Here is a 57671-nt window from a genome sequence, read left to right as displayed (position 1 = left end):
TCACATCATTGAGGTAGACGAAGAAGAACAGTTGATCTCGCTCTATTCTTATGTACCTATTGCCATTCCAGAAAATCTGATTGGCGCTCTTAGCTTATCTATTCTCAATATCAACCCTGAAACCCGTTACGGCAGTCTAGAAATTTGCTCTACCGATAACGAAGATGGTGAGAATGAGCATTTCCTGCGCTACCGTGCCGCTACTTACCTGCGTGGCATTAAGTCTGGAAAAGTAGAAGCTATTGAAAGCATGATCACCAATGGATCAGAGTTCTTTGGCCTCGCTTTAGATGCGATGTGTGTCAATAAGTCGATTAAAAAATGGTTGCTGAGTTAAGCACCCCGTTTCTCATTCGAGTAATTAATAGGTATTACATCTGTAAATATAGGTAATAGGAAAGCGATCGTTCACTGTTTTGCGAGTTTCCAGAATTGTGGCGCTTCGCTTTCCTAGCTTTTTACACTCCTCTTCTGCTGCAGCATGGGCCTCAGAATCCTTTGCCCCCTTGGGCGCATGTACGCCAACGGTTCCATCGGACTGACGGTAGGCGCCAAACTCACTCACTGGCGTAGAGCAGGCTAACAATATGAAGCCCAAAGATAAGAGGAAGATTTTCTGAAAATATTTCATAGGCTAGTGTTAGACGCTCCCACAATAATGAATCATTCTAGCCTTCTTTTTTAATTTCTATGCTGCTCTGCAAGCTTAGGTAATTTCAATTAGGATGTAGTGTAAATATACAAACCATTATTGAAAGCAACATACATGCAAGTATTCATTATTGATCCCAGCGCTAAAGAAATTAAAGCCCTCGACATCCCCGAAACTCAAGAAGCGCTTGCCCAGGCCATTGGCTTTACCACCATTGACTCTGATGAGATTGATGACAATGGCGATCGCCTCTTTTTTGATGAAGAATGCTTTATTCGTCTACAGAGTAATGTAGGACGTTTTAAGGTAGACAGCCTTGCGCCCGTTGCCGGGGTAGGCATCATTGTCAACAGCCCTGATGACGGAAAAACCCTTCAATCTGCGATAGTCAATCTTGCAGATCTAGAGAAACGCGTGACTTTTCTCTAGACCGATTACCTCAATGCGATTACTTGTATCCAACCCGGTCAAGTAATCGTTGGGCGGCAATTTGATTTCTACCAATTGCTGCAACAGAAATATTTTCTGCCTTGAAGGGTCCAAGCATCTTGAGGCCTTCATTCTCAATCTTGACTGATTTAACAACTGGCCATTCGTTATTACCATTGGCAAAATACTCTTGGGCAGAATCGCTAGCCAAGTACTCTAAGAATTGAACGGCAGCCTTGGAGTGAGGAGCATTTTTTGCTACACCACCCCCGGCAATATTAATGTGAGCTCCAGAAGTTTTTTGGTTCGGCCAAACAAATCCAATTTTAGAAACAATGGCTTGATCTTCTGGCTTATTGGAGCGTAACAACCTCACTAGGTAGTAAGAGTTTGCCAGGGCGACACCGCACTCACCCGAGGCAACCGCTTTAATCTGGTCGGTATCCCCACCTCTTGGGGGGCGGGCCATATTAGCTACCATGCCTTTTGCCCACGCTTCTGTAGCGGCCTCACCGCGGCGCTCAATCATGGCACCAATCAGCGACAACATATAAGGATGAGCGCCAGAACGGGTGCACACTTTTCCCTTATTCATTGGCTCCGCTAACTTTTCATAGGTATCCACATCTTGTGGGTTTACTTTGTCTTTGTTGTAAACCACTAAGCGCGCCCTGGTTGAAAATCCAAACCAAGTCGAGCCCTCTGGATCGGGTTTAGAACGCAGATTTTCTGGAATACGACTCTCTAAATATTTTGACTGGATCGGCTTAAAAAAACCGTCAATTTGAGCACGCCATAATCTCGCGGCATCGACCATCAAAATCACATCTGCAGGACTATTAGCGCCCTCACTCTTTAATCTCTCGGCGAGTGCATTGTCATCCGCTTCAATGCGATTAATTTTGATGCCGGTCTTTTTGGTGAAATCGCCATAAAGTGCCTCATCCGTTTTGTAATGGCGAGCAGAGTATAAATTGAGTTCTTTTGCTTCTGGCGAAGCCTGGGCATATGCAGGTGCTGCAAGCCAGATTGCGAGCAGTAATGATGTTGCGCTAAAAATTCTGAGAGTCTGTTTGGTTTTCATTGCGATATTGGTGATTTAAATTAGATGACTCTAATTTATCACAAATACGAATGATTATCAATTAAGAAATAAAACGGGGGCTATTGCCTAGGACTTAGCGATCACTCTGGAAAGGATTAATACCGGAAAAAGTCCAACTAAAACAATGGTTAAGGAGGGTAAAGCAAGCTCAGCAAGACGCTCATCCGCTGCCAATTGATAGGTAGCAACTGCCAAGGTGTCAAAGTTAAAGGGTCGCAAAAGTAAGGTCGCAGGCAACTCTTTCATGACGTCTACAAAGACAAAGAGGCCAGCAGTAATGAGGCTGCGCTTCAGAAGTGGTAGGTGCACCCTTTTCAGAATTTGTACTCTGGATAAGCCGAGCAATGCTGCAGAGCCATCCATCGATGGCGTAATGCGGGAAAGGCCCGCCTCAACACTTTGCAAGCTCGATGACAGAAAGCGGACCAAGTAGGCGTATACCAATACCAGCACACTTGCAGACATCCACCAAGCCAATTGAAAAATTTCTAGGAAAGACAAAATACCAATTGCTAAGACCGCGCCCGGCAAGGCATAACCAAATCCCAGCAAACGATTAACCCATGCTAAATGGGTATTGATCCTCACGGCATAAGCAAAAAATACAGCAAATGCAACCGACACTACTGCAGTAATTAAGGACACTGATAAAGAATTTCCCAACCAATCGAGATAACGAATATCTACGCTAAGACCTTGCTGGTAAAGCAGTTGGAAAAGTGCAAATGCAGGCAGTAAAAATCCAAACAATAAAGTTAACCCACAAAAAGAAAAAGCAAAGAAGGATTTTTTGCCACGCAACACAATAGCGATGGGTTTGCTTTGGGAAGAAGAGGCATAGCGTAATTTAGAGCGGCTATTTTGCTCAATAAAGAATATGAGTAACACCAGGGTCAAGAGACCCAGGGATAACTGGACAGCTGCAAGACGATCACCAAAGGATAGCCAGGCTTTGAAGATTCCAGTAGCAAAAGTTTGCACGCCAAAATAGGACACGGCACCAAAGTCCGCCAACACCTCCATGAGCGCCAATGCCATGCCAGCAAAAATGGCTGGTCTTGCCATGGGGAGTACTAGCTTCATAAAACCTTGAAATGGGCTGTAGCCTAAAGTTTCTGAGACTTCAATTAAGCGTCTACTGCGCTCTAAAAATGCAGTGCGTGTAATTAAATACACATAGGGAAACAAGCAGAAAGAGAAAGACCAAATTGCCCCTGTTAGCGACCGGGGATCAGGGAAGAACCAGAGCGCATCCACGCCTAAAATTGCACGGATAGTGGTTTGAATCGGCCCTGAAAACTGCAACAGGTCTACAAAAAGATAGGCCATCACATAGGTAGGTACTGCTAGCGGCAGTATCAAGGCCCACTCAAATACCTTCTTACCTGGAAAGTCATAACTGGCAATAATCCAAGCATTACCAACCCCCAAAATAAAGACTCCAAAGCCCACACCCCCAATTAGGATCAAGGTGGAGGCGATATAACCCCCAAGTACGTAATTCCATAAATGACTGAGCGTGCCAGTCGCTACTAGCTCAGGATGGGTACTTAATCCTGGAAATAGAAAAGGTGCCGCCAAGCCAAATAAGGGCAGAAATAACAACAAAGCCAGTGGCACTACTATTCGATTCATGTAATCGGCATTCCGTTTAGACTCTAGCTATGTATTAAACCATTAGCATTAATGAGAAAATTATAGGGATGAACTCCGCCCACACTCTACTTTCGATAAAACAGCTTGAAATCGACTACCCAAGTCGGGATGGTCATGGCCGTGTGACAGCCGTTAAAGGACTGAACTTAGACCTAGAACAGGGTGAGATCGGCTGTCTACTGGGCTCCTCAGGCTGCGGCAAATCGACTGTACTGCGGGCAATTTGTGGTTTTGAGCCGATCAAAGGCGGCCAAATCTTGCTACGTGACAAAGTGGTGAGCTCAGATTCTGTGCATATTCCTCCAAGCCAAAGGCGGGTTGGCATGGTCTTTCAAGAATTCGCCCTCTTTCCCCATCTAACGGTTTTAGACAATATTGCCTTTGGTTTGCAGCATCTGACGGGACCCAAAAGAGCCGCAGTGGCATTGGAATGGCTCAAGAGAGTAGCCTTATCTGATAAGGCTGATGCCTATCCTCATGAACTCAGTGGCGGCCAACAGCAACGTGTAGCGCTGGCAAGAGCCATGGCACCAGAACCCGATTTGATTTTGTTAGATGAGCCTTTCTCCAGTCTGGATATTGAACTCAGAGAACGTCTTGCAGGTGAAACGAGGGATATTCTCAAAGCCAATAACATCACTGCTCTACTAGTTACCCATGATCAATATGAGGCTTTTGCGATTGCTGACAAGATTGGCGTGATGGCCGAAGGCAAAGTCATTCAATGGGATATTCCCTATGAGCTCTATCATCAGCCTGTTAATCGATATGTCGCTGACTTTATTGGTCGCGGCGTATTTGTCAAAGGACTTGTGCAACCCAATAACAAAGTCCTAATTGAATTGGGTGAATTAGATTTAGATGCAGGACATACCGGAAAAGTGGGTGAGAAGATTGATGTTCTTTTGCGTGCCGATGACATCTCTCATGATGACCATAGCCCTATGCAAGCTGAAGTAGTGCGCAAGATTTTCCGTGGCGCTGATTTTTTATATACCCTCAAACTCGCCTCTGGAGTAGAGATTTTTGCTTTCGTTCCCAGTCACCATGACCATGCCATTGGTGAAAAAATTGGTATCCACTTGGTGGCTGATCACGTTGTGACCTTTAACGATTAAACCCTTTTACTGATTAGGCAGCTGATGCGCAAAAAAATAGACAAAAACGTTATTACCTCCAGCACGATTGCTATTGCCGCTGCCTTCATTTTTGAATATCTCGTCAGAAAATCACTACCAGTAGACTCCCCTTATTTATGGCTTAGCTGGCTTGCCCTGCCCCTAGCATTTGTAGTGCAAAGAACATTGCTAAAAGAACTCAATAAACGCTGAGCTTTCTTAGTAGTAGGTCAGTGTGCTGGCCTTACCTTTGAAGATGCGATAAGAAAACAACGTGTAGCCCAAAATCGTTGGCAACACGACTATCGCACCCCAGAAAATTACCCACAAAGATTCGGTAGCAGCTGCAGCCTGCCATAAGGTCATCTCACCAATAATCACATATGGGAAGATGCTGTAAGCAATACCAAAAAATGAGAGCCAGAAGATCGCAACCACACTGGCAAACGGTAGCCATTCCTGCTTGCTCGTTTTGCTCTCTACAGCATTAATAAAACGATGTGTTAGTAAAAACAAAATAGCCGTTGCAATAGGCACGGGGGATAACCAAATAATCTGTGGCCAAGCAAACCATTTATGCATGATCTCTGGGCTAAAGTAAGGTGTTGCTAAAGAAACCAGCGCTACTCCAAATGCGGTTAACCACAGACTGGTTCTGGCCCAAGTAAAGGCACGCTTTTGCAGATTACCTTCTGTTTTTAAAATTAACCAGGTTGATCCCAGCAGGATGTACCCTGCCGGCAAGCAAATAGCTACCAAGATAGAAAACAGCCAACCTAAGAGCCCTGACTCAAAGCCTACAATCAAACGCCCGATCATGATGCCTTGGGAGATCGCCGCTAAGAGACTGCCTACATAGAACAAAAAGTTCCATAAAGGCTTTTGCTCAATATTGACTTTGACCCTAAAGTCAAAAGATACACCCCTCAAAATAAGACCTAGCAACATCACTGCAACTGGCAAATAGAGTTCAGTCAAGATCACGCCATGCGCTAATGGAAAGGCTACTAAGAGCAAGCCAACTCCCAATACGATCCACGTCTCATTAGCATCCCAAAAAGGACCAATGGATGCAATCATCATGTCTTTATCTGGATCGGCGGCACGATTTAATAGCATGCCAATACCTAAGTCATAGCCATCGAGCACAACATAGGACAACATCGCAATACCCATAGCCACAAAGAAAAACAGTGGCAACCATACCGATGCTTGCGTTAGATCCATCGAGTTCATCATTGGGCACCTAGCGGAGTTTTAACAGCAGCAGTCTTAGCTTGGTGAGTATCAACAACGCCCTTCTCATCTGCTTGACGCGCCAAATAGAACACTGCCCAAATATATGCAGCAAGTAATCCAATATACAAGGCGATATAAGCTAGCAGAGTGGATAGGACCATATTTGATGGCAAAGTGGTTACTGCTTGAGCCGTGGTGAGAACCCCAGTTACCAAATATGGCTGGCGACCGATTTCTGTGACATACCAACCTGACAAAACGGCTATCCAGCCAGAGAAGGTCATTAAAACTAAGACTTTAGCTGTCCACTGCGGCAATGCGCTAGCGCCACGCAGTTGCCAACGCGCCCACCAAGAAACCAAGAGCATGAGCACACCAACACCCACCATAATCCGAAACGCAAAAAATACCGGAGCTACTGGAGGAATCTTGTCGCCAAAAGCATCTAAGCCTTTTACCTCGCCATTCCAACTATGCGTTAAATAGAGTGAAGCCAATTTGGGAATACTCACTTCATAATCATTTGAGCGAGTTTCCTGATTAGGGACAGCGAAGATAACAGCAGGTACTCCAGAGCCACTTTCCCAGATACCCTCCATGGCTGCGAGCTTGGCTGGCTGGTGCTCCAAGGTATTCAGACCATGCATATCGCCCAACATAATTTGCACGGGGATTAACACCATGGCCACTGTAAGTGCCAGCTTCATCACCATGGTATTCGCTATTGATCGACTATTACGCAAATAACGATAGGCAGAGATACCGGCAATAAAGAATGAGACTGTTAGGAATGAAGCAAGCAACATATGCCCTAAGCGGTAAGGCATGGATGGATTAAAAATGATCGCCATCCAATCGACTGCATGGGCCTTGCCATCAATCATGATGAAACCTTGCGGGGTTTGCATCCAAGAATTTAAAGCTATGATCCAAAATGCTGAAAGACTCGTTCCAAAAGCAACTAGAAAAGTGGCTATGGTGTGCATTCTGGCAGACACGCGCTTTGCGCCAAAGAGCATGACCCCTAAAAAAGTGGCCTCTAGAAAAAAGGCGGTCAACACTTCATACGCTAATAATGGACCAGCAATATTGCCAACAGTTTCCATATAGCCAGGCCAATTCGTCCCAAACTGAAAACTCATGGTGATGCCACTGACAACACCCAAGGCAAATGTCAAAGCAAAAATTTTGACCCAGAACTGATAAGCCTCTTGCCAATACTCCAATCCCGTGCGATTAAATTGAATCTTGAAATACAGCAGGAACCAACCCAAGGCAATGGAGATTGTCGGGAACAGAATATGAAAAGAAATATTGGCACCGAACTGCATGCGGCTATACAACAGCGTATCAAGCACAGTGGCTCCTAGAGTAGGCGGTAATTAGCTTCAATTGTGACATCAATTAAGTAAACACGCTGACAGAATTAGCAAAAACCCCGCCATTTTGACGGGGTTCCTGATCACAGTATCTACTTCTATTAGCTTACAGCTTCTTGGTACTGAAATACCAATCTACCGTGTTGTAGCCTTCGCTAGCCCGCTTATCTGCAGCCTCTGAAGTCTTTGGAGGAGGCACGATGACATCGCAACCTGGAGTCCAGCCTTCAGGGGTCGCAACTGAATTCTTATCGCTAGTTTGCATAGCTTGCAATAAACGAACAAACTCATCGATGGAGCGACCATTGCTCATTGGGTAGTACACCATGGCACGCAAAATCCCTTTAGGGTCGATAAAGAAAGTAGCGCGCACGGCTTGGGTATCAGCCGCACCTGGGTGAACCATGCCATAGGCAGAAGCAACTTCCATCTTGATATCTTCAATGATCGGGAAAGTGATCTTTTGACCAAACTTCTCCTCAATGTTTCTGACCCAAGCCAAGTGTGAAAACAGGCTATCAATCGACAAACCTAACAATTCACAGTTCATAGACTTAAATGTCTCTGCAGCCTTTGCAAAGCCGATAAATTCTGTTGTACATACTGGAGTGAAGTCTGCTGGATGTGAAAACAAAATCAGCCACTTACCTTCGTAGTCAGATAGCTTCTTTTCTCCAAAAGTTGTCTTAGCGTTAAATTCTGGAGCTCTCTCGTTTAATCTTGGGAACTGCACTGTCATTTCACTCATGATGTTTTCCTCTTTATTTCGTTACTGTCACAACTCCATAGTACATTATTTTATATTTATATATAATGTATTTTTATATGACAATGATTGAGTAAGGCTATTAACCCATTTTTAGAAAACAGAAAGCAAGCAAATGAAACCCATAAAAAGCATACTTTTAGGTACCATCATCACCCTCATGAGCATTAGCACGGTTGTATGGGCTCAGAGTTCTGTCCTGCAAGTCGGAAACCTGGTCCCCAAGATGGCTATTAATGACCAGCATGACAAGCCTTGGCAAATTTCTACTGATACCAAGCTAGTGCTGTTTAGTGGTAGCAGAGGCGCTAATACTATTGTGCAAAGCATTTTGAGTCAAAAAGGTGCAGACTATTTAAGCAGTAAGAAAACAGTTTATTTTTCTGACCTGAGCAAAATGCCAGGATTTATCACGCGAACATTTGCTTTGCCATCGATGCGAGATCTCCCCTATTCTGTCGGCATTATTCTCAATGGGGAAGATAGTCAAGCATGGCCAAGAGAAGATGATGCAGTAACAGCCGTCTTCTTAAACCAAGGACAAATTACTAAAATTGAATACGTCAAGAATGCCCAAGCTCTTGAGCAAATTCTTGATCGTCAATAAATCGGTATAACTGCTTTAGCGAGTCTTTGGAGAACTCAGCGGCCAAATCAAGGCCGCTGCGACAGCGCCATACATGGATGCAATTCCTAACAAGGCAACATAGTCAAACCAGTAACCCAATTCACTTAAAGATGACTTAGTCATTCCTGGAACCACTAAAAATGCGATGATGGTGGCAATGATGCCGCCAATAATTGCACCTTTAATACCTTTAGACCAGCACGCCTTCTTCTGGAATGCGTAGACCATCAAACCAGCCCAGACTACAAAGAGCACAAATAGCAATGGCAAATACATCAAAGCCAATTCATAAAAAATATTAATGCCTAACCAAATCTCGTACATAGTGAACTCCTAAATTAAACTCGCCCTTTGGCGACGGCAATATAAGCGGGCTTTAAAAAGCGATACTTCATCAACCAAGCGAAATAGCTAGCCTGCAAAGGCTCAATAAATGGGATGGTGGGGGTTAATTTGCCAGCGTAATCAAATTCAATCAACATCGCTGAGCCCTCTCTGAGAAGCAGCGGGCAGGATGTGTAGCCATCAAAACGTTCGCCCGATAGCGCTTTTCCGGTAATGGCATCAATCATATTTTGAGCAACAATCGGAGCGCTCTTTTTCACAGTAGCCGCCGTCTTACCCCGTGGCGTACCGTTAATGTCACCAATTCCAAAGACATTCGGAAAGCGTGTGTGCTGCAAACTAAATTTATCCACTTCAAGCCATCCACCAGCAGCCATAGGTCCATCTTGATACGACAGTAGACTATTTTTTACTGCGTCTGGGGCACGCATGGGCGGCACCACATGAATAAAGTCATAAGGCACTTCGGTTTTCTCTTTACTGGCAGGGTCGATAAAGGTCGCCTTTCTAGCGCCAATATCAATGGCCGATAACTGGCTCTTGTATTGGGTTTCGATACCGAGCTTTTCCCAGCGGGAGAGCACATTGTCATTTACCGAGGGCACACCAAAAATATTACTTCCGGCACTATGGAACGCAATCTTGCTGTTTTCCCGTTTGCCAGTTTGACGTAAACGGTCATCAAGCATAAATGTCATTTTTAATGGTGCGCCAGCACACTTCATTGGTGTACCTGGTAGGGTCATGACAGCATCACCACCTTTTTGCCTAAAGGCATCCATAGCCTGCCAAGTGGCAGCGGCCGCCTGTGGGCTTGGATAAACACTGGCCAAACCATTTGTGCCAATATGCTTTATATCCATGCCTTCAATTTTGTCGAAATCCAAATGCAGACCGGTAGCTACCAGTAAAAAATCGTAGGGAATTTTTCTACCTGAATCAGTCGTAATGGAGTTACCCTCTGGATCAAACTCCGTTGCCATTTCTTGTACCCACTCAATGCCACTGGGTTGCAAATCACTATTGCGATCGGCCACCTTATCTAACGGCCAAATACCAGTTGCCACTAAGGTGTAACCAGGCTGGTAATTATGAATTTCTTTGCGATCCACAATCGTGACCTTGACACCATCTAGATCACGCATCAGTCGATTGGCAACAGCAATACCACCCAGTCCACTGCCGACAATCACAACCTTTGCGTTAGTTTTAATTGCAGCATTAGCAACTGTAGGCATTGCTAATTCGATACCACCAGAAGCCAGAGACAAGGCGGAGGCGCCTTTTAAAAAATGTCGGCGACTTGGCTCCATTGCGACATCGTTCTTTGGTTTTTTACTCATACAAACCTTTCCATGGGTTTACCGGCATTTTGACCTTTAAATGAAAGCCAAAATCAATGCATTTTGGGTGTAACAACAATATATATTTAAATATTATATAGTTAAATTAAATAATTCATCTAGGAAAAACCCCACCCCTCTTTTAAACCCAGTTTTTGTGGGGTTAAAAGCGTATAGCCATCCCAAAATGACAACTGCCCGCATGGGTGAGATGCGGGCAGTGCACTTACTAAATCAAACTACCGATTACTTCTTGGCTGGCTTCGGATCGAAAGGCTGTGGGCTAGGTGTGCCTGGAGCCGATGGCGGAAGCTGAGGTAACTTGAAGTTTGGTTGATCGCCTGTCAGTGAGTACAAGAACGCTACGATATCGCCATTCTCTTCCTTAGTGAACTTACGGCCCAACTGAATCTGACCCATAATCTCAACAGCTTCAGCAAGTGTTTTTGCTTCGCCATCATGGAAGTAGGGATAGGTCAATTCAATATTGCGCAATGTAGGCACTTTAAAGTTAAAGCGGTCAGCATCTTTCTTGGTCACACCAGCACGACCCTCGAGAGAGTTATCACCTTTATACGGCTCAACAACACCCATCTTCTGGAAGGAATTTCCGCCAACTGCCGGGCCGTTGTGACAACCAATACAACCACTGTTTTTAAACAGCTCATAACCCTTCACTTGCTGAGCAGTTAAAGCGCTCTTATCGCCTTTGAGCCATTTATCAAATGGTGAGTTTGGAGTAACCAAGGTTTCTTCAAACGCTGCAATTGCTTTAGTTACCTCATTAATAGTGATCTTGTCTGTGCCAAAGATTTGCTTGAACTCGGCAACATAACCAGGAATGGTTTCAAGAGTCTTGACAGCCAACTCATGTGTAAAGCCCATCTCACCTGGATTAGCAATAGGACCACCTGCTTGCTCCTTCAAATCGGCTGCACGACCATCCCAGAACTGGGCAAGGTTTAGGCTGGAATTGAGTACTGTTGGAGCATTGATCGGGCCTTGATTCCAGTTATGACCAATAGAAGTTTTTAAGTTATCAGTGCCGCCCATAGAGAGGTTATGGCATGAGTTACAAGAAATGAAACCCGACTTGGATAGACGTGGATCAAAGTAGAGTTGTTTACCAAGTTCAACTAGCGCTGGATTGGCTACATTAGGAGCATTGATTGGCTTGATAGGCTCATCCATCACAGCGCCACCGGCATCCGCAGGCTTGCTAGCAGTGGTAGTAGCTTTATCACTACAACCCACTAAGGCAGTCATCATTGCCGCTAATAACAAAGAGGTCAGTTTCAGTTTCATAGGGTCATTCCTTTTACATGTTTCTCCCCTCCTTTTTAAAGGAATCAAAAAAACAGGATTTGACGCATATCAAACGACTTGCCCAATAAAAACTATTAGGTTTATAAATTAAATTAATAGCCCAACATCGACCTAAAATTTATTAAGTAGCTTCGTCCAACGGCCTCACCTTTCGATACATGCGCATCATGTCCATCATGACAGCTGTACTCCAAGCAAAGCAAAAGAGACTGCTCATCGAGAGCACTACAGCAAGAATGCGATACCTGCTGGGTAAGCTAGCAACAGCCTGCTCTGATCCAATGGTAGTGTAGATGCCACCAATCACAACAATCGCGTGATCAATGCTAGATGCCACACCATGCCATAAGCCCAAAATTGAGAGTATGCCAATCTCACTTAAATGGATTAAAGCTAAGGCAGAGAGGCCCATGAAGAAAAAAATTTCCATTCTGATGTATTGCTTATTGGCAATCAATCGAGTGGCATGTCGATGATAGATTGCTTGCGCGCCCCACAAACATAGTCCGTGATAAACAATCAATACAAAAAATACAACGATAAATCCCATGAGCAGGCCAAAGGAAGATAGGTCTTGAATTGAAATTGCTTTCATTGATTTAAACCCCAAATAACTTGCACGAAATAAAGATCTGAATAGTCATTTTGGCGGAGAGGGAGGGATTCGAACCCTCGGTAGGTTTGACCCTACGCCTGATTTCGAGTCAGGTACATTCGACCACTCTGCCACCTCTCCGAACCGAAAGGCAATTATAGCGATGGAGCCATCTTTTACTTTGAAGCACTTTAGCTTTAAATAGGCTTAAGCACTTCCAAACCGCCCATATAGGGTTGCAATGCTTTAGGGATAGTAATACTGCCATCGGCTTGTTGGAAGTTCTCCAGTAGAGCAACCCCTGTTCTACCGACTGCAAGACCAGAGCCGTTGAGAGTGTGTACTAATTCAGGCTTTCCTTGCCCAGCTTTAAATCTTGCCTGCATGCGCCTTGCTTGGAAGTCGCCCATATTGGAGCAAGAGCTAATTTCTCGATAGGCATTTTGTGATGGAATCCACACTTCCAAGTCATAAGTCTTGGTGCTGCCAAAACCCATATCGCCAGTACAGAGCAATACTTTTCTATATGGCAATTCGAGTAACTCCAAAATCTTTTCTGCATGAGCTGTTAATTCTTCTAGCAACTGCATGGATTCTTCTGGCTTCGCAATTTGTACCAGCTCTACTTTTTCAAACTGATGTTGACGAATCATCCCGCGCACATCACGCCCATAACTACCTGCCTCAGATCTAAAGCAAGGCGTGTGAGCAACAAATTTAAGCGGTAAATCCTGCTCTGCAGTGATCGTATCGCGCATTAAATTCGTGACAGGTACTTCTGCAGTGGGGATGAGATAAAAGTTTTCTGTTTTTGCTTCGCCATTGCCATCTTCTCCGCCCATTTGACGGGGAACCTTAAAGAGGTCCTCCTCAAACTTCGGTAGTTGGCCAGTACCACGCATGGATGCTGCGTTGACCATAAACGGTACATATAGCTCTTGGTAAGCATGTTGGCCTGTATGCACATCAAGCATCAATTGCGCCAAAGCACGATGCAAGCGAGCAAGTTGTCCTTTGAGAACTACAAAACGGGAACCACTAATCTTTGCAGCAGATTCAAAATCAAGCCCTAGTCGCGCACCCAAATCTACATGGTCTTTTACTGGAAACGAAAAATTGGGCAACTCTCCCCAGCGCTTGACTTCTTTATTTTCAGTTTCATCTTTGCCTACCGGTACTGACTCATCCGGAAGATTGGGAATCCCCATTAAAAAATCAGCAATCTCATTTTGCAGAACAGCGAGTCTCGCTACGCCCGATTCCATATCCACATTAATCTGCGATGCCTCTGCCATCTCAGCAGCAGCATCTTCGCCTTTGCCTTTTTTCATACCAATGGCTTTCGCCAATTGATTACGCTTGGCTTGTAATTCTTCTGTACGCGTTTGTAAGGACTTGCGCTCAGCCTCTAAAGTGTTGAATTTCTCAACATCAAGGGAGAACTTACGCGTTGCTAAGCGTGCAGCAACAGCTGCGATATCTTTACGAAGGAGTTGCGGATCAATCATGTAATGCTCTGTAGGGTTAAATATCTAAAAAGGGTAAGGCTCTAGTTTAAGCGGAGGACTTCTGCGCCAGCCGGGGGAATAAAAGTAAAGCTATTGGCAGGCAGATTAATGTTGAGTTGAATTTTATCCAGGGTCACCAAAACAACGCTACCTAAGCCATCAATCAACTCTAAGGCCTTAGGTAGGCTGTTTATCATACCCACCGAAATCTTGGTATAGGGCAAATCACTCTTGGATCCATTGGGACTCTTCTTGGGCACTAAAGCAACCCATTTCATTCCCAAACGCTCTTCCCCTTCGACCAAATCAAAATGCTGATCTAAAGATGTCTCGCCAAATAAGATTGCTGCAGGGGTGCTAGCTAGAGCCTGACCAGCAGATCTAAAGGTAGCTTGATTTAAATCTTTATCCCACAAGATCAACTGCTTGCCATCGGCAATTAATTTTTGTTCGTAAGGCTTTTGTGTTTCCCAGACAAAACGACCAGGCCTTTGAAAAACAAAATTACCTTGGGTTTGACGAACCAGTTTTAAACCTTTGTCTTGCGGTTCATTTGCTCTTGGTGCACGCAGCTGTTGCTGAACAAATTCGCCTTGAGCAGTTTTAGAATTGCGCACAAATTGGCGTAGTTGATCCGCCCCACTGTCTCCATCAGCTAAGGCAAATTGGGCTGGCAACAACATCACCGCACCCAATATGGCCACACTGATTGCGGATAAAACTCTTCGCAAAATAATGGCCTTATTCAGATGGACGGTGAAGGATTTCACGGTTACCACCATTACCCATCTTAGAAACCAGTCCTGCTTTTTCCATATCCTCGAGCAAACGCGCTGCGCGGTTATAGCCAATGCGCAAATGGCGCTGCACCAATGAAATAGATGGGCGTTTATTTTCTAAAACAATTGCTACCGCTTGGTCATACAGCGGATCAGCTTCGCCACCACCTTCACCAGTCAGATCATCAATGTTGGATTCATCAGCGCCCTCTAAGACGCCATCGATGTAATTGGCTTCGCCCTTCTCCTTGAGCCATTCAACTACGCGGTGGACTTCGTCATCAGATACAAATGCACCGTGAACACGTACAGGCAGTCCAGTGCCCGGTGCCATGTACAGCATGTCACCCATACCCAATAGCGCTTCAGCTCCTTGTTGATCCAAGATAGTGCGGCTATCAATCTTGCTACTGACTTGGAAGGAAATACGCGTTGGTACGTTAGCTTTAATCAAACCAGTAATCACATCCACACTAGGACGCTGGGTTGCTAGCACTAAATGAATTCCTGCTGCACGCGCCTTTTGGGCAATACGCGCAATCAACTCTTCAATCTTCTTACCAGAGACCATCATTAAGTCAGCCAACTCGTCAATCACAATCACAATGACAGGGGCTTTATAAATTGGCTCAGGATCATCCGGCGTCAAACTAAATGGATTAGTAAGCTTCTCACCTTTTTCTTCTGCTTCTAAAATTTTCTTATTAAAGCCAGCAAGGTTACGTACACCAAACTTACTCATCAGCTTGTAGCGGCGCTCCATCTCATTAACCGCCCAATTCAGGGCGTTATAGGCCTGCTTCATATCCGTTACTACTGGACACAAGAGATGGGGAATCTTGTCGTACATCGCCATCTCCAGCATCTTGGGATCAATCATGATGAGACGTACTTCATCAGGTTTGGCCTTGAAGAGGATCGACAAAATCATGGCATTAATACCAACAGACTTACCAGCACCAGTAGTACCGGCAACTAAGCAGTGTGGCATCTTCGCCAAGTCAGCCACGATCGGGCTACCTGAAATATCTTTGCCTAACGAGAGTGTGAGATTGGAATGGCTATCGTTGTAAACCTGTGAACTCAAAATCTCAGAGAGGTAAACCGATTGACGGGTTGGGTTAGGCAATTCCAAAGCCATACAGGTTTTGCCAGGAATCGTCTCTACCACGCGCATGCTTACCACGCCCAAAGAACGCGCTAAGTCGCGAGACAGATTCACAATCTGACTACCCTTGACTCCGACAGCGGGATCAATCTCATAACGAGTCACTACAGGTCCAGGATAAGCAGCAATCACTTTGACCTCGACACCAAACTCAGCTAACTTGCGCTCGATCAAACGGGAGGTAAATTCCAGCACATCTGCTGAAATCGTTTCTTTTGCTTCTGGTACGGGATCAAGCAATGCCAATGGAGGCAATTCAGAATCTGGGATGTCCACGAACAATGGCTGTTGCTTCTCGCGCTCTACACGAGCACTCTTAGGAATCTCTACCGGTGCACGCACGATTTGCACAGGCTTGGCAATTTCGACGCGACCCCGAAACTCTTCGACAAACTCTTCTCGCTCTTCGGCTGCAGCTTCACCCAATTTGCGATCTTCTTGGCTGTCACGACGCTCTCTTAGGCGCTTGTATGTTAGCTCCAGTGATCGCCCCACCTTTTCCGCAATATCTAACCAAGAAAAATGGAGGAATAGAGATAGACCTGCGCACAAGCCAAATAAGAGCACAAGCGTTGAGCCAGTAAAACCTAAGCTCATTTGCAGGGGGTCACCAATCAACTCACCCAAGATGCCTCCAGGAGGTCTAGGGAGCTCCCAGGCCAAAGAATGAAGCCTGATGGACTCAAGACCCATGCTACTAAATAGAGTGAGTCCAAAGCCCAACCAGCGTACCAATAAGGAGTCTGGCTTAGCATCCGGATCGGGTGGCAAGGTGATACTCCAAAGCTCACGCCAGCCACTGAGCACCCGGCGACCAAACAATACAACCCACCAAAAAGCGGAAATACCGAAGATATAGAGCAATAAATCGGCTAAATAGGCCCCAAAACGACCTCCTAGGTTCTTGGGGACCTCAAAACTGGCATGTGACCAGGCCGGATCTGCCTTGGAATACGTCACCAAAATGGCAAATAAGCCCAGACAGAGGCCGCAGGAGATGAACCAACGCGCCTCTAGCAGGAGACGGGGCATCCTTCCCTGCCCCGAATTCTCAGGGGGCTGGGGCAATGGGCTTTTTGACTTCGGGTATGTGGTTCTTGCCATGTTCTTACGATTGTAATCAAGCAATCCTATAATTTGGGTATGACTACAAATACTCCTAAACACTCCAAAGTTCTTATTCTGGGTTCTGGCCCTGCTGGCTACACTGCTGCTGTATACGCAGCGCGAGCCAATTTGAGCCCTACCTTGATCACTGGCCTAGCCCAGGGTGGTCAATTAATGACTACAACCGATGTGGAAAACTGGCCTGCTGACCCCGATGGCGTTCAAGGCCCAGAACTCATGGATCGTTTTTTAAAGCATGCCGAACGCTTTAATACCAATATTATTTTTGATCATATTCATACGGCAGCGCTAACTGAAAAGCCGATTCGCCTGGAGGGCGACTCAGGAACGTATACCTGTGATGCACTCATTATTAGCACCGGCGCTTCAGCTCAGTACATTGGATTGCCAAGCGAAGAAGCATTTATGGGTCGCGGTGTTTCTGGGTGCGCCACCTGTGATGGCTTCTTTTATCGCAACCAAGATGTCTGCGTCGTTGGCGGAGGCAATACTGCTGTAGAAGAAGCCCTCTATCTCACCGGCATTGCTAAGAAAGTCACCGTTATTCATCGTCGCGATAAATTCCGTGCCGAGCCCATTTTGAATGATCGCCTCATGGCTAAAGTTGCCGAAGGTAAGGTCGAGCTCAAACTGAATTCCACTTTAGATGAAGTGCTGGGAGATGACAAAGGTGTCACCGGAGTGCGCATCAAAAAACAAGATGGCAGCACAGAAGAGATTGCTGTCACCGGCGCCTTCATTGCCATTGGTCATAAACCGAATACTGAGTTATTTGTAGGCCAGTTAGATATGAATAATGGCTACCTCAAAACCCATTCAGGTTTAGAAGGCAATGCCACCGCAACCAATATTCCTGGGGTCTTTGCTGCAGGTGATGTGCAAGATCACATCTATCGCCAAGCCATTACTAGTGCGGGAACTGGTTGTATGGCAGCTCTGGATGCTCAACGCTACTTAGAGACTCTCGATTAAGGGCTAAATGCCCACGAAACGCCTGGCAACAATGCTGGGCGTTTTTTATTGGATCCTCCTGGATACCAAAAAAAAGGGGGCTCTCAAAGGCTTTAAACTAGAGCAAATCAGCTATTTCGAGCAGTTAAACGCCTCTTTGCTAATATCGAGGTATTCATTAATCAATACGTGGAGTATTTATGAGTTACGACAAAGTCAGCCCAGGCAAAAAGATCCCAGAAAGTTTCAACGTCATCATTGAAATCCCAATGAACGCTGATCCAGTCAAGTACGAAGTAGATAAAGAAAGTGGCTGCCTGTTTGTAGATCGTTTCATGGGTACTGCCATGCACTATCCATGTAACTACGGTTACATTCCCCACACTATTGCTGGTGACGGCGATCCCGTTGACGTTCTCGTCATGACACCATTCGCATTGGTACCTGGTTCAGTAGTCAGTTGCCGCGCAATTGGCATGCTCGAGATGGAAGATGAAGGCGGTCAAGATGCGAAACTATTAGCAGTTCCAGAAGATAAGATTTTGCCTATCTACAAGCATTTGCAAAAACCAGAAGATGTTAACGAATTACTCCTTAGCCAAATCCAACACTTCTTTGAGCACTACAAAGATCTCGAAAAAGGTAAATGGGTTAAGGTAAAAGGTTGGGTTGGTGTTGCTGCTGCCCATCAAGAAATTCTGGATGGCATTGCAGGCTATGCCAAATCACAGAAGTAATTAATTTGTCATTGGGAGTGAGCTCGCAAACCATCGCCTTAGCGCAAATCAACCCTTTACTGGGTGATTTACCTGGTAATGCGCGACTCATCTCTCAAGCAGCAGCGGAAGCCTTTAAAAAAGGTGCTACTGTTGTCCTAACCCCAGAGCTCTCGCTCACAGGTTACCCCCCAGAAGATTTGCTCTTACGCCCCGCTTTCATTGAGGCGGCAGAAGCGGAACTCAAACGCCTCACTATAGAACTCAAGCAATTCCCAGGCTTAGTTGTCATCGTTGGGCATCCTCAACAAACATCAGTTGGCCTACAAAACTATGCGTCGGTATTGCGTGATGGTCAGGTGATTGCTGGCTATGCCAAACAAAAACTACCTAACCACGAAGTATTTGATGAGGTTCGCTATTTTGTCGCCGGCAATCAAGCCTGTGTTTTTGAAAATGCAGGCATTCAATATGGACTCATTCTGTGTGAGGATGCTTGGCATGCTGGTCCAGCAAAACAAGCTCATGATGCAGGCGCACAGGTACTGCTGGTGTTAAACGCCTCACCCTACCATTTGCATAAAGAGGCTTTACGCATTGAAGTATTGCGCAAGCAGATTGCAATCAGCAAAATGCCTTTGATCTACGTAAATGCCGTTGGCGGTCAAGACGAGCTGGTTTTTGATGGCGGCTCTTTTGCACTCAATAGCCAAGGTCAAGTTGTCATGGCCATGCCTCAGTTTGATATCGGCTTAGGATTTGTCAATCTCAACGCTGAAGGTGAGCTTGAGCAAGGGCTGATTGCCCCGCCTCAGAGCATCGAGGCACAAGCCTATCAAGCGCTCGTTTTAGGCGTGAGCGATTACGTACAAAAGAATCGTTTTCCAGGAGTCATTATTGGCTTATCTGGCGGGGTTGACTCCGCCCTAGTATTGGCAATTGCTGTTGATGCCCTGGGCGCAGATAAGGTACGCGCCGTCATGATGGCCTCACGCTACACTGCGGACATCTCTTGGATTGATGCAAGAGAAATGGCTCAGAACCTCGGCGTGCAATACGACGAAATTCCGATTAGCGGACCGGTAGACGCATTCGAGCATTCCTTAGCAGAGCAATTTCGGGGTTTAGAACTAGATGCTACCGAAGAAAATATTCAGGCAAGAGTACGTGGCACTTTGCTCATGGCACTCTCCAATAAAACAGGGCGTCTAGTTTTAACTACGGGGAACAAGAGTGAAATGGCTGTGGGCTACTGCACGCTCTACGGCGATATGGCCGGCGGCTTTGCTGTCATTAAAGATATTGCCAAGACCTTAGTCTATCGACTATGTGCCTATCGCAACAGTATTGAACCCGTGATTCCAGAGCGTATTTTGACGCGCGCGCCTTCCGCAGAATTGCGCCCAGATCAAAAGGATCAAGATAGTCTGCCTTCTTATGAGGCACTCGATGCAATTGTGGAGCGCTACATGGAGCAGAACCAATCAATTGCCCAAATGATTGCTGCCGGCTTTGATGCTGACAGCGTCGAAAAAGTGACACGCCTGATTAAGTTAAATGAATATAAAAGGCGTCAGGCACCTCCCGGCATCAAGGTCACTACACGGGCGTTTGGGCGCGATTGGCGCTACCCCATTACCTCCCAATTTCGGGCATAAAGTGCTTCAGGGTAAAGTAATAGGCTTGCTACAGAGCCTTGTTTAGGCAATTGATTTCAGTTCTAGGTATGATTACTGTATTAAGGGGAATATATGAAGCTAATCACATCCATTATTAAACCGTTCAAACTCGATGAAGTTCGTGAAGCCTTAGCTGAAGTTGGTGTTACTGGCTTAACCGTTACTGAAGTCAAAGGTTTTGGTCGTCAAAAAGGACACACTGAGCTATATCGTGGCGCAGAGTACGTTGTCGATTTTTTACCAAAGGTCAAAGTAGAAGTCGTTGTTGCTGACGATCGCACAGAAGCAGCGATTGAGGCTATTACCAAAGCAGCCCGCACTGGAAAAATTGGTGACGGTAAGATTTTCGTTAGCCCAATAGAGCAAGCTATTCGCATTCGCACTGGCGAAACTGACGACTCAGCAGTTTGATGTATTCCTCTTAGTAAGCGGGGGTGAAGCTACGCATGGCTGCCCCACTTACTACTTAGCGAAACTGGGAGTCTGTAGGATCTACGGAAGGCTTCACCAACCCAGTCGCCTCCAAGATAAGCGTTTTTCCAGCAGGGTCTGCTAGGCGCACTTTCGTGCCCTGAAAGAAAACATCCACTTCCCTAAGCCCAGAAGTGAGAACCTTAAATGGTGGCTGACCATAAAAAGAGGCACCAACCCCCGGCTCCAACAATTTATTCTGGGTTTTTCCGCTGGCATCGACCACACAAACCACTTGCTTGGATTTAGCCTGCAGGTAAACCATATCGCCTGCCTTGCGAGGCGCTTCAGGCTTAAAGCGAATTATCGCCTCCTCAGCGGGGCAAGCTGTTGAGAGCTCCGAAGCAATTACTGGCGAAGACGCTGGCACCGTTGCAGGCACCGCTGGAGTGACAGGCAGAGTTGCTGGTGTTGATGGCGCCGGAGCAGATTCAGATGGCGTAGGTGATGGCGTTTGTGGAACGGCTATCACCTCTTCTTTAACAATCACCACCTCTTGTGGATTGTCTGCAAAAAAGAATGAGCTCAAATTGATAATGGCAAATGCAGCGGCAGCCAAGACACTCAACCACAAAAATAAGTTCTTTTTCTTTGCAGGTTTTGACTCAGAAGAATCTATTGAAGATACAGCTTCCTTTGGCACCTCATTTAATGGAGAGAGGTCTTGCTCAGGATTGGCAGATTCCGTTTTTTGCTTTGGAGTGGATTCTTTAACTGGATTAATTGGCGCTTGCACTTCTTGCGCTATTGCAGTTGGTTCTGGCTCCACTTCTTTGGGCACAGTTTTTTCATCAAGCTCAAAAGCTTCTTTCTCACTCAGACCCAATAGTTTTGCTACTTTTTTAGCAGCAGTAAATTTAACTTGGGCACTATAGAACGTAGCACTCTCACCATTCTCAATCTGCTCAATTTGGCGAGTAGACAAACAAGCCATTCCACCAAGATCCTTGGCACTCAAGCCAAGCTTTTCTCTTGCCTGTGCAAAAGCTGCCTTATTTATCTCGGGGAGTTTAGAGTTACTAGTCACAAAAGCGCTTTTAGTGAATTATTTGCCAAATTCGTGCCTCATCATAGTTCTTAATCTATACAAGGGAAATTAGCCAAACAGCTAACTTTTTTCAATATCTTCAAGCTCTGACTCTAGATACTTGGCAACCAGCGTTTGAACAGACTCAACATGCATTTTGTCCATCACTCTAGCCTTGTGAACCTTAATCGTTGCATCAGTGGTTCCGAGCTTGACAGCAATATCCTTATTAAGCAAGCCCTTTACTAGCCAAAAACAGACCTCTTTTTCCCTTGGGGTTAAGGTGGCGTAGTCCTTCTTGGTTTCCACCTCCTTAGAGATACGCTTTAACTGACGTCGATCGAACTCCACCGCATCAGCTACCGCTTTAAGCAAGTCTTCCAAGTTAAAGGGCTTAAAAAGGAAGTCAATAGCCCCTTTTTTGAGGCCTTTCACAATCTGATGGGGGTGGCTTTGGCCACTTACAAAGACAATCGGGGTCTTGCGACCCATTTGCAGTAATTTTTCCTGAAGATCTAAACCGGTCATATCCGGCATTTGCATGTCTAACAAGATCACTGCTGGTGATACCGGCAGGGAATGCTCTAAAAAGGTTACCGCTGAAGAAAAGTCCTCAACCATGTATCCCACCTCCTTAAGCATTCTGCTTAAAGAGGTGCGCATTGACGCATCGTCGTCAATTAGGTAGATGTGGCCAACTTTAGTCATTGAATTTGAAGGAAAAAGTTACGAATAGTGCAATTTACTGCAGCTATTTTCGAAAGGATATTAGCTATGAAGCTAATACTAGGGGGTAATCAGCAAATACAATAGCCAGATATGCCTAAAAAGACATATCGCAAAGTAGTAGAAAAGGTCATATAAACCCCTGCACTTTGCTTTATCTCACGGCACAATAGAGCTTTTCGACCAATTCTTTTCTGGAGTCAATATCAGCATGAAACGCTTAAATGAACGCTCGCGCAACGTTACCGAAGGAGTTGCCCGCGCTCCCAATCGCTCAATGTATTACGCGATGGGCTACCAAGAAACGGATTTTGTAAAACCTATGGTTGGTGTGGCCAATGGGCACTCCACGATTACCCCCTGCAATAGCGGCTTACAAAAACTGGCTGATGCAGCAGTTATAGCCCTGGAAGAAGCTGGTGCCAAGTCCCAGTTATTTGGCACCCCAACAGTATCCGATGGCATTGGCATGGGCACTGAGGGCATGAAATACTCCCTCGTTTCTCGTGAAGTGATTGCTGACAGCATTGAAACCTGTGTGAATGGTCTATGGCAAGACGGTGTATTGGTGATTGGTGGCTGCGACAAAAATATGCCAGGCGGCATGATGGCGCTAGCGCGTACCAACGTTCCTGGTATCTATGTTTATGGTGGCACGATTAAACCTGGTCACTTCAAAGGCAAGGACCTCAATATTGTTTCTGCATTTGAAGCGGTTGGTGAGTTCACCTCTGGCCGCCTGAGTGAATCTGACCTCAAGGGCGTTGAGCAGCATGCCTGCCCAGGCAGTGGATCTTGCGGTGGTATGTATACCGCCAATACGATGAGCTCTTCATTTGAAGCGCTTGGCATGAGCCTGCCTTACTCATCCACAATGGCCAATGAAGATGCTGAGAAAGTTGCTAGCGCGCATGAATCCGCAATCGTGTTGGTGGAGGCCATTAAAAAGAATTTGCGTCCACGCGACATCATTACCAAGAAATCCATTGAGAACGCAGTGAGCGTCATTATGGCCGTTGGTGGATCGACAAATGCGGTTTTGCATTACCTCGCGATTACCAGCGCTGCTGAAATTGATTGGACGATTGATGATTTTGAGCGTATTCGCAAACGCGTTCCCGTCATTGCCGATATGAAACCCTCTGGTCAGTATTTAGCAACTGATCTGCACCAAGCTGGTGGCATCCCACAAGTGATGAAGATTTTGCTCGATGGCGGACTTTTGCATGGCGATTGCATGACCATCACCGGCAAAACGATTGCTGAGACACTCAAAGATGTCCCTTCAGTGCCACGCGCTGATCAAAAGGTAATTCGTACTCTTGATAACCCAATCTATAAGCAAGGTCACCTGGCAATCCTCAAAGGAAATATTTCTCCTGAAGGCTGCGTAGCCAAAATTACGGGTCTTAAGAATCCCTCCATTACTGGCCCTGCCCGCGTCTTTGACTCTGAGGATGATGCAATGGCAGCCATCATGGCGCAGAAGATTAAAGATGGTGATGTCATGGTCATTCGCTATGAAGGCCCTAAAGGCGGCCCTGGTATGCGTGAGATGCTCGCCCCTACCTCTGCCTTAGTTGGCCAAGGCTTAGGCGAGTCTGTAGGCCTCATCACCGATGGTCGCTTCTCTGGTGGCACATGGGGAATGGTAGTTGGACACGTAGCTCCCGAGGCTTATGTAGGCGGAACGATTGCCTTGATTGAAGAAGGCGACTCCGTCACAATCGATGCCCACAAGCTACTGATTCAGCTCAATGTCAGCGATGAAGAGATTGCTAAGCGTCGTGCTGCTTGGAAGCAACCTAAACCTCGCTATACGCGCGGCCTGCTAGCAAAATATGCAAGTCTTGCAAGTAGCGCTAGCAAAGGTGCGGTTACTGACTTGGATTTAAAAATCTAAGTGAATTGCTCTAACTAAAAAGCCCCTAGTGAGAACTAGGGGCTTTTTTATTGGCTCAGCAGTACTGCCAAATCAATCTTAGTGCTTCATTCCGCTACCATGACTACTATCATGAGAGCCGCCTTGAGCGCCCATTGCATTGACTGGCATCTTCACTTCTACTTCGCCAGCCTTAGCAAACTTGAGTTTGACTGGAACAGTTTGACCAGCTGCTAATGGGGCCTTGATATTCATAAACATGAGGTGCAAACCGCCTGGCTTTAATTCAACTGCACCACCAGCTGGCACTGGAATATCCTTTACCTGGCGCATTTTCATCACATTGCCTTCCATCGCCATTTCGTGCAACTGCACTTCACCAGCCACTGGAGAGCTAGCGGAGATCAGTTGATCTGCTTTGCCTTTGTTCTCAATCTTCATAAAACCGCCGGCAGCCATTTGGCCTGGAACCGTTGCGCGGGTATAGGCATGTTCAATCTCTACACTGCCAACTTTAGCGTTTTGTGCATTTGCCAAACCAACTACGCTAAGCGCTGAAACCAACAATGCTTTGAATAATGTGTTACGTGTCATTCTTACTTCCTCCTAGTTAAATTCAAATTCCGAGATATTGTTGAAGCTCTTTTTGAAACTTCTCTCGCTCATTTACTCCAACAAAAAAACCAATGACCACTTCTTGATTTGCACTTTTTAATGCGATATCTCTATCCGCCTTACCCGTTGAAATGACTTTGGTCCAGACTGTATTAAATTCATGCTGCTGCAACTTGCCACCCCAGCTTCTCTCAAATAGAAGCTGCTTTCCAGCTATCGTGATCTTTTCATAGTCAAGCGCATGGCGGGTGTAGATATACAAAGCAATCGTTAGGGCTAGGATTTCGATGGTAGTAAAGATAATGACCATCCATACCCCAATTAATAAAAAGTAGCTTGCTACCAATAGCGAAAAACAAACAATGGAAGCGTAAAACATCCCCACCTGTTTCGGTGAAAAGGAGCAATTTCGTTTCATATACCAAGTACGCATATATCTACTTTAATCGGAATATCGCCATGGTATTAAAAATTCCGAATGAAGGGGTTTTGAGCCATAAATAGCTCCTCCCTTAGCTGATGAATGCGCTCCTCAATCAGCCGGTAGGCAGGCTTATTGGTCTTGGCTTGCAAGGAAAATATCCCATCAATTTCTTGGGCCGCTAAGGGGTCTACTTTTACGGTCGATTTATTGACAAATAAGGATAAAGAAAAATGTTTACGGTACTTTTCCAAGGACTTAATTTTCTTGCACTGAGCAGCGATGCTTCGCAGGGAGATTCGTTTGGCCTTCTTGGGTAAACACCCCAAATAGGAAGACTGGTATTTTTCAATTAATAGTTGGTCAGACGAAAGGTCGACTGGCAATTTCACCAAAATAGATTCATCACTGTAACGCGTAGTCCAGATATAACTAGCCAATTCTTCTGGTTTTAAACGGCTGATATCGGATTTATTGACCGAATTTGGCCCGCAGTAAGTAATCGCAAGTTCCTTATGGGGCAGATCGAAATCTTGCGAAACAGACTGGAGCAATTGCCGAACTGAATCTTCATTTCCAGAAGAGTTAAAAAAGGCGTACATCGATTAGCCCTCCTTTTTCTTGCTGGAATACGGCTTATCAAAATCGATCAGCGGATAGGCGTCGGCTACGTAGGCTGGTCCTTTCATAATCATCACAATAAGCGCCCCAAATCCAATTGTAAAAATTGCTGTGCAGTAAAACACAATCAAGCTGATGACATAAATATCCACAGTCCCGATCCAACGCTGCACCTCACTAACGCTGCCAGCAATTGGAAATAATCTAGCTAAGAGTGATGGCAGACCAAGCCCCAAAAGTCCAAAGACAAATACCTGCGGAATGTGACGTAAAACCTTACGCTCCACCCCAGGAGCAACCTTAGGGTGATTCTTTAGCTTATTAAAAAATCGGCTCATCATGTCCTCGTTTCATACACATAATTATGGGACTTAAGGCTGACTGGTGTCATCTCAAATTGCGGCTTATTAGCCTCATAAGCAGCCTGAGCCTGCATAAAGCTATAAATGCCGACAATCCATACTACGCAAGCCAAAAGGCTTAACAATAGACCACGTTTTAGGCCTCTTGCTGAATACCAAGAATTATTCATAATGGCATGCCTCGACTAATAAGCCAGGCAATTAAACCCAGCATGGCACCAATGTTGATATGCATTTTCAGATGCAGCATCTGTTTTGCTAAATTCATCACTACTCCCAACCCAATTTATGGTGAATCACCATCAACTCTTATCCAGCATGGATAAACCATGCGCCTAAACGGAATTAAGAGGCTGTAGGAGGAGCTCTAGAAGGAAGTCTGACCCAGGCAGAATTTCTCTGAGGGGCTTGATATGAAAATTGCGCTTGCGCTGTATAGCTAATAGGAGTTACAAACTCAAATGTGCTGAAGCTAGGCAATAAATAGATTGGCTGAACTACGCAGTACGGGCAGTGACTACCCATAACTGAAGATGAAGAAGGCTCATCATCACCGATGACCTGAGTCATCTTTGTGCCGTTGGTGCTGCAAATCTCAACTACAAAACCTTGGCCATTATTAGCCAAAGATAAAGCCTGTGAAACAGCAGGCGCAAGCGCACCCAACAAGATAGCCAAAGCAGCTATCCAGTGAACGAACTTGCGGTGCTTAATTAAATGCATAACTAATAATACTAAAAATAATCTATTACCAAGTCATTGTTTTGGTATTGTCTTTAAATAAGGCATCACTAGTCACCTTAGCGCCACCCATTTTGATTCCAGGCAATAAATCGGCTTCAGTAAAGCCATAATGTTTTAGGCATAGTGGGCACATAATGACTGTTCCACCTTTAGCAATAATGCCTGCCAACATCTTTTGCTGTTCTGGGTACTTAGATGCGCTTGATTTAACGCCCAAGTACACACCCTTATCACTTAAGAAAACACTTAATGGATGCCCTGCATCATTCATATGGGAGCCAAAGTTAAATGCCATCGTTGCGCGATGTGGCTCATCACTAGTCAAACTTACAAATAGCGGATCATTGGCACCAGCAAAAGCTGACAGAGATAAAGTGGCTAATACTGCTAGTACTGCTGATTTCAAAGATTTCATAAACATGAACTACTCCTTTTTAAAAATAACAATTAATTTTCCTGATAAAGCGCATACGTAATTTGATACATAACAAACTATTTTCACTAGAACTTCATATTTGCAGAGACATAGAATGTTCTCCCCATGCCGGCAACTGCAGTTCCCCATGGAACTCCATTCATTGACATGGTGTTTCCTTGACCTAAATATGCTCCGCCTTGCGGTAATGCATAAAGCTTGTTTAGTAAGTTTTCAATTCCAAAGTTCACACGGTATTTCTTATCGTCATATGAGGCGCGTAAGTTGTATAGTGAATAACCGCCAGTAGCGATCTCATTTCTAACGGCATTGAGGTTTGTCTTAGCCGCTACAAATTGACCTTCAATAGTATTGGTCCAGTTGGCGCCTAAATACTGCACAAGACCCAGCTTTCCATTCAGAGGCATGATGTTGTACAAATTATCACCAGTAGTCACATTCTGACCGCGGGTATAAGAACCTTGACCCGTCAACTGAAAGCGACCTAACTGCTGCAGCTTACCCAACATCACATTACCGGAAAGATCCAATCCATAGAGTTGCGCATCTTGATTAACATATTTAAGAACATTAAATCTATCTACAGTACATGTTGTATTGCAAGCTGCATCAATATAGTTGCTCACATAAGTGTAATAAGGATTTGCTTTAAACCCCCATACGTCCTTATTGGCATCATGCCAATCACTGGCTAGACTAATCGTGTTGGCAACCTCAGGTGCTAGCGTGATTTGCCCTACATAGCCGTTACCATCACCAACAAAGTTATTCATGATCGCTGCCATAGGGGTCGTAGACCATGAGTAACGCTCGTAAAGATTGGGCGATCTCGTTTTGCGAGAATAGCCAGCCTCGTAATTTTGTGTATTGTCTGGCTTATATCTTGTTAAAGCCGTTAAATCCCAGTTGTAATCAGTTTGCTTGTGTTGCTGTGCATTGAAGGCATTTGCTTGAGATTGATACATAGAGCTGTAGCCCTGTACATTGCCTGCATTTTCTCCAACCTGCTCTAAACGAATCCCCGCTAAACCCATTAACTCTTTGGACCACTGTTGCTCCAGCTCGCTAAAGAGAGCTAAGCGATCCCGTGTACCGTTATTAATATTTTGAAATGTATTGGGGCTCATCATCATTGAATTACCAGATGGTGGCCACCAATCATTTAGCTTATATCCCTGCCACTCGGTTCCTACTCTAGCGAGTTGAGTCTCAGAAATAGGCAGCGTGCCTTTGATAATTGCGCCATTCGTTGAGCTGGTTGCCAACATAGGCATTGCAGGAGAGGTTCGCGAACCGGTGTTGTCATCCATCTGATGGTTGACCATTTGGTTATAGGCTTGTGCCTCTAGAGTTCCCCAATCATATTTACCGGTGTACTTGAGGTTAAATTGCTCACTTTGATTTTTAGTCATATCCATACGCTGGTTTGCATAACCTTCGAATGGAATAAATTGATATCCCGCTTTAAATTCAATTAAATGATTCTCTTTTTGCCAGGCTAAAGAGAGTTGTTGATTGGTGGCGATATATCTTGAAGCACCGACTGTGCTTGGTGAGATTCCATTGCCAGGGGCTTTAAAGTTTCCACCAGCAGTGTAATTACCTGCTTTTACAGAGTCAATTGTGTAGTTGGCGCTAAATTCATCAGTTGCTGCCGTGACATTTAAATTCCCACCAATCGCTGTTGCATTACTACTGTATGAAGCACCCACCTCACCTTGCGTCAGCGTCTCGCCTTTGTTGGCAAATACTGGAGGCAATGATTGAACAGAAACAACGCCACCCAAGCTATCTCCGCCGGCACTTACAGGCGATAGACCAGTAATCACTTTGACGCTACCCACATTGGATGGGCTGATATATGACAGCGGTGAGTTCATATGGTTTGGGCAGGAAGATAACAGTGGCATGCCATCCACATTGGTGGATACTCGATCATCTGCTAAACCATGGATTGCTGGTAAGCCAGACACACCCCCGCCTGAATACATGCTTACACCGGGAATATTGAGGAGCATTGCAGCCGTATTGGGAGTATTCACCCGCGACTGATTGAGCTTCTCACCCTTCAGAATAGTCTGCGTCAGTGGCGCATCCTGTATTCCTGTTACGGTTAAGGAATCAATACTGGGCGCAACCTGTGCGTACGCCCCTGAAAGCATCATAGATGCTACTAACGCCATCGGCGTCATTCTTACTAATTTCATTTTTATCACCAAAACAATGACCGCAATGGTCAATTACAAAACCCCAATTGGGAAGAATGTAGTTTTAGGCGATAACAGGAGGTGCTGCGGAAGGAGGCATGACCCAAACAGCAAGAGGTTTGGGTGATTGATAGAAAAGCTGTGGAAGCAAGGCAAAGCTTTGCGGAGCTTCGAACTTGAGGTTGGTATTGAACGCTGGGGTAATAGCGCTATGCGTTACGCAATATGGACAATGCTTTACTTCTGCAAGCTCAGATTGATCTTCACTCTGAACCTTGATTTGTAACTGCGTTCCATCAGCAGAACAAATCTCCATAGCAAAACCTTGGCCATGCTGCGCAAGCGAGACCGCTTGTGAAATACTTGGCGCAAGCGCACTCATTGCAATGGCTACTGCTGCAATCCAGTGAATGAAACGGTTTTTATGGAAATTCATGTTGACAGAATTCTAGCGGATTTTTTATTGGGTGAGGGTTTTCCCATGTCGACACTGATAGCTTTGTGCATCCATTTACATAATAGAAAAGGGGGCTTGCGCCCCCTTCCCTTTGCTCAATCTTCGTTTTTGGCTAAATCAAGCGCTATCGTTAAATCTCAAGTCTTCAATACTCAAGCTGCAACAGCTTTTTTCTTGCCAATGACTTTGCTGATTAAAGGCCATACCAACAAGAGAATCGCTAAGCCACTGATGCCGCCAACTAGGTAGTTTGAGAAGAAGATATCTAAACCACCACCAGACATGAGCATTGACTGACGGAAAGAATCTTCCGCGCGGTCACCCAGTACTAAGGCGAGGACCATAGGAGCCATAGGGTAGTCCAGCTTCTTAAAGACATAACCAACTACACCAAATATCAGCATGAGCCAGACGTCAAATGAAGCGTTACCTACGGTATATGCACCCACTGCACAGACCACCAGAATGACTGGTGCAATGATTGAGAATGGAATTCTCAAAATCGATGCAAAGATTGGAACGCAAGTTAACACTACGATCAAACCAGCGATGTTTCCAAGATACATACTCGCTATTAAGCCCCATACGAAATCAGACTGCTCAACGAACAGCAATGGACCAGGTTGTAGACCCCAGATTAGCAAGCCACCAAGCAATACGGCCGCTGTAGGAGATCCTGGAATACCTAAGGACAGCATTGGTAACAAGGCGGCAGTACCAGCGGCGTGAGCAGCTGTCTCAGGAGCAATCACCCCTTCGATTTCACCCTTACCAAACTTATCGCCATTTTTGGATACGCGTTTAGCAACGCCGTAAGCCATAAATGAAGCTGGGGTAGCGCCACCTGGAGTAATACCCATCCAGCAACCAATTAAGCAACTGCGCAATGAAGTCGCCCAATACTTCGGCAAAGTAGCCCAAGTCTCGAGTACAACCTGACGACGAATTTTTGCAGCAGCACCTTTAAATTGCAGACCCTCTTCCATGGAATCTAGAATTTCGCCGATACCAAACAAGCCGATAACTGCGATAAGGAAGTCAAAGCCGCGCATGAGTTCTTGGCTTCCGTAAGTTAAACGGAGTTGACCAGTAACGGTATCCATACCTACGGTAGCTAGAGCAAAACCGAGCATCATTGATGCAATCGTTTTAAATGGCGAGCCCTTACTCATACCTACGAAGCTACAGAAGGTGAGTAAGTACACTGAGAAGAACTCTGGGGGTCCAAACTCGAGCGCAAACTTAGCAATTAATGGTGCCAAGAAAGTAATCATCACGATGGCAAAGAAAGCACCAACAAATGATGAAGTAAACGCTGCGGTTAAAGCCTGTCCAGCCTTACCCTCACGAGCCATTGGATAACCATCAAAGGTTGTCGCAACGGACCACGGTTCACCTGGAATATTAAAGAGAATGGATGTAATTGCCCCACCAAATAATGCACCCCAATAAATACAGGACAGCATAATAATTGCAGAGGTAGGCGGCATAGTAAATGTTAGCGGCAGCAAAATTGCAATACCGTTAGCACCACCTAAACCTGGCAGTACACCAATAATCACGCCAAGTGTTACGCCAACAAACATTAGTAATAAGTTGAATGGCGTCAAGGCTACAGCAAAGCCTTGAAATAGAGCGCTAATTTCTTCCAACTTGATCTCCTTCTTTTTTAATTTTTGTAATTGTTATTTTTATTGCACACCAATAATCGCTAATGGATTAAAGAGTGAGCCATGTGGGAGTGGAACTTGGAACCAAATCTCAAAGACCATAAAGAGTGCGACTGATACACCCAAGCCAACCGCAATCGATTTCCACAGTGCATATTTACCTAACCAACGCATAAATATCGCGATGTAGATGAAAGCGGCAACATAAATGCCAATTAACTGCATTCCGAGAACGAAAACAGCTGCTGGCAATAAAACAGAGAGAACTTGTTTAAATGGACCTCTATCAACAAAAGATTCCTCTTCTTCACTCTTATCTTTAAACGCTTTGAAGAGAGTTACCGCACTAGCTGCTGACATGATCAGGCTAATGTAGAAAGGGAAATAACCTGCCTCCGGGCCATCTGAACCCCAGCCATTGCCCAACTTGATAGAGCCGTACATAAAAATAGAGCCCAAGACAATAAATAGAGCTGCAGTAATCATATCCATTGTCCGGACGCTAACGAGCGACTCGTGACTATTATTATTTGAATTATCAGACATTACTTCGATCACCAATATGAGGGTTAATTAAAAAAACAATACTGAATTACTTCTAGAAATCACTAAAAGTGAATTTACCTACTCAGGGATAGGGCCCCGGATTTGGGGCCCTATTTAGAGATTACTTCTTAGCCAAGAAACCAGCTTCAGTCATCAACTGCAAATGAAGCGCTTCGTTCAAGGTCAACCAGTTTTTAAATTCTTTACCGGTCATAAAGGTTTGGTTAAACGCACCTTTTTCCATGAAGTCTTTCCACTCAGGAGTTGCGCGAACTTTCTTGAAAAGCTCTACATAGTAATCAACTTGCTCTTGAGTTACGCCAGGAGCCATGAAGATACCGCGCAACATCACGTAATCAGTATCTACACCAACTTCTTTACAAGTTGGAACGTCATTCCATGAAAGAGTTTCTGTCATCTTTTGCTTGTAAGGCATACGAGTGTCATCAAACACACACTGAGCACGCAACTTACCAGCACGCCATTGAGCAACTGCTTCAATGGGGTTATTTACAGATGAATCAATATGGTTACCAACGAGTTGAACTGCTACTGCGCCACCTCCCTTGAATGGCAAGTAGGTGAACTTAGCACCAGTTGCCTTCTCAAGCGCTACAGTAATAATTTGATCTTCCTGCTTGGAGCCTGTACCACCCATGCGGAACTTACCTGGGCCAGCTGCCTTAGCTGCTGCAATAAATTCAGGCGCTGTTTTGTAAGGCTTATCAGCATTGGTCCACAGAACAAACTGGTCAAGAGCCAACATTGCTACTGGAGTAATTTCTTTCCAGTTAAATGGAACGCCAGTTGCCATTGGTGTAGTAAAAAGGTTTGACAGCGTAATGATGATCTTATTTGGATCGCCCTTAGCTTCTTTAATCGCCAAGAAACCTTCGGCACCCGCTCCAGCAGATTTGTTGATAGGAATGATCGACTGCTTCATCAAGTTATGTTTAGTAACGATACCCTGGATCACACGAGCCATTTGGTCAGCACCACCACCAGGACCGGCAGGGATGATGAACTCAACTGGCTTGGTTGGTTCCCAAGCGGCAAAAGCAGGTGAAACTCCAGCAACACCGAGGGCTAATGCGGTGGAAATCAAGGCCCCTTTTAACTTCATCTTCATGAACGCTCCTCCTAAAAAATTGGAATACCAATATTACTTTGGCTTTTATTTATTGTGTAATGATTTTTGATCTTCAGAGCTTGAGATGTCTTGATTGCAATCAACAATTTTCAAATCAATACCTAGTACTTACACTAATAAACCTAGTGTTAACCCTAGTGAAATAATGGTGCCGCTTGCCGGAATCGAACTGGCGACCTTTTCATTACGAATGAACTGCTCTACCAACTGAGCTAAAGCGGCCTAGAGAGCTAAAAGCAGAATGATTCTAGCGGAAACGATCTAAAAACTTCTTGCTGAGCTTGTCTAATTGGGTCGAATCTTTGATTAAGAATTGCAAGCCATTGGAATCGGCAATAAGCAAGGTATTGCCAGCAATACGACGGATATCTTCTTCACCCTTAAGACGAATTCGGGTTGGCCCACGATCAGTTTCAATATCCCAAATACTAGGGGTTGCATAGGTAGAGACCTGCGTAATTTTTTGAATCACTGGCATAAATTCACGAGCTGCTAACGCTTCCTCAATGAGCGCAAGCTCTTCCTTTGGAATCTCTGCTACGTCATCAAACCAACATAGCTCCTTACCAGAAGAATCCATGATGGAAACACCTGCACCTGGAGCAGTAATAGGAAAAGCCCTTACTGGATAAACACCAACATGACGCTGTCCATTGCGATCAATCAATACCAGTCGTCCAAGAGAATCACGCTCAAGTGAATGAGGCTTTAAGTATTCATTCATACTCCACCCCCAGTTTGCTTTGCTAATAACTGCAAATTCTCTTCTGCTCTTTCATTCTCGCCCTCTTCAATACTCTCACCGATTGCGCCACCCTCAACCAGTTCTGCTGCGTGACGTAATTGAGCTTGATATAGAGCGTAATAAGCACCTTGAGCTTCCATGAGCTGCTCATGAGAACCGATTTCTACAATCTCACCTTTATCTAGCACCACTAAACGATCCGCTTTCCTCAAAGTGGAAAGGCGATGCGCGATTGCAATCGTTGTACGACCCTTGACCAAGTTATCTAAAGCTCTCTGAATTTCTTTTTCAGTCGTGGTATCAACGGAAGAAGTGGCTTCATCCAAAATCAAGATACTTGGATTAATTAACAATGCGCGTGCAATTGAAATGCGCTGACGCTCGCCCCCAGAAAGTGATTGGCCACGCTCACCTACTAAAGAGTCGTAACCCAAAGGCAGGCGCAGAATAAATTCATGGGCATGTGCTGCGCGCGCAGCCTCAATGACTTCTGCACGCGTCGCATCTGGTTTTCCATAAGCAATATTCTCAGCAATCGTGCCAAAAAATAAAAATGGTTCCTGTAAAACAAGGCCGATCTTTTTACGATAGTCGGCAATCCGGATACTGCGTATATCCCGCCCATCCAGCATCACTGAGCCTGCGCTCACGTCATAAAAGCGGCAAATTAAATTGACCAAAGTACTTTTACCGGAGCCGCTATGACCGACTAAACCAATCATTTCACCGGGAGCAATATCTAAGTCAATCCCTTTGGTAACGGCGCGATTACCATACCGAAAACCAACACCTCGCAAAGAGATTTGACCTTTCACATCACCCAATGGGGCAGGATTAATGGGCTCTGGTACGCTAGAAACGTGATCCAAAATATCGAAAATTCGTTTAGCCCCTGCAGCAGCTTTTTGAGTATGCGAAACAATGCGACTCATAGAATCAAGGCGAATATAAAAACGTCCGATGTAAGCCAAGAACGCGATCAATACACCAACAGTGACTTTCTGATGGGCGACCTGCCAAATACCAAATCCCCATACAACCAATAAACCGGTTTCAGTTAGCAGGGTAACTGTTGGGGAAAACAAACCCCAAACGCGATTGACACGATCATTAATTTGTAAATTATGTTTATTGGAATCAACAAAGCGCTTAAGCTCACGATCCTCTTGCGCAAATGCTTTTACTACACGAATACCTGGAATTGTGTCGGCCAAAATATTAGTAACTTCAGACCACACGCGATCAATCTTTTCAAAACCAAAACGCAACTTATCGCGCACCACATGAATCATCCACACAATAAATGGCAAAGGCGCTAAGGTCACCAAAGCCAGTAGTGGGTCAATCGACACTAAGATTGCCGCCGTCATCGTGATCATGATCACGTCGGTCGCAAAATCTAGCGCATATAAAGAAAGAAAAACACAAATACGATCCGTCTCAGCCCCAATACGAGCAATTAAGTCTCCGGTTCTTTTTCCGCCAAAGTATTCCAAAGAAAGTTTGAGTAAATGCTCAAATGTGGTATTGCGTAAATCGGCGCCAATGCGCTCGCTTACCAAGGCTAAAAGATAGGTCTTCCACCAACCCAAACCCCAAGCCACTATTGCCGCAACAAATAAGGCCAATAAATATTTGCTAGCTAAAGCAAAATCAATTGGATTGCCTTTTTCGTAGGGGATCAAAACATGATCCATCAGCGGCATCGTTAAATAAGGTGGAATTAAGGTTGCACCAGTCGAAAGCAAGGTCAATACAAAACCTAGTAACAACTGTTTTTTATACGGTCTTGCAAAGCGCCATAGCTTCAATAAGGTCCAAGTAGAAGGCGGTGCGTCATCCTCTGGATCACAAGTAGGGCAAATATCCGAATGCGCTGGCCTTGTGCTCAAGCAAACTGGGCATATCTGCTGATCGTACTCAGTCAACCCTGCCGGAGCCACATGCGGACGATCAGTTTTGGCCAACTGCCTAAAGGCCCCTTGCAGGCGCAAAACTTGGGGGTTCACCGCCAAAGTGAAATACCAGGTCCGCAAAAGCGTATCGTCAGCCTCTAGCTTCAGATGCCCTACTCCAGCATGATCGCCATGGGATAGATTTGCCCCAGAACTAAGGGACCAAAATTCAGCATCTTGGCTACTGATCCAAAAAAGTCCTTCTGGAACTAAGCCGAGAAGGCTTCTCTCAAAGCGCAGATCTCCATTGAGGTCCAATTCCACCCAAGCCAGCAAGGGTCCACAGCTTTTCACTGGGGACCGAGCTCCCTCTAAAACGCCTACCCAAGAGCTTGGTGGCGGAGGGCAAGATGGGGAAATTTCTAGCTTCATTAATTCCAAAAGTATAGTGGAGCTAAATTTTTTAGATTTTGCCTTCCTGTCAACTTAAATGGCCAGAAAGCCGTTACATTGTCGAAGTAAGCTTTTTTATATATTTTTGCTAATTTTGTGGATTTCTTTAATTATTAGAACCTGAGAGACTGTTTGAGATCTTTCCGCCCATTCCCCCTACGGCGGCACTCATTCCACCCTTTTTCCACATATGCCCCAATTACTAGACAAAACCATTGAGATTCTTGGTCACCGACATCTGCGTGGCCCCAATATGTGGAGCTATAACCCTGCTCTAGAGGTTTTGATTGATATTGGCGAGCTAGAGGACTACCCGTCCGACCTCATCCCCGGTTTTTATGATCGCCTCAGCAAATGCCTCCCCAGCCTTCATGAGCACCGTTGTAGTTATGGTGAACCTGGCGGTTTTTTAAAGCGGGTCGAAGAAGGTACTTGGCCTGGGCACATTCTGGAGCATCTCACCATTGAACTCCAAAACCTCGCCGGTATACCAGGGGGATTTGGTAGAGCCCGTGATGGTGGGCGTCGCGGTGTCTATAAAGTGATTGTTAGCGCTACCGAAGAAGCCGTCACTCTGCAAGCTTTTACCCACGCTCGAGATCTCCTTCTGACACTAATTAAGGACAATGGAGATTTCATCGCCCAACGAGAGCAGATTCTTGAAAGCCTCAGGGAACTCAGTGATGATCTCTGCCTGGGCCCAAGCACTGCCTGCATCGTTAATGCAGCGACCGCCCGAGAAATTCCCCACATTCGACTATCCAGCGGCAACCTCGTCCAGCTTGGCTATGGCTCTAAACAACGTCGTATTTGGACGGCCGAAACAGATCACACTAGCGCCATCGCAGAAACTATTTCGCGCGACAAAGACCTTACTAAGAGCTTATTGGCTAGCGCTGGCGTCCCCACTCCAGAAGGTAGAACTGTCACAAGCCCTGATGATGCTTGGGAAGCGGCACAAGATATTGGCTTACCCGTTGTCGTCAAACCGATTGATGGCAACCATGGACGTGGTGTTTTCATTAACCTTTATACCCAACAAGAAATTGAAGCAGCCTATGCAGTAGCGATTCAAGAAGGTAGCGAGGTCTTGGTAGAGCGCCATATCATTGGCGATGAACACCGTTTATTGGTAGTCGGCAATAAAGTGGTTGCAGCCGCCAAAGGTGAAACAGTTTGGATTACTGGTGACGGCAAACATACCGTACTGGAGCTAATTGAAACTCAGATTAATTCAGATCCGCGCCGCGGGACTACTGAAGAATGCCCGCTTAATCCAGTGCGCATTGATTCTGCTGTAGAGCTGGAGTTAGCACGTCAAAAACTGACTGGATCGAGTATTCCTGCCATTGATCAAAAAGTGCTTATTCAAAGTAATGGCAACGTTGCTTTTGATGTTACTGACTTAGTGCACCCTGATGTGGCCAGCCAAGTTGCTTTAGCCGCCCGCGTGGTCGGCTTAGAAATCGCCGGTGTAGACCTCGTTGCACAAGATATCAGTCAACCACTTGAAGCACAAAATGCAGCCATCGTAGAGGTGAATGCAGGCCCTGGACTACTCATGCACTTAAAGCCTGCCAGTGGCAAGCCGCAACCTGTTGGCGAAGAAATTGCTAACCATCTATTTCCACCAGGATTTGATTTCCGCATTCCCATTATTGGGGTTAGCGGTAATAAAGGTAGAACCGTTGTCGCTGAAATGGTTGCACACTTTATGAGGCTTACCAATCTGCACGTTGGGCTATCAACCAGCCAGGGCCTCTATTTTGGCAGCCGATCGATTAAGCGAAACTCTGCGTCTCATTGGGAAAACGCTCGGCGTACCCTACAAAATAGAGCCATTGAAGCAGCCGTTATTGAAAGTGATAATGCATCGCTTTTGCTCGAAGGCCTCGCTTACGATCAATGCCAAATTGGTATTGTTTTAAATGTGGATCCTCTGCAATTATTTCCAGAACATCACATTAGTGATGAAGATCACTTATTCAATGTGGTTCGCACGCAAGTTGATGTGGTTTTGCCAACTGGTGTCTGTGTGCTCAATGCTGATGATCCAATCATTGTCAAAATGGCTGAACTGAGTAAAGGTGAGGTCTTGTATTTTTCTAAAGACCCTCACTCAAAGATTATTGCTGAGCATCAAGCAAAAAATGGTCGCTCCATTACTGTGAGTGCAGGGTTCATTACCCTCCAGCAGGGTGATTCAGAAAAACTTATTATTCCAATTCCACCAAGCATCAAACAAGCTAATTCAAGCTGGGCGCCAGATCTCAGTCTTGCTGCCGCTGTGGGAGCTGCTTGGGGCTTGGATATTCCCTTTAACGTGATCGAGGCCGGTGTAGAAACCTTTGTCTCTGACACCAGTATTCCGCCAGGGGTTTAATTGGAAATTACCCGCATCCGTATGTTGCGCGGCCCAAATTTATGGAGCCGTCATACCGCTTTAGAGGCGATTGTTGTTTGCGAAGAGTCTGAGCGCTCAATTGACCTGATCCCCCAATTTGAAATCAAGATTAGAGAGCGCTTTCCTCAGCTAGGAAGCATGCGTCGTGGCGCCCACAATGAGGTCATTTCCTTAGCCCATGCACTTGAACATGCTGCTCTAGGCTTGCAATCACAGGCAGGTTGTCCAGTGACCTTTAGCCGCACCGTCCAAACAGTTGATACTGGTGTTTATCAAGTGGTAGTGGAATACACCGAAGAAGTAGTCGGTCGGATGGCATTTGATTTTGCCTTTGCGCTCATTCAGTCAACCCTAAGTGATGTGGCGTTTGATCTTTCAGCTGCCCTCTCAGAACTAGAAGCCCTTAATGAAGATGTCCGCCTTGGGCCAAGCACTGGCTCGATTGTTGACGCTGCTCTACAAAGAAACATCCCCTATCGTCGTATGACTGAAGGAAGCATGGTTCAGTTTGGCTGGGGTAGCAAACAAAAGCGTATTCAAGCCGCTGAGACTAGCAATACGAGTGCGATCGCTGAAGCAATTGCACAAGACAAAGAGCTCACAAAAAATTTGCTGGCTGCTGCAGGCGTCTCTGTGCCCATTGGGGAAGTGGTCACCAACGCTGATGATGCTTGGCGGGCTGCCCAAAAAATTGGTGGGCCGGTAGTGCTCAAGCCAAAAGATGGCAATCAGGGCAAAGGTGTGGTTGCCAACATTCAAACCGAAGCAGAAGTTCGCGCAGGCTTTATCGTCACCCAAGAGTTCGGTCGTCAAACGATTGTTGAGCGTTACCTACCTGGCGCAGACTACCGCTTACTAGTAGTCGGTAATCGTCTATCAGCTGCGGCGCGGCGTGAACCCGCTCAAGTGGTAGGGGATGGCAAACACACTGTTGCACAACTAGTGGAACTAGAAAATAAGAATCCGCTTCGAGGTGATGGTCACGCCACTGCTCTTACTAAGATACGCTTTGACGATATTGCTCTAGCCCATTTAGCTAGCAACAATCTTTCTCCCGATTACATTCCTAAAACTGGTGAGCGCGTTTTATTACGCAACAACGCCAATCTCAGTACCGGCGGCACCGCCACGGATGTGACTGATGATGTGCATCCCGATGTTGCTGCAAGTGCGATTGCTGCCGCACAAATGATTGGTCTTGACATTGCCGGGGTCGATATTCTGTGTGAAGCAATCTATAAGCCTCTAGAGGCCCAAGGTGGTGGCATCGTTGAAGTCAATGCTGCTCCAGGTCTACGCATGCATTTAAAACCCTCTTTCGGCAAGAGCCGCGCTGTTGGTGAAGACATCATCAATATGATGTTCCCTCTAGGTGAGGATGGGCGCATTCCCGTGGTGGCAGTCACCGGAACCAATGGCAAAACAACGACTGTAAGGCTTATTTCTCACATCCTTGATCAAACAGGCTTGCGTGTTGGCATGACCACAACTGATGGCGTCTACATTAACCATCGACTGATTGATTCAGGTGACTGCAGCGGCCCCAAGAGCGCCCGCAATGTCCTCATGCACCCAGATGTTGATGCCGCAGTTCTAGAAACAGCACGCGGCGGCATGCTACGTGAGGGGCTTGGCTTTGATCGCTGTGAAGTTGCCGTAGTTACCAATATTGGTGAAGGCGATCATTTAGGTTTGAACTACATTACCAGCGTAGAGGACTTGGCTATTCTCAAACGCGTCATTGTTCAAAATGTTGCGCCAACTGGTGCCGCAGTTCTCAATGCTACCGACCCCATCGTGGTCAAAATGGGTGATGTTTGCACAGGTCGCGTGATCTTCTTCGCCCAAAATCAACATCACCCTGTGATTGCCGCCCATCGAGCCAAAAACAAAAAAGTAATTTATTTTGATGGTAGCGAAATTATCTGCTCTAAAGGCTCTCGAGTGCTTTATCGCTTTCCGATCAGCGATATTCCATTGACTCAAAATGGGGTGTTAGGTTTTCAGGTTGAAAATGCCATGGCCTCAATTGGTGCTGCCTGGGCATTAGGTCTTGATACCGAGACCATTAGGCAAGGCTTAAGATCATTTGAAAGCTCTGCAAATGCTGCGCCAGGACGCTTTAATCAATTCCAGCACAAAGGCGCTACCGTGATTGCCGATTACGGACATAACCCTGATGCAATGAGAGCCCTTGCATCCGCCATTAACGCCATGAAGCCCAAACGCAGTCATGTAGTAATTAGTGGCGCCGGCGATCGTCGTGATGAGGATATTCGTGATCTGACCCGCGTCTTAGGAAACAGCTTTGATAATGTGATCCTCTATCAGGATCAGTGTCAACGTGGCCGTGAAGATGGGGAAGTGCTCAAACTTCTACAAGAAGGATTGGTTGGCACCACCAAAGCTAAACAAGTAAAAGAAATTACCGGTGAATTCTTAGCCATTGATACAGCGCTCAACGATTTATCTGAGGGTGATATCTGCTTAATTCTGATTGATCAAGTAGAAGAATCGCTCGCTTATCTCAAGCAAAAAGTACAAGCCTAAAGACAATCTCCAAAATAAAGCCCAATCTGTGACTGGGCTTTTTTCATACTAGAGATCGGCATTCTCTGTCACCTCTTAGGCTTGAGAGTGATAATGTTGCAAACGCTCAATCTCTTCTTTAGAGCCCAGCATCACTGAAACACGTTCATGCAAATCTGTTGGCACTAAATCCATAATCAAATGCTCTCCATTGGTAGAGGCGCCTCCAGCCTGCTCCACTAAGAAACTCATGGGATTTGCCTCGTACATCAGGCGAAGCTTGCCTGGCTTGTGAGGTTCACGCTGATCCCAGGGATACATAAAAATACCCCCGCGAGAAAGCACGCGATGCACATCTGCAACCATCGATGCAATCCATCGCATATTAAAGTCTTTATCGCGCTCACCACTTACGCCAGCCAAACACTCTTCAACATAGCGACGCACAGGCTGGGCCCAATGGCGCATATTGGACATATTGATCGAAAATTCCTTAGTGGAATGGGCTATCTCGACAGCATCTTTAGTGAGTACAAATTCTCCAGTGACTTTATTTAAGGTAAACATCACTACACCATCACCCAAAGTCAAAGCCATCGTTGTTTGAGGGCCATAAACCACATAACCTGCAGCAACCTGATGACGACCTGACAATAAAAAATCAGAATTTTGTAGTGGTGCCAGTGGATCCTGTTTTTTGAGTACTGAGAAAATCGTACCAATGGAGACATTGACATCAATGTTGGATGAGCCATCTAACGGATCAAATAACAAGAGATAGTCACCTGTGCCTTGTACCTTGACTGGTAATTCCATTTCTTCCGAAGCTAAACCAGCTAAAGCTTGGCAACTCTGCACACCCTCAATCAATAAATCGTTAGCAATAATGTCAAGCTTTTGCTGAACCTCGCCCTGAACATTTCCCGTTCCAGCAGAACCTAGCAAGCCAATCAAGGCGCCCTGAGCAACTTCGTGGCTCAAAGTGGAGCAAGTATTTGCCACTGCGAGCAAAAGCTCCTGCAACCCCGTAGGAATTTCTGCGCCCTTCACCTGGGTGGTTTCAAGATATTGCTGAAAATGAATATTGAAATTACTTGAAGCAGTCAAAGGAAGATTCTCCAGATTGGTTTATTTTGCGATTACGCTATTTTGCCTTGTTTGTGGCAGTCTTAACTTGCTAAAGCCTTAGAAACCACCTCTTTAACATCAGCCGATAGGGTTTCACATGCTGCAACCTGCTTGAGCGCGCTCAGCATATGACCTTGATAAGGCTGGGCAAAATGACGCCAGCGATCTAATCCCCTCGCCAAGCGAGCAGCCACCTGCGGGTTGATGGGATCTAATGCGAGGACTGATTCTGCCCAAAATGCATAGCCACTGCCATCGGCTTGATGAAAGCTCGCAGGATTATTTAAACAAAATGCATGAATCACGCTTCGCACCCGATTGGGATTATTCATCTTGAAGGCGGGGTGCTCACGTAAACGCTTCACCTCATTTAAGGTGGGCTCCATGTGTGCCACTGGAGGTCTACTGGACTGCAAGGCAAACCACTTATCCACTACCAAAGCCTCATCAGCGAAACGTTGATGGAAATCTTCAAGACAAGCATTTGCCGACTTTGATCCATGAATCACCAATCCCGCTAAAGCAGCGTAGCGGTCTGTCATATTGTTGGCATTCTGATATTGATTAACCGCCATTGGCGCCCAGATTGCAGGGTCAGCCTCTAAGAGCATGCTGAGCGCTAAATTCTTGAGGGCGCGCTTACCAGCACTGGCTGCATCAGGACTAAATTCTCCAGGCGCTTGCATCTGCTGATAGAGAGCAGCCCATTCAATCCCTAGCTCGCTAGCAATCGCATGGCGGAAAGCGCGGCGCGCAGCATAGATCTTTTGGGGATCGACACTCTTACACTGCTCATATAAATAGGTTTCCGCTGGCAAGGTAAGTGCCAACTCCTTAAAGCTAGGGTCTAAATCCGGATCCGTCAGGAGATTGCGATATGCCTTAATTAAAGCTTCATCGGGCAAACGATTTTCTAAAATCATTTGCATCGCCAGCTTTTGGCCAGCCTCCCAACGATTAAAAGCATCATCATCGCTAGAGAACAAGGTTAATAAATCATCCTCAGTCTGATCAAAATCCAGATTGATCGGCGCTGAGAAATTACGATTCATCGACAGCACTGGTCGACTAGCAATACCACTAAACGTCCAAGTCTGACGCTCTTGGGTAAGTTCAAGCAAGGTTTCTGCTTGATCATTTTGAGCAGTGAGCAAACGCATTCTCAAAGGAATGTGGAATAACTGATCACCAGGCTTTGCGGGACTCTGTGTCAAAGTGACCTGATACTCTTTTCTCTTGGCATCATAAGTTTCCTCAACCTTGACCCTAGGCGTTCCAGCCTGGCTATACCAATTTTTGAACTGCGTCAGATCACGGCCATTAGCATCAGCCATAGCAGCTAAGAAATCATCGCATGTCACTGCCTGCCCATCATGCCTCTTGAAATACAAATCCATGCCCTTGCGGAAACCCTCGACACCCAATAAGGTTTGATACATTCGCACAACTTCAGCACCCTTCTCGTAGACGGTGACGGTATAGAAATTATTAATCTCCTGATATTCGTCTGGGCGGATGGGATGCGCCATCGGACCCGCATCCTCAGGAAATTGAAGTTGACGCAACAGTCGAACATCTTCGATGCGACGCACCGCTCTACCAGACTCACTACCCATTTGATCAGCTGAGAACTCTTGATCTCTAAATACAGTAAGACCTTCCTTTAGAGAGAGTTGAAACCAATCTTGGCAAGTGACGCGATTACCGGTCCAGTTATGAAAGTACTCATGAGCTACAACGCTTTCAATATTGGCAAAGTCGGCATCGGTAGCAGTCTCAGGCTGTGCTAATACAAATTTAGTATTGAAAATATTGAGGCCCTTATTCTCCATAGCGCCCATATTGAAATCACTTACCGCAACAATCATGAAGCGCTCAAGGTCCAACTCAAGGCCATAACGTTTCTCATCCCAATGAATTGAAGCAATGAGTGAATTCATTGCATGACGGGTTTTAGGAAGATCGTGTGGCTCAACCCAAATTTGCAAGAGCTTCTTTGCACCACTAGTTGTAGTAATAGTCTCTTCAATGCATTCCAACTTGCCAGCAACCAAGGCAAAGAGATAGGATGGTTTTGGAAATGGATCTTCCCAAACAGCGCTGTGCCAGCCATTAGGCAATTTCTCGGTAGCAATCAAATTGCCATTGGAAAGCAATACTGGGCACTCCGATTCACGCGCACGCAGGGTAACGCGATACCGGGCCATGACATCAGGCCTATCTAAGAAATAGGTAATCTTTCTAAAACCTTCCGCTTCGCACTGGGTAAAGAAGTTGCCATTAGAAACATACAAACCCATCAGTGAGGTATTTTTTTCTGGGATACATACGCAAATGATCTCGACAATAAAAGCTTTCTTACCACCCTCTGGCAAAGCATGAATAGTGAGCGTTTCCGGGGTGAGTTCAAATTGTCGATGTGCCTGACCATTAATACGCAAGCTCACAAATTCCAGTTCATGGCCTTGTAAAACCAAGGGCATATCTTGCTCATGATTTACTCCTGGCAATACCTCTATGTGACTCTTCACAATCGTCCTAGCTGGATCTAGAGCGATATCTAATTCAACCTGTCCGAAGGTGTAATTTGGAGGGAGGTATTCAAGCCTACGAAAGCTTTGTGGAAGATCTGTTTTCATGGGCCAATTTTAAGCCCCTCGTAAAACTTTGGCTTAACCCCAAATTAAAGTTGCTATCCCAATGAGAATGAAGGTGATTGCTGCAATACCGTGCACCCATTTAATGGGCATGCGCTTGGTAAATTTTTGCCCAATCCATACTGCAGGGGCATTAGCCAACATCATCCCCAATGTGGTGCCAATCGTGACTGCCACAACATCCGAATACTTCGCCCCCAATGCAATCGTGGCAATCTGGGTCTTATCACCCATCTCCGCCAAGAAAAAGAGTCCTACGGTCAACATAAAGACCTGAAAGGCACGGTCGGCTACCTTAGACCCTGCAGCATCATCAATATGATCCGGCACCAATAACCAAAGGCCAATACCCAGAAAGCTCAAACCCAATATCCACTTTAAGGTTTCCGGACTGACAAAACTGGTTAACCAATGTCCTAAAAATGCAGCGCAAGCATGGTTCGCAATGGTGGCGATGAATATTCCGGCAATAATCGCTAGGGCTTGCTTGGGATAGCGCGCGGCAAGCATCAATGACAGGAGCTGGGTCTTGTCACCCATCTCGGCCAAAGCCACTACACCAGTAGATAGGGCTAATGCAGAAAAATCCATGAATCCAGTCAGTGAAAGTATTGTGAATACAGAGAATAAAGGAATCCAACACCCGTCCTTTATCGCCACTGAAATCATAGAGTAAAAAGAGCCGACATCACTTGAATATCGGCCCTTGGCGCTGCAGAATTGATTAGGCAGCTAATAATTCATCAGCCGAAACAAAATCAATCTTCTGAGCTTTTGCTACTGGCTCTGAAGTTAAATGACCTTGGTAGACACTCAAACCATTACGTAAATGACAATCATGAGATAAGGCAGCCATGATGCCTCTGTTTGCCAGTGCCTCTACAAATGGGTAGGTAGCATTTGTCAAAGCAAAGGTGGATGTCCGAGCTACAGCACCAGGCATATTGGCAACGCAATAGTGAAGCACCCCATCTACTATAAAAGTAGGATCGGCATGGGTCGTTGGGCGCGAGGTTTCAAAACAGCCGCCTTGATCAATTGCCACATCAACGACGATCGCACCTGACTTCATTTTTTTCACCATCTCACGAGTGACCAATTTTGGTGCCGCAGCGCCTGGCAGCAATACCGCACCAATGACCACATCGGCCTCACACACTTCGATTTCAACTAAGAGTGGATCAGCGTAATAGGTTCTCACTCGATTGCCATATAAAGTATCAATTTGCCTTAAACGATCAATATCGCGATCAAAGATACACACTTCGGCCCCCATACCAATAGCCATTTGCAATGCGTTTTTACCCACTACCCCAGCCCCAAGAATGACAACCTTGGCTGGAGCTACACCAGGAACACCAGCCATCAATATTCCAAGACCACCATGGGTTTTCTCCAGATGCGTCGCCGCAGCTTGAATCGACATCCGCCCCGCCACTTCACTCATTGGCGCCAACAAAGGTAAGGCTCCACTACAAGACGTCACAGTCTCATACGCAATGCAGCTCGCTCCTGAATGGATTAGTGCTTTTGTTTGCTGTGGATCGGGCGCTAAATGTAGGTAGGTAAATAAAATTTGATCCTCGCGCAACATGGCACATTCCTGTGGTTGCGGCTCCTTTACCTTCACAATCATCTGCGCTTTTGAAAATACTTCAGTAGCGCTATTAATTAAGGAGGCTCCAGCCAAACGATAGGACTCATCACTTAAACCAATTTGCTCTCCCGCACCACGTTGCACCAATACGGAATGGCCCTGCTTACACAAACCCCTTACATTGCCAGGTGTTAAACCAACACGAAATTCATTATTTTTTACTTCTTGAGGTAAGCCAATAATCATCTTGATCTCCTTATTTAAATTGACGATTCAGTTTTGTTTTGTGATGCAAGCCAACGACATAAAACATGGCGAGATACACCATTAATAGGCACGGACCTAGTACTAGGGCTATGCGAGCATCCTCATGAAAGCCCATTAACACCACCACCAATGCGATGAAAGCCAATGCGAACCACGAGGAATAGGGCCACCAAGGAGTGCGATAAGCCAACTTGGCAACTTGGTCTTTAGTTAGGGAGCAGCGAAATTGAATTTGTGTAAACAAAATTGCAATCCACACCATTAAACCTACAAATGTCACAGCGGCCATAATGTATTGAAAGGCTTTATCAGGAACAAAGTAGTTCAATACCACCCCGGTCATACATACCGCTACGGTTGCCATTACCGCCCGATGTGGCACACCATAGGTTGACAGCTTGGCAAAGGGTGATGGTGCATAGCCATTGACTGATAAGGCATACAAGAGTCGGCCGCCACTGAAGATGCCAGCATTACAAGATGACAATGCTGCAGTAATCACCACAAAGTTAATGATGCCGGCAGCCTCACGCAAACCAATGCGCTCGAACATCACTACAAAAGGACTACCCTGCTGGCCTACTTCATTCCATGGAAAGATCGCTAGGATTACTAAAATTGCACCCATGTAGAAAATCAGGATGCGCCATGCTAAGGAATCAATGGCCATTGGGATTGTTTTACGTGGGTTCTCTGCTTCACCAGCCGATAAGCCAATCATCTCAATGCCAACATAGGCAAATAAAACCATTTGCAATGAAAGTAGCATGCCACTGATGCCATTTGGAAAGAATCCTCCGTGTTGCCAGAGATTACTAAAGCCAATCGGAGTCCAATCATTTGTAAAACCAAACAAAATGACTGAGCCGCCCAATGCAATCATGGATACGATTGCTACGACTTTAATTAAGGCAAACCAAAATTCAAACTCACCAAATACTTTGACTGCAATAAGGTTAATGAGCCCCATCATCAGAATGGAAGATAGCGCCCAAATCCACTGGGGTGTATCAGGAAACCAAATTCCCATATAAATCCCAACCGCAGTAACCTCAGCGATACCAACAACAATCCAGTAGGTCCAGTAGCCCCAACCCACCATATAGCCTGCCAGGGGACCTACATAGGTATTGGCATAAGCTGCAAATGAACCAGCTACCGGCTCATGAACAGCCATCTCCCCTAAAGTTCGCAAAACAATAAAGGCCACAATGCCAGCCAAGAGATATCCCAAGAGTATGGATGGGCCAGCAATTTGTATTGCACTTGCAGAGCCTAAAAATAATCCAACCCCAATGGTGGAGCCCAAAGCCATCAAACGAATATGCCGTACTTTTAGATGCCGCTTTAATCCAGTATGTTCAGTCTGCAAAACAGACCTCCTTTCGATTTGTCATTGGCAATTTGCCAACGAAGCAAAGTCTATGGAGGACTATCCCTCTCTACTAGAGGAGAAAAATATCTAAAGTATTAAATCGTAGAAAAATGGAGTCTAAAAAATGACTCTCACCGAAAGAACAAGGGCGATAGAGTGCAAAATAAATTTGGGATGACAAGATAATCTGAAACTTCCTACAGGGAATCCCCTTAAGGGTTTTGAAGTTTTAGAAAAAATATTTTCTTAATCTGAATTTATTCTTGAGCAGCAATCAGATTCAAAATCTCTGCAGCCGCTGCCAAACCACATGCCGCCGTCACCATGACCGTCGAGCCATATCCAGAGCAAGCTAAGCCACCACTAGCGACGCCAGCACGGGGCTCATGCGAGTAAATTGCGCGAATGCCAATTTTCTTTTTTAAGTTTCTAGAAAAGCCATGATCCTGTCGCAAACCTTGACGCACTTTTGCCAGTAAAGCATCTTGTTCCGTACGGGATAAATCATCACAACGCACTGAAGTAGGGTCAGACTTCCCACCTGCAGCGCCACACATCACTAATGAGCGTTGATGCTCGGTAGCCCATACCGCAAGAGCAATTTTGGTTTGCACGGAATCAGTCGCATCCAATACCAATGCATTAGCCGGAATGATGGTATCCAGATTTTCTGGTTCCAAAAAAGCATCCCACGGCGTTAGGGTGATATTCGGATTGATTTTCTGAATGCGCTCAAACATGGCCTGCACTTTTGCTTTGCCATACTCACCTTCAAGCGCATGAAGTTGTCGATTGGTATTACTTGGTGCAATGTGATCAAAATCCACTAAAACAAGATGTCCTATTGCCGTGCGCGCCAAGGCTTCCGCTGCCCATGAACCAACGCCGCCAAGGCCAGCTACCACTACCGTAGCATTGCGAAAGCGCTCGCGTAGCTCAGGGCCATATAGCCGAGCCACCCCACCAAAATGCCGGTCATCTATGCTTTCTTCAATCTTGTCTTCTGCCATAGCTTCTCTTTATACTGAAAAAATGGACTCCATCGCTCAACTTCGCAAAAACTATACCTTCGGTCAACTCTCTGAGACTGAGGTCCCACGCAATCCACTGGATTTATTCCAAGTATGGTTTAACCAAGCAATAAAAGCACAGTGCCCCGAGCCAAATTCCATGACCTTAGCTACCGCTGACCAAGCAGGCAACCCATCTGCCCGTATTGTCTTACTAAAAGGCGCTGACCAAGCCGGTTTTACTTTCTTTACCAACTACGAAAGCCAAAAAGGTCAAGAATTGGCCATTCGCCCTCAGGCAGCGCTGCTATTTCACTGGCATGAGCTAGAGCGGCAAGTGCGCATTAAAGGCGTTGTTGAAAAAGTGGCTCCTGCTGAAAGCGATGAATACTTCCATTCGCGTCCACCTGCCTCACGCATTGGAGCTTGGGCATCCCCACAAAGTGCAGCGATTCCTAATCGAGCATTCCTAGAAGAAGCAGAAAGAAAATTTGCACAGCAGTATGGAGACAAGCCTCCCCGCCCAGAGCATTGGGGCGGCTATCGTTTAAAGCCTACAGAAATTGAATTCTGGCAAGGTCGACCCTCCAGACTGCATGACCGCATTCATTACCAATTTGATGGCTCAAACTGGAAAATTACTCGACTAGCCCCTTAATCAAACCCTAGGCTAGCGATAATCCGGAGCAATCAAACTTTTAAACTTGGCTCTAAATTTGGCTAATTTAGGCGAAACCACCGCCATGCAGTAGCCCTGATGCGGATTTCGACGGAAGAAATTTTGATGATAGTCCTCAGCCGGGTAGATCACCGGAGCAGGAGTAATTTCTGTCACGATTGGCTTCCCATAAATTCTTGCTTCCTCTAACTCCTTTACTACTTCGCGGGCAGTTTTATTTTGCGCATCACTGTGCGTAAAAATCACAGAGCGATATTGCGTTCCGTGATCATTGCCTTGATAGTTCAAAGTCGTTGGATCATGAATCACAAAAAAGATTTCTAATAAATCTCGATAAGACACAATCTGAGGGTCAAAATAGACATCAACAATTTCTGCATGGCCCGTCGTGCCAGAGCAAACTGACTCATAGTCTGGGTTCAGCATGGCACCACCAGCATAGCCCGAGATCACGGTCCGCACCCCGGAAATCTGTTGGTAGACCGCCTCAAGACACCAAAAACAACCGCCCCCTAAGGTAGCACGCTCTAAGCTCTCACTGCTTTTTTCAATCTTTTCATTCATGGCTTTATCCTAATACCTTATTCAAACATTTGCTTGTCACTTTATTGCTCCCCATGTCTATCAATCGCTTCACACTCCAATTAGATGAAATTAAAGCTGCTTATGCTGCAGAACCCAATCCCAGCCTAGAGGTAAGACTCGAGCGAATTGGGCGTATTGAGAAAATGATTGAGCTCAATGAAGACAAAATCTGCAAAGTACTTGAGGCGGACTTTGGCATCAGAAATCCCATTGAAAGCAGGTTGGCTGAGTTTCAAATGATTTATCAAGCCTGCAAATACACCCGCAAGCATTTAAAAGAGTGGTTAAAGCCACAATTAGTAGAGACACCTGGCTTTTTAGGCTCTTCCCACGCCTGGACTCAAATGGAATCAATGGGTGTCGTTGGCATTATGAGCCCCTGGAACTATCCAGTACAGCTGGCCATCATTCCAGCGATTGCAGCTTTTGCTGCTGGTAATCGAGTGTGGCTTAAACCTTCAGAAAGAAGCTCTCGCACTTCAGGATTCTTGGCCTCATTAATTCAGGAGTATTTTCACCCAACTGAATTTTGCGTGAGCACTGGTGGTGTCGAGGTAGCCGAATGCTTTGCCGCACTTCCATTTGATCACCTCTTCTTTACAGGCTCAGAGGATATCGGTAAAAAAGTAATGCGGGCAGCTGCAGATCATCTGACACCAATCACACTGGAGTTAGGCGGAAAGTCACCAGCCATCATCGATTCATCCGCCAAACTCAAGGATGCTGCAGCAAGCATTGTTTATGGAAAACTCATTAATGGTGGCCAAACTTGCATCGCGCCGGACTATGTACTCATCAAAGAGAGTGACACCAAGTCTTTTATTGCAGAGTTACAAAAAGCAGCGAAACAGCAGTTTTCAAATCCCCTAGAGTTGACTAGTGCAATTGATGAACTGCAACTAGCTCGTTGGCATCACCTCGTTCGCGATGCGCAAGATCGGGGGGCAACAGTTATTCCCTTACTTGATCAAATCGAACATACAAGTGAAAAATTTATGCCAGTTGCCTTGGAGAATGTCTCAGCAGATACTCTAATTCTGCAAGAAGAAATATTTGGCCCTATTCTTCCTATCGTCTCGCTGAAAGATATGAGCGAGGCTATCGAGTATGTTAATTGCCGACCAAAACCTCTGGCAATCTATTGGTTTGGCAAGGACAAAAAGGCACTGCAAAAAGTATTGGATAACACCCGCTCAGGTGGTGTCACTATTAACGACACTTTGCTGCATGCATCAGTTGAAGATCTCCCTTTTGGCGGGGTTGGGGCTAGCGGCATGGGTGCATACCATGGCAAAGCAGGTTTTGAGACATTTAGTCATCGTAAGTCAGTTTTAGAGGTGCGAGGATTATTTGGTTTAAATATTCTTCGAGGTACAAAGTTAGCGCGCCCTCCTTATGGAAAGGGTGTGGAGCGTTTACTACGCTGGCTTCGGTAAGACTAAGTGCAATATTGGTTTTAGAGCAACAACTTCCCACCAAAGACGACTAGCAACGTACCAACCAATATCCACAGCACCGAAGAATATCGCGGGTGCTTTTGAAAATAGCTAAGGAAGAATTGCCCAGCAACAATTAAGCTACTTAAATAGGCCATGCTCACTACCTGCAAAACAATGGCTAGATATAAGAATGCATAGACGGGATGCTGGTTATCCGGTTTTATAAATTGCGAGAAAAAAGAAATAAAGAAAAATATTGCCTTGGGGTTAGTAAGAGACAGGAGCAAGGCGGCGATGCTGGGGTGCAAGGTATTGAGATAATTAGCGCGATCTTCCTGAGTAGATGTAATGCGCACCCCGCGCCAGCGCGCCACACCATCGCGTATAAAGCCATATCCCAGCCAAACTAAGTAAGCCGCCCCCACGGCGCGCATGATATTAAATAATGTTGAGGAAGCACTCAAAAGGGATGCTGCACCCAAAGCAACTCCCAACATCAAAATAGCATCACCAATAAAAATTCCGAATGAAGCCCAGGCGCCAGCACGCCATCCCTTAAGAGAAGCTATTGTTAAAACATATAAAGAGTTAGGCCCTGGAAATAAGATGGTCAGAATCGTGCCCACCAAATAAGTAGGAAAGTCTACGATGCCAACGCTTGAGGGGCTAATGAACCAGTTCATTGACTCATGATAATTAAATTCGGGAAAACCCTTGTAATTGCATTCTTAAAATGCCATAATGGTGAGCTTTTTTAAGCATTTTGATTCATCGCCCCCCAGCTATATTTCAGCGCATCGTTTAGAAGTCATAAACACCGAAGTTACAAAACGCGCTGCCGCCTGTCTGATGGTCGATGCCTTTGACCATCACACTCAATTAAAAAACAAAGAGTGTATACACGGAGACATCCCTTAAAGGGGATGTGTAATAGCATGACTTTTTCTAAAGAAACCAATCCTGCTGGAAATGATTTCCAGTCTTTCGCCCTCGCGGCGCCACTTCTCAAAAACGTTGCTGAATTGGGTTACACCCAAGCCACTCCAGTGCAAGCTCAGGTTATTCCTGCGGCTCTAGCTGGCGGGGACTTATTGGTCAGCAGCCAAACCGGTAGCGGTAAGACCGCCGCCTTTTTATTACCTTTAATTAATCAATTGATTGAAGATAATCCAAACAACTCACCTGTACCAGGTCGTGCCCAACCTAAGGTGTTGGTGCTCTGCCCTACCCGTGAATTAGCGCAACAAGTTGCTGCTGATGCCGTGAACTTAGTTCGCGGTATGAAAGGCATTCGTATTGCAACCGTGATGGGTGGTATGCCTTACGGCAAACAGATCCAAGCCCTCAAAGGCGCATTGTTAGTTGTCGCAACTCCAGGTCGCTTACTCGACTTGAGCGACAGCAAAGCGATTCGTTTAGATGACGTTAAACAATTGGTCATTGATGAAGCTGATCGCATGCTCGACATGGGATTTGCTGATGATCTTGAAGCAATTGATAAGCGTTGCTCTGGTCGCAATCAAACCTTGATGTTCTCTGCAACCTTTGCACCAAAGATTATGTCTTTGGCCAACGAGCTAACTACTAACGCCATGCGTATTGAGCTTGCTCATGCTGGCGAAAAGCATGCAAATATCGAACAGAAATTGCATTGGGCTGATAGCATGTCGCACAAACATAAATTGCTCGAGCATATTTTGGCTGATGCCTCTTTAGATCAAGCGGTTGTGTTTGCAAGCACTCAAGTTGAAAGCGAAAAAATTGCTGATACATTACGCGCCAATGGTTACGAGGCAAGCGCCTTGCATGGTGCAATGCCTCAAGCTGTTCGTATGCGTCGTCTGGAGTCTCTTCGCAAAGGTCACACCAAGATTTTGGTAGCAACTGATGTGGCAGCTCGCGGTATCGATGTGCCCCGTATTAGTCACGTGATTAACTTTGGCTTGCCAATGAAACCAGAAGACTATACGCACCGCATCGGTCGTACTGGTCGTGCGGGTCGTAATGGCGTAGCTATCACTTTGGTAGAACATCGTGATCGCGCTAAGATTCGCAACATCGAGCGCTTTACGCAGCAAGATATCGTTGCTTCAGTCATTGCTGGCTTAGAGCCACAAGCCAAGCCTAGCTTTGGCGGTGGTGGTGGTCGCCCAGGCGGCGGTCGCTCTGGCGGTGGTTTTGGCGGCGGCAATCGTTCTGGTGGCGGTGGTGGTCGTTATGGTTCTGGTGCTCGCTCAGAGTCTCGTTCTGGTGGTGGGGGCGGTGGCAATCGCTCAGGCAATCATTTCGAATCTCGCTCTGGCGATTCCCGTCCAGCTGGTGGTAATCGTTTTGCTGATTCACGCCCAGCACGTTCTGCTGACTCACGTCCATCTCGCTCTGGAGATTCACGTCCATCCGCTGGTCCACGTTTTGCTAAACCAAAATCTGGCGGTCAACGTAGAAACTTTAGCGGTAGCTAAAAATGATTCACCGTCGTCGTCTCCGTTCTGCATGGAATCGAGTCGATTCCGGTGAACTACACCAAGCGCCACGCAAGTGGCAATCTTGGCTGAGCGATACGGGTTCTTTAACTCAAAAAATTGAACAGGCAATCGGGCAAAAACTAGAGGTAGTGGTTTTACGCGATTGCCGTCAAAACCTGAATAGCGACGAGAGTCGCTATTTTCATTTCAAGATCACGCGATGCCGCGTCCGAGAAGTCCTTCTCTGCGTCAATCAAATCCCACTCGTGATGGCTCACAGCATTATTCCAATTACCAGCTCAAGCGGAAGCAATCACGCCATCTTGCGACTTGGGAAAAAACCATTAGGCGCTGTGCTATTTGCTAAAACGCGTATGCACTCCAAGAGGAAGCCGCTTCGTGAAATTGCCCGCCTAGATAAAAAAAATGAATTGTGGCAAAAATGTTTTAAGCAGTATTCTGACTTACCAAAAGCAGTTTGGGCAAGACGAACTCTTTACCAGTTAAAGGGACACCCTTTATTAGTCAATGAAGTCTTTCTACCTGCTCTACTAAACTACCAACAGTAGTGTTGATTTATTTAATCAGCAGCCAATTCTGCGCAGCTGCAACCAGAGAAGCATCACCTGGTTCGCAAGTAAATACCTCTCCAAAACCAATTTGCTCAGCTGCATCTGAAATCCGATGATGTGGGCAAATTGCCATAGCAGTATCCAAGGGTAATTTAGCCTGATCAAGATAGCGTACGGCCTCTGATGAGGTGAGCATCCAGAGTGATTGAGAAAAATCAATTTCATGAATAGCATGCCAAGCGGAATCCTCGGGATCTAGAGGCACACGGGCGTATACCGAAATAGGTTCTACTTGAGCCCCAGCGTTTTCCAAGGTATTGGCCAGCCAATCTCGACCACCCTCTCCTTTAAAAATGATGACCTTTTTAGCAGTCCAATCCCAGTCTAATTGTTGCAACTCATTCCATAAACCCTCAGAGTCCCAGTGTGCGCTATCGGTAGGCAAAATAATGTTGCTAAGACTACCCTGAGTGCCAATACCGTGTTGCTTGAGAGCAGCTTGACTGCTACCCCCCATGACTCCAATCGGCACAGCCTGATTAAGCAGCCCCTGCCAAGCATGATGAAGCAAACCCATGGTGCATTCCACCGCATTCGGGCTGACAAAAATAATGAGGTCAGCCGCTTTTAAGCTAGCCTGGATATGTGATTTGAGAGATTCATCTGTTTTAGGGGCAATATTAAGCAGCGGCAAAGTAATAATCCGTGGACAGCGCTCTGGGAGCATCCCACTGCTAAGCAAACCAGACCTGAGCATTTCGGATAAATGCTGTGACTGCCCGCTCGGGCGGGTGATCACAATCGTCTTGTTACCCATATGCGCTTGATGTAAGACTAGGTTGAACTAGGTAAACCATTTGGCAAGAGATTGGCTGCACCTTGCGCAATTAAGTCTTGTGCCACTGTCAACCCCAAAGCCTCAGCTTCTGCCAAGCTTCTGACTGATCCTTGGGCACTTGCCAAGCAATTTGCTTTGCCATCTACGCTAGCAACAAAAGAACGGATACTCATGTGATCTTGATTCCATGTGGCATATGCCGCCAAAGGCACCTCACAAGAACCACCCAACTGACGTGACACCATTCGTTCAGCAGTGACTGCATATAAGGTTGGTAAGTCATTTAAAGGGGCGAGCCATTGCTTAATCTTGGGATGCTTGCTCAGCGTTTCAATACCCAAAGCACCCTGTCCTGCTGCCGGCGTATAGGGATCAATAGGTAGTAGCGCCCGTATCCGACTCTCTAAGCCAAGACGCTTAAGTCCTGCAGCCGCCAAGATAATTGCCTGATACTCCCCGCGATCTAGCTTACCCATACGCGTATCCAAATTTCCGCGCAAAGGCAAAATTTCTAGATGAGGGAACTTTGCCCTGAGAACAGATTCGCGACGCAGACTAGAAGTACCCACTACAGCGCCCCTTGGTAAGTCCTCCAGACTCTCATAGTCATTGGATACAAAGGCATCATGGGCATCCTCTCGAGCCATGACACATGCCAGCTCAAATCCCTCAGGCATGACCATAGGGACGTCTTTTAAGGAATGAACCGCTAAATCCGCCCGACCATCCTCTAAGGCCGTCTCCAGCTCTTTCACAAATAAACCCTTTCCACCAACTTTAGAGAGGGCTTTATCTAATATTTGGTCGCCACGGGTGGTCATCCCCAAAATCTGGACATCGCACTCGGGATAGAGCTTTTTGAGGCAATCCCGCACATGTTCAGCCTGCCACATGGCAAGACGACTCTCACGAGAGGCAATTACCAGGCGCTGTGGAGGGCTAGAAAGGGTGGATGCTGAGCTAGAAATAGGGGTTTGGGACATAACATTTAAAATAATCAAAGACCTACACCAATATACTGCGTTTATGAGCTCATCCAAAAATTCCCTTGCCAACAAAGCCCAAGCTTGGTCGGCCCGTTTTACCGAACCCGTTGACGAACTGGTTCAACGTTATACCGCCTCAATTGGTTTTGATCAACGTTTTGCCTTGGTCGATATCGCAGGCTCATTAGCCCATGCGCAAATG

The 57671-nt window shown here is 45.8% G+C and carries 56 protein-coding genes and 2 tRNA genes (2 of these 58 cut by a window edge); 17 read left to right on the top strand and 41 right to left on the bottom strand.

Annotation, left to right across the window (positions count from 1 at the left end; translation table 11 throughout):
- Positions 1-337 carry the 3' portion of a hypothetical protein gene (locus FD974_RS02720; protein ID WP_215365557.1) on the top strand. Its footprint begins 554 nt before the window's first position, so the window shows 337 of its 891 coding nt (coding positions 555-891); the start codon falls outside the window, past its left edge; the stop codon is at positions 335-337.
- 24 nt (positions 338-361) lie between these two features.
- Here FD974_RS02720 and FD974_RS02715 read toward each other — a convergent pair whose 3' ends face one another.
- Positions 362-631, bottom strand: a complete 270-nt coding sequence (locus FD974_RS02715) for a hypothetical protein (protein WP_215365555.1) — start codon at positions 629-631, stop codon at positions 362-364.
- Positions 632-766: 135 nt separating this feature from the next.
- Here FD974_RS02715 and FD974_RS02710 point away from each other — a divergent pair, with 135 nt between their 5' ends.
- The gene (locus FD974_RS02710; protein ID WP_215365553.1) at positions 767-1081 is read left to right on the top strand and encodes a hypothetical protein; all 315 of its coding nucleotides are present in this window, start codon (positions 767-769) and stop codon (positions 1079-1081) included.
- 19 nt (positions 1082-1100) lie between these two features.
- Here FD974_RS02710 and FD974_RS02705 read toward each other — a convergent pair whose 3' ends face one another.
- Positions 1101-2165: an extracellular solute-binding protein gene (locus FD974_RS02705; protein ID WP_215365551.1), complete on the bottom strand. Its 1065-nt coding sequence runs from the start codon at positions 2163-2165 to the stop codon at positions 1101-1103.
- Positions 2166-2252: 87 nt separating this feature from the next.
- Positions 2253-3821, bottom strand: coding sequence for an iron ABC transporter permease (locus FD974_RS02700; protein ID WP_215365549.1), 1569 nt, complete (start codon positions 3819-3821; stop codon positions 2253-2255).
- Positions 3822-3889: 68 nt separating this feature from the next.
- Between FD974_RS02700 and FD974_RS02695 the strand changes: the two genes are divergently transcribed.
- Both FD974_RS02695 and FD974_RS02690 read left to right on the top strand, forming a co-directional pair.
- Complete coding sequence (locus tag FD974_RS02695) at positions 3890-4960, top strand: ABC transporter ATP-binding protein (protein WP_215365547.1); 1071 nt, start codon at positions 3890-3892, stop codon at positions 4958-4960.
- A gap of 24 nt (positions 4961-4984) precedes the next feature.
- Positions 4985-5173 carry a hypothetical protein gene (locus tag FD974_RS02690; protein ID WP_215303052.1) on the top strand — a complete coding sequence of 63 codons (189 nt, stop codon included), beginning with the start codon at positions 4985-4987 and terminating at the stop codon, positions 5171-5173.
- 6 nt (positions 5174-5179) lie between these two features.
- Here the strand turns inward: FD974_RS02690 and FD974_RS02685 are convergent, their stop codons facing one another.
- The 3 genes from FD974_RS02685 to FD974_RS02675 all read right to left on the bottom strand — a co-directional run bounded on the left by FD974_RS02685 (position 5180) and on the right by FD974_RS02675 (position 8326).
- Positions 5180-6199 carry a cytochrome d ubiquinol oxidase subunit II gene (locus FD974_RS02685; RefSeq protein WP_371817124.1) on the bottom strand — a complete coding sequence of 340 codons (1020 nt, stop codon included), beginning with the start codon at positions 6197-6199 and terminating at the stop codon, positions 5180-5182.
- A complete protein-coding gene (locus tag FD974_RS02680; protein WP_215366603.1) occupies positions 6196-7530 on the bottom strand; it encodes a cytochrome ubiquinol oxidase subunit I in 1335 nt (444 codons plus the stop codon). The genes FD974_RS02685 and FD974_RS02680 overlap by 4 nt, the downstream gene beginning before the upstream one ends.
- Positions 7531-7684: 154 nt before the next feature.
- On the bottom strand, positions 7685-8326 hold the full coding sequence (locus FD974_RS02675; protein ID WP_215365545.1) for a peroxiredoxin: 642 nt from the start codon (positions 8324-8326) through the stop codon (positions 7685-7687).
- 178 nt (positions 8327-8504) lie between these two features.
- On the opposite strand from FD974_RS02675, the gene FD974_RS02670 reads away from it, so the two are divergent.
- Positions 8505-8951 carry a hypothetical protein gene (locus tag FD974_RS02670; RefSeq protein WP_215365542.1) on the top strand — a complete coding sequence of 149 codons (447 nt, stop codon included), beginning with the start codon at positions 8505-8507 and terminating at the stop codon, positions 8949-8951.
- Between the two features lie 15 nt (positions 8952-8966).
- Here the strand turns inward: FD974_RS02670 and FD974_RS02665 are convergent, their stop codons facing one another.
- From FD974_RS02665 to FD974_RS02630, 8 genes are all read right to left on the bottom strand, one after another.
- A complete protein-coding gene (locus FD974_RS02665; protein ID WP_215365540.1) occupies positions 8967-9296 on the bottom strand; it encodes a hypothetical protein in 330 nt (109 codons plus the stop codon).
- Between the two features lie 14 nt (positions 9297-9310).
- Positions 9311-10660: an NAD(P)/FAD-dependent oxidoreductase gene (locus tag FD974_RS02660; protein ID WP_215365539.1), complete on the bottom strand. Its 1350-nt coding sequence runs from the start codon at positions 10658-10660 to the stop codon at positions 9311-9313.
- 246 nt (positions 10661-10906) lie between these two features.
- The gene (locus FD974_RS02655; protein ID WP_215365537.1) at positions 10907-11965 is read right to left on the bottom strand and encodes a cytochrome-c peroxidase; all 1059 of its coding nucleotides are present in this window, start codon (positions 11963-11965) and stop codon (positions 10907-10909) included.
- Between the two features lie 142 nt (positions 11966-12107).
- Positions 12108-12581, bottom strand: coding sequence for a hypothetical protein (locus FD974_RS02650; protein ID WP_215365535.1), 474 nt, complete (start codon positions 12579-12581; stop codon positions 12108-12110).
- A gap of 51 nt (positions 12582-12632) precedes the next feature.
- Positions 12633-12722, bottom strand: a tRNA-Ser gene (locus FD974_RS02645).
- Between the two features lie 56 nt (positions 12723-12778).
- Positions 12779-14089, bottom strand: coding sequence for a serine--tRNA ligase (gene serS, locus FD974_RS02640; protein ID WP_215365533.1), 1311 nt, complete (start codon positions 14087-14089; stop codon positions 12779-12781).
- A gap of 41 nt (positions 14090-14130) precedes the next feature.
- Positions 14131-14859, bottom strand: a complete 729-nt coding sequence (locus FD974_RS02635) for an outer membrane lipoprotein carrier protein LolA (protein ID WP_251374646.1) — start codon at positions 14857-14859, stop codon at positions 14131-14133.
- The gene (locus FD974_RS02630) at positions 14831-17140 is read right to left on the bottom strand and encodes a DNA translocase FtsK (RefSeq protein WP_371817123.1); all 2310 of its coding nucleotides are present in this window, start codon (positions 17138-17140) and stop codon (positions 14831-14833) included. The genes FD974_RS02635 and FD974_RS02630 overlap by 29 nt, the downstream gene beginning before the upstream one ends.
- Positions 17141-17179: 39 nt before the next feature.
- Here FD974_RS02630 and trxB point away from each other — a divergent pair, with 39 nt between their 5' ends.
- From trxB to glnK, 4 genes are all read left to right on the top strand, one after another.
- Positions 17180-18136: a thioredoxin-disulfide reductase gene (trxB, locus tag FD974_RS02625; protein WP_215365529.1), complete on the top strand. Its 957-nt coding sequence runs from the start codon at positions 17180-17182 to the stop codon at positions 18134-18136.
- A gap of 179 nt (positions 18137-18315) precedes the next feature.
- Positions 18316-18852 (top strand): inorganic diphosphatase, encoded by a 537-nt coding sequence (gene ppa / locus FD974_RS02620; protein WP_215365527.1) that lies wholly within the window; start codon positions 18316-18318, stop codon positions 18850-18852.
- Between the two features lie 17 nt (positions 18853-18869).
- Positions 18870-20489 (top strand): NAD+ synthase, encoded by a 1620-nt coding sequence (locus FD974_RS02615; protein WP_215365525.1) that lies wholly within the window; start codon positions 18870-18872, stop codon positions 20487-20489.
- A 93-nt stretch (positions 20490-20582) separates the two neighbouring features.
- The gene (gene glnK, locus FD974_RS02610) at positions 20583-20921 is read left to right on the top strand and encodes a P-II family nitrogen regulator (protein ID WP_215365523.1); all 339 of its coding nucleotides are present in this window, start codon (positions 20583-20585) and stop codon (positions 20919-20921) included.
- 55 nt (positions 20922-20976) lie between these two features.
- Here glnK and FD974_RS02605 read toward each other — a convergent pair whose 3' ends face one another.
- Positions 20977-22008, bottom strand: a complete 1032-nt coding sequence (locus tag FD974_RS02605; RefSeq protein ID WP_215365521.1) for a helix-turn-helix domain-containing protein — start codon at positions 22006-22008, stop codon at positions 20977-20979.
- Between the two features lie 81 nt (positions 22009-22089).
- A complete protein-coding gene (locus tag FD974_RS02600; RefSeq protein WP_215365519.1) occupies positions 22090-22716 on the bottom strand; it encodes a response regulator transcription factor in 627 nt (208 codons plus the stop codon).
- Positions 22717-22945: 229 nt separating this feature from the next.
- Between FD974_RS02600 and ilvD the strand changes: the two genes are divergently transcribed.
- Complete coding sequence (gene ilvD, locus FD974_RS02595; protein ID WP_215365518.1) at positions 22946-24637, top strand: dihydroxy-acid dehydratase; 1692 nt, start codon at positions 22946-22948, stop codon at positions 24635-24637.
- Between the two features lie 78 nt (positions 24638-24715).
- Here the strand turns inward: ilvD and FD974_RS02590 are convergent, their stop codons facing one another.
- From FD974_RS02590 to FD974_RS02520, 15 genes are all read right to left on the bottom strand, one after another.
- On the bottom strand, positions 24716-25210 hold the full coding sequence (locus FD974_RS02590) for a copper chaperone PCu(A)C (protein WP_215365516.1): 495 nt from the start codon (positions 25208-25210) through the stop codon (positions 24716-24718).
- 22 nt (positions 25211-25232) lie between these two features.
- Positions 25233-25664, bottom strand: coding sequence for a DUF2244 domain-containing protein (locus tag FD974_RS02585; RefSeq protein WP_215365515.1), 432 nt, complete (start codon positions 25662-25664; stop codon positions 25233-25235).
- Positions 25665-25696: 32 nt separating this feature from the next.
- Complete coding sequence (locus FD974_RS02580; protein WP_215365513.1) at positions 25697-26254, bottom strand: hypothetical protein; 558 nt, start codon at positions 26252-26254, stop codon at positions 25697-25699.
- Positions 26255-26257: 3 nt separating this feature from the next.
- Positions 26258-26614 carry a hypothetical protein gene (locus tag FD974_RS02575; protein ID WP_215365511.1) on the bottom strand — a complete coding sequence of 119 codons (357 nt, stop codon included), beginning with the start codon at positions 26612-26614 and terminating at the stop codon, positions 26258-26260.
- The gene (locus FD974_RS02570; RefSeq protein WP_215365509.1) at positions 26611-26805 is read right to left on the bottom strand and encodes a hypothetical protein; all 195 of its coding nucleotides are present in this window, start codon (positions 26803-26805) and stop codon (positions 26611-26613) included. The genes FD974_RS02575 and FD974_RS02570 overlap by 4 nt, the downstream gene beginning before the upstream one ends.
- Positions 26806-26980: 175 nt before the next feature.
- A complete protein-coding gene (locus FD974_RS02565) occupies positions 26981-27358 on the bottom strand; it encodes a DUF2946 family protein (RefSeq protein WP_215365507.1) in 378 nt (125 codons plus the stop codon).
- 25 nt (positions 27359-27383) lie between these two features.
- Entirely contained in the window at positions 27384-27800 is a 417-nt protein-coding gene (locus FD974_RS02560) for a DsrE family protein (protein WP_215365505.1), read from the bottom strand.
- 80 nt (positions 27801-27880) lie between these two features.
- Positions 27881-30022 (bottom strand): TonB-dependent receptor, encoded by a 2142-nt coding sequence (locus FD974_RS02555; RefSeq protein ID WP_215365503.1) that lies wholly within the window; start codon positions 30020-30022, stop codon positions 27881-27883.
- Positions 30023-30086: 64 nt separating this feature from the next.
- Complete coding sequence (locus FD974_RS02550) at positions 30087-30458, bottom strand: DUF2946 domain-containing protein (RefSeq protein ID WP_215365501.1); 372 nt, start codon at positions 30456-30458, stop codon at positions 30087-30089.
- Between the two features lie 173 nt (positions 30459-30631).
- Complete coding sequence (locus tag FD974_RS02545; protein ID WP_215365499.1) at positions 30632-32131, bottom strand: tripartite tricarboxylate transporter permease; 1500 nt, start codon at positions 32129-32131, stop codon at positions 30632-30634.
- Between the two features lie 39 nt (positions 32132-32170).
- Positions 32171-32641, bottom strand: coding sequence for a tripartite tricarboxylate transporter TctB family protein (locus FD974_RS02540; protein ID WP_215365497.1), 471 nt, complete (start codon positions 32639-32641; stop codon positions 32171-32173).
- A gap of 175 nt (positions 32642-32816) precedes the next feature.
- Positions 32817-33824, bottom strand: a complete 1008-nt coding sequence (locus FD974_RS02535; RefSeq protein WP_371817122.1) for a Bug family tripartite tricarboxylate transporter substrate binding protein — start codon at positions 33822-33824, stop codon at positions 32817-32819.
- A gap of 167 nt (positions 33825-33991) precedes the next feature.
- Positions 33992-34067, bottom strand: a tRNA-Thr gene (locus FD974_RS02530).
- A gap of 25 nt (positions 34068-34092) precedes the next feature.
- Positions 34093-34569 carry a DUF1854 domain-containing protein gene (locus FD974_RS02525; RefSeq protein ID WP_215365495.1) on the bottom strand — a complete coding sequence of 159 codons (477 nt, stop codon included), beginning with the start codon at positions 34567-34569 and terminating at the stop codon, positions 34093-34095.
- A complete protein-coding gene (locus FD974_RS02520) occupies positions 34566-36917 on the bottom strand; it encodes an ABC transporter ATP-binding protein (RefSeq protein ID WP_215365493.1) in 2352 nt (783 codons plus the stop codon). The genes FD974_RS02525 and FD974_RS02520 overlap by 4 nt, the downstream gene beginning before the upstream one ends.
- Before the next feature lie 211 nt (positions 36918-37128).
- Between FD974_RS02520 and cphA (FD974_RS02515) the strand changes: the two genes are divergently transcribed.
- Together cphA (FD974_RS02515) and cphA (FD974_RS02510) are read left to right on the top strand one after the other, a co-directional pair.
- On the top strand, positions 37129-39321 hold the full coding sequence (gene cphA / locus FD974_RS02515; RefSeq protein ID WP_215365491.1) for a cyanophycin synthetase: 2193 nt from the start codon (positions 37129-37131) through the stop codon (positions 39319-39321).
- The gene (gene cphA, locus FD974_RS02510) at positions 39322-41892 is read left to right on the top strand and encodes a cyanophycin synthetase (RefSeq protein ID WP_215365490.1); all 2571 of its coding nucleotides are present in this window, start codon (positions 39322-39324) and stop codon (positions 41890-41892) included. It abuts the gene before it with no gap.
- A 75-nt stretch (positions 41893-41967) separates the two neighbouring features.
- Here cphA (FD974_RS02510) and FD974_RS02505 read toward each other — a convergent pair whose 3' ends face one another.
- From FD974_RS02505 to FD974_RS02480, 6 genes are all read right to left on the bottom strand, one after another.
- Positions 41968-42978, bottom strand: coding sequence for a class 1 fructose-bisphosphatase (locus FD974_RS02505; protein ID WP_371817121.1), 1011 nt, complete (start codon positions 42976-42978; stop codon positions 41968-41970).
- A 62-nt stretch (positions 42979-43040) separates the two neighbouring features.
- On the bottom strand, positions 43041-45638 hold the full coding sequence (gene pepN / locus FD974_RS02500; protein ID WP_215365488.1) for an aminopeptidase N: 2598 nt from the start codon (positions 45636-45638) through the stop codon (positions 43041-43043).
- Between the two features lie 33 nt (positions 45639-45671).
- Complete coding sequence (locus FD974_RS02495) at positions 45672-46247, bottom strand: TMEM165/GDT1 family protein (RefSeq protein WP_215365486.1); 576 nt, start codon at positions 46245-46247, stop codon at positions 45672-45674.
- 133 nt (positions 46248-46380) lie between these two features.
- Positions 46381-47499 (bottom strand): alanine dehydrogenase, encoded by a 1119-nt coding sequence (gene ald / locus FD974_RS02490; RefSeq protein ID WP_215365484.1) that lies wholly within the window; start codon positions 47497-47499, stop codon positions 46381-46383.
- 10 nt (positions 47500-47509) lie between these two features.
- A complete protein-coding gene (locus FD974_RS02485) occupies positions 47510-48892 on the bottom strand; it encodes an amino acid permease (RefSeq protein ID WP_215365482.1) in 1383 nt (460 codons plus the stop codon).
- 260 nt (positions 48893-49152) lie between these two features.
- On the bottom strand, positions 49153-49905 hold the full coding sequence (locus tag FD974_RS02480) for a ThiF family adenylyltransferase (RefSeq protein ID WP_215365480.1): 753 nt from the start codon (positions 49903-49905) through the stop codon (positions 49153-49155).
- Between the two features lie 22 nt (positions 49906-49927).
- Between FD974_RS02480 and pdxH the strand changes: the two genes are divergently transcribed.
- Positions 49928-50563, top strand: a complete 636-nt coding sequence (pdxH, locus tag FD974_RS02475) for a pyridoxamine 5'-phosphate oxidase (protein ID WP_215365478.1) — start codon at positions 49928-49930, stop codon at positions 50561-50563.
- A 12-nt stretch (positions 50564-50575) separates the two neighbouring features.
- On the opposite strand, the gene msrA is transcribed toward pdxH, so the two are convergent.
- Positions 50576-51148 (bottom strand): peptide-methionine (S)-S-oxide reductase MsrA, encoded by a 573-nt coding sequence (gene msrA / locus FD974_RS02470; RefSeq protein ID WP_215365476.1) that lies wholly within the window; start codon positions 51146-51148, stop codon positions 50576-50578.
- Positions 51149-51201: 53 nt separating this feature from the next.
- Here msrA and FD974_RS02465 point away from each other — a divergent pair, with 53 nt between their 5' ends.
- Positions 51202-52605, top strand: coding sequence for a coniferyl aldehyde dehydrogenase (locus FD974_RS02465; RefSeq protein ID WP_251374645.1), 1404 nt, complete (start codon positions 51202-51204; stop codon positions 52603-52605).
- A gap of 20 nt (positions 52606-52625) precedes the next feature.
- Here FD974_RS02465 and leuE read toward each other — a convergent pair whose 3' ends face one another.
- Entirely contained in the window at positions 52626-53291 is a 666-nt protein-coding gene (gene leuE / locus FD974_RS02460) for a leucine efflux protein LeuE (RefSeq protein WP_215365475.1), read from the bottom strand.
- A gap of 252 nt (positions 53292-53543) precedes the next feature.
- On the opposite strand from leuE, the gene FD974_RS02455 reads away from it, so the two are divergent.
- On the top strand, positions 53544-55070 hold the full coding sequence (locus FD974_RS02455; protein WP_215365473.1) for a DEAD/DEAH box helicase: 1527 nt from the start codon (positions 53544-53546) through the stop codon (positions 55068-55070).
- A 2-nt stretch (positions 55071-55072) separates the two neighbouring features.
- The gene (locus tag FD974_RS02450) at positions 55073-55642 is read left to right on the top strand and encodes a chorismate lyase (protein WP_215365471.1); all 570 of its coding nucleotides are present in this window, start codon (positions 55073-55075) and stop codon (positions 55640-55642) included.
- A 7-nt stretch (positions 55643-55649) separates the two neighbouring features.
- Here the strand turns inward: FD974_RS02450 and FD974_RS02445 are convergent, their stop codons facing one another.
- Positions 55650-56462, bottom strand: coding sequence for a uroporphyrinogen-III synthase (locus FD974_RS02445; RefSeq protein ID WP_215365469.1), 813 nt, complete (start codon positions 56460-56462; stop codon positions 55650-55652).
- Between the two features lie 17 nt (positions 56463-56479).
- Entirely contained in the window at positions 56480-57466 is a 987-nt protein-coding gene (gene hemC, locus FD974_RS02440; protein ID WP_215365467.1) for a hydroxymethylbilane synthase, read from the bottom strand.
- 43 nt (positions 57467-57509) lie between these two features.
- Between hemC and argH the strand changes: the two genes are divergently transcribed.
- Positions 57510-57671, top strand: partial view of an argininosuccinate lyase gene (gene argH / locus FD974_RS02435; RefSeq protein ID WP_215365465.1) — the start only. The gene runs 1257 nt beyond the window's last position; the window shows 162 of its 1419 coding nt (coding positions 1-162); it begins with the start codon at positions 57510-57512; its stop codon lies off the right edge, out of view.

Origin of the sequence: Polynucleobacter sp. es-EL-1 (assembly GCF_018687975.1) — a bacterium.
Classification (GTDB): Bacteria; Pseudomonadota; Gammaproteobacteria; order Burkholderiales; family Burkholderiaceae; genus Polynucleobacter.
Note: the sequence above shows the minus strand (reverse complement) of the source record. Positions and strands in the feature narration are given on the sequence as shown.

What these genes read in the sequence shown, in the direction of transcription:
- FD974_RS02715 (WP_215365555.1), bottom strand. Translation starts at nt 631, where the DNA reads ATGAAATATTTTCAGAAAATCTTCCTCTTATCTTTGGGCTTCATATTG.
- FD974_RS02710 (WP_215365553.1), top strand. Translation starts at nt 767, where the DNA reads ATGCAAGTATTCATTATTGATCCCAGCGCTAAAGAAATTAAAGCCCTC.
- FD974_RS02705 (WP_215365551.1), bottom strand. Translation starts at nt 2,165, where the DNA reads ATGAAAACCAAACAGACTCTCAGAATTTTTAGCGCAACATCATTACTG.
- FD974_RS02700 (WP_215365549.1), bottom strand. Translation starts at nt 3,821, where the DNA reads ATGAATCGAATAGTAGTGCCACTGGCTTTGTTGTTATTTCTGCCCTTA.
- FD974_RS02695 (WP_215365547.1), top strand. Translation starts at nt 3,890, where the DNA reads ATGAACTCCGCCCACACTCTACTTTCGATAAAACAGCTTGAAATCGAC.
- FD974_RS02690 (WP_215303052.1), top strand. Translation starts at nt 4,985, where the DNA reads ATGCGCAAAAAAATAGACAAAAACGTTATTACCTCCAGCACGATTGCT.
- FD974_RS02685 (WP_371817124.1), bottom strand. Translation starts at nt 6,199, where the DNA reads ATGATGAACTCGATGGATCTAACGCAAGCATCGGTATGGTTGCCACTG.
- FD974_RS02680 (WP_215366603.1), bottom strand. Translation starts at nt 7,530, where the DNA reads ATGCAGTTCGGTGCCAATATTTCTTTTCATATTCTGTTCCCGACAATC.
- FD974_RS02675 (WP_215365545.1), bottom strand. Translation starts at nt 8,326, where the DNA reads ATGAGTGAAATGACAGTGCAGTTCCCAAGATTAAACGAGAGAGCTCCA.
- FD974_RS02670 (WP_215365542.1), top strand. Translation starts at nt 8,505, where the DNA reads ATGAGCATTAGCACGGTTGTATGGGCTCAGAGTTCTGTCCTGCAAGTC.
- FD974_RS02665 (WP_215365540.1), bottom strand. Translation starts at nt 9,296, where the DNA reads ATGTACGAGATTTGGTTAGGCATTAATATTTTTTATGAATTGGCTTTG.
- FD974_RS02660 (WP_215365539.1), bottom strand. Translation starts at nt 10,660, where the DNA reads ATGAGTAAAAAACCAAAGAACGATGTCGCAATGGAGCCAAGTCGCCGA.
- FD974_RS02655 (WP_215365537.1), bottom strand. Translation starts at nt 11,965, where the DNA reads ATGAAACTGAAACTGACCTCTTTGTTATTAGCGGCAATGATGACTGCC.
- FD974_RS02650 (WP_215365535.1), bottom strand. Translation starts at nt 12,581, where the DNA reads ATGAAAGCAATTTCAATTCAAGACCTATCTTCCTTTGGCCTGCTCATG.
- serS (WP_215365533.1), bottom strand. Translation starts at nt 14,089, where the DNA reads ATGATTGATCCGCAACTCCTTCGTAAAGATATCGCAGCTGTTGCTGCA.
- FD974_RS02630 (WP_371817123.1), bottom strand. Translation starts at nt 17,140, where the DNA reads ATGGCAAGAACCACATACCCGAAGTCAAAAAGCCCATTGCCCCAGCCC.
- trxB (WP_215365529.1), top strand. Translation starts at nt 17,180, where the DNA reads ATGACTACAAATACTCCTAAACACTCCAAAGTTCTTATTCTGGGTTCT.
- ppa (WP_215365527.1), top strand. Translation starts at nt 18,316, where the DNA reads ATGAGTTACGACAAAGTCAGCCCAGGCAAAAAGATCCCAGAAAGTTTC.
- glnK (WP_215365523.1), top strand. Translation starts at nt 20,583, where the DNA reads ATGAAGCTAATCACATCCATTATTAAACCGTTCAAACTCGATGAAGTT.
- FD974_RS02600 (WP_215365519.1), bottom strand. Translation starts at nt 22,716, where the DNA reads ATGACTAAAGTTGGCCACATCTACCTAATTGACGACGATGCGTCAATG.
- ilvD (WP_215365518.1), top strand. Translation starts at nt 22,946, where the DNA reads ATGAAACGCTTAAATGAACGCTCGCGCAACGTTACCGAAGGAGTTGCC.
- FD974_RS02590 (WP_215365516.1), bottom strand. Translation starts at nt 25,210, where the DNA reads ATGACACGTAACACATTATTCAAAGCATTGTTGGTTTCAGCGCTTAGC.
- FD974_RS02585 (WP_215365515.1), bottom strand. Translation starts at nt 25,664, where the DNA reads ATGCGTACTTGGTATATGAAACGAAATTGCTCCTTTTCACCGAAACAG.
- FD974_RS02580 (WP_215365513.1), bottom strand. Translation starts at nt 26,254, where the DNA reads ATGTACGCCTTTTTTAACTCTTCTGGAAATGAAGATTCAGTTCGGCAA.
- FD974_RS02575 (WP_215365511.1), bottom strand. Translation starts at nt 26,614, where the DNA reads ATGATGAGCCGATTTTTTAATAAGCTAAAGAATCACCCTAAGGTTGCT.
- FD974_RS02570 (WP_215365509.1), bottom strand. Translation starts at nt 26,805, where the DNA reads ATGAATAATTCTTGGTATTCAGCAAGAGGCCTAAAACGTGGTCTATTG.
- FD974_RS02565 (WP_215365507.1), bottom strand. Translation starts at nt 27,358, where the DNA reads ATGCATTTAATTAAGCACCGCAAGTTCGTTCACTGGATAGCTGCTTTG.
- FD974_RS02560 (WP_215365505.1), bottom strand. Translation starts at nt 27,800, where the DNA reads ATGTTTATGAAATCTTTGAAATCAGCAGTACTAGCAGTATTAGCCACT.
- FD974_RS02555 (WP_215365503.1), bottom strand. Translation starts at nt 30,022, where the DNA reads ATGAAATTAGTAAGAATGACGCCGATGGCGTTAGTAGCATCTATGATG.
- FD974_RS02550 (WP_215365501.1), bottom strand. Translation starts at nt 30,458, where the DNA reads ATGAATTTCCATAAAAACCGTTTCATTCACTGGATTGCAGCAGTAGCC.
- FD974_RS02540 (WP_215365497.1), bottom strand. Translation starts at nt 32,641, where the DNA reads ATGGATATGATTACTGCAGCTCTATTTATTGTCTTGGGCTCTATTTTT.
- FD974_RS02535 (WP_371817122.1), bottom strand. Translation starts at nt 33,824, where the DNA reads ATGAAGATGAAGTTAAAAGGGGCCTTGATTTCCACCGCATTAGCCCTC.
- FD974_RS02525 (WP_215365495.1), bottom strand. Translation starts at nt 34,569, where the DNA reads ATGAATGAATACTTAAAGCCTCATTCACTTGAGCGTGATTCTCTTGGA.
- FD974_RS02520 (WP_215365493.1), bottom strand. Translation starts at nt 36,917, where the DNA reads ATGAAGCTAGAAATTTCCCCATCTTGCCCTCCGCCACCAAGCTCTTGG.
- cphA (WP_215365491.1), top strand. Translation starts at nt 37,129, where the DNA reads ATGCCCCAATTACTAGACAAAACCATTGAGATTCTTGGTCACCGACAT.
- pepN (WP_215365488.1), bottom strand. Translation starts at nt 45,638, where the DNA reads ATGAAAACAGATCTTCCACAAAGCTTTCGTAGGCTTGAATACCTCCCT.
- FD974_RS02495 (WP_215365486.1), bottom strand. Translation starts at nt 46,247, where the DNA reads ATGGATTTTTCTGCATTAGCCCTATCTACTGGTGTAGTGGCTTTGGCC.
- ald (WP_215365484.1), bottom strand. Translation starts at nt 47,499, where the DNA reads ATGATTATTGGCTTACCTCAAGAAGTAAAAAATAATGAATTTCGTGTT.
- FD974_RS02480 (WP_215365480.1), bottom strand. Translation starts at nt 49,905, where the DNA reads ATGGCAGAAGACAAGATTGAAGAAAGCATAGATGACCGGCATTTTGGT.
- pdxH (WP_215365478.1), top strand. Translation starts at nt 49,928, where the DNA reads ATGGACTCCATCGCTCAACTTCGCAAAAACTATACCTTCGGTCAACTC.
- msrA (WP_215365476.1), bottom strand. Translation starts at nt 51,148, where the DNA reads ATGAATGAAAAGATTGAAAAAAGCAGTGAGAGCTTAGAGCGTGCTACC.
- FD974_RS02465 (WP_251374645.1), top strand. Translation starts at nt 51,202, where the DNA reads ATGTCTATCAATCGCTTCACACTCCAATTAGATGAAATTAAAGCTGCT.
- leuE (WP_215365475.1), bottom strand. Translation starts at nt 53,291, where the DNA reads ATGAACTGGTTCATTAGCCCCTCAAGCGTTGGCATCGTAGACTTTCCT.
- FD974_RS02455 (WP_215365473.1), top strand. Translation starts at nt 53,544, where the DNA reads ATGACTTTTTCTAAAGAAACCAATCCTGCTGGAAATGATTTCCAGTCT.
- FD974_RS02450 (WP_215365471.1), top strand. Translation starts at nt 55,073, where the DNA reads ATGATTCACCGTCGTCGTCTCCGTTCTGCATGGAATCGAGTCGATTCC.
- FD974_RS02445 (WP_215365469.1), bottom strand. Translation starts at nt 56,462, where the DNA reads ATGGGTAACAAGACGATTGTGATCACCCGCCCGAGCGGGCAGTCACAG.
- hemC (WP_215365467.1), bottom strand. Translation starts at nt 57,466, where the DNA reads ATGTCCCAAACCCCTATTTCTAGCTCAGCATCCACCCTTTCTAGCCCT.